Annotated in this window: 49 protein-coding genes (1 of these 49 only partly in view); 16 read left to right on the plus strand and 33 right to left on the minus strand. The window is 71.4% G+C overall.

Annotated elements, in window-relative coordinates:
* A protein-coding gene (gene purB / locus TR42_RS07900) for an adenylosuccinate lyase (RefSeq protein WP_042214688.1) crosses the window boundary here: on the plus strand, positions 1-1,142 show its 3' portion. Its footprint begins 277 nt before the window's first position; 1,142 of the gene's 1,419 nt are visible here — the last part of the coding sequence; the start codon falls outside the window, past its left edge; the stop codon is at positions 1,140-1,142.
* Between the two features lie 94 nt (positions 1,143-1,236).
* Here purB and TR42_RS07905 read toward each other — a convergent pair whose 3' ends face one another.
* From TR42_RS07905 to TR42_RS07915, 3 genes are all read right to left on the minus strand, one after another.
* Complete coding sequence (locus TR42_RS07905) at positions 1,237-2,139, minus strand: hypothetical protein (RefSeq protein WP_042214690.1); 903 nt, start codon at positions 2,137-2,139, stop codon at positions 1,237-1,239.
* Positions 2,139-2,684 carry a sigma-70 family RNA polymerase sigma factor gene (locus TR42_RS07910; protein ID WP_042214692.1) on the minus strand — a complete coding sequence of 182 codons (546 nt, stop codon included), beginning with the start codon at positions 2,682-2,684 and terminating at the stop codon, positions 2,139-2,141. Before TR42_RS07910 ends, TR42_RS07905 begins: the two co-directional genes overlap by 1 nt.
* Positions 2,685-2,776: 92 nt before the next feature.
* Positions 2,777-3,466 (minus strand): MOSC domain-containing protein, encoded by a 690-nt coding sequence (locus tag TR42_RS07915; RefSeq protein WP_042214693.1) that lies wholly within the window; start codon positions 3,464-3,466, stop codon positions 2,777-2,779.
* 48 nt (positions 3,467-3,514) lie between these two features.
* On the opposite strand from TR42_RS07915, the gene TR42_RS07920 reads away from it, so the two are divergent.
* The 3 genes from TR42_RS07920 to TR42_RS07930 all read left to right on the plus strand — a co-directional run bounded on the left by TR42_RS07920 (position 3,515) and on the right by TR42_RS07930 (position 7,310).
* The gene (locus tag TR42_RS07920) at positions 3,515-4,366 is read left to right on the plus strand and encodes a CPBP family intramembrane glutamic endopeptidase (RefSeq protein ID WP_081953252.1); all 852 of its coding nucleotides are present in this window, start codon (positions 3,515-3,517) and stop codon (positions 4,364-4,366) included.
* 40 nt (positions 4,367-4,406) lie between these two features.
* Positions 4,407-6,866: a lysylphosphatidylglycerol synthase transmembrane domain-containing protein gene (locus TR42_RS07925; protein ID WP_042214694.1), complete on the plus strand. Its 2,460-nt coding sequence runs from the start codon at positions 4,407-4,409 to the stop codon at positions 6,864-6,866.
* 105 nt (positions 6,867-6,971) lie between these two features.
* On the plus strand, positions 6,972-7,310 hold the full coding sequence (locus tag TR42_RS07930; RefSeq protein ID WP_042214696.1) for a DUF4760 domain-containing protein: 339 nt from the start codon (positions 6,972-6,974) through the stop codon (positions 7,308-7,310).
* Between the two features lie 21 nt (positions 7,311-7,331).
* Here the strand turns inward: TR42_RS07930 and TR42_RS07935 are convergent, their stop codons facing one another.
* From TR42_RS07935 to TR42_RS07945, 3 genes are all read right to left on the minus strand, one after another.
* Entirely contained in the window at positions 7,332-8,006 is a 675-nt protein-coding gene (locus TR42_RS07935) for a TIGR00266 family protein (protein ID WP_042214697.1), read from the minus strand.
* 77 nt (positions 8,007-8,083) lie between these two features.
* Positions 8,084-10,174, minus strand: a complete 2,091-nt coding sequence (locus TR42_RS07940) for a beta-galactosidase (RefSeq protein ID WP_042214700.1) — start codon at positions 10,172-10,174, stop codon at positions 8,084-8,086.
* A 104-nt stretch (positions 10,175-10,278) separates the two neighbouring features.
* Positions 10,279-11,235 (minus strand): carotenoid biosynthesis protein, encoded by a 957-nt coding sequence (locus TR42_RS07945; protein ID WP_042214702.1) that lies wholly within the window; start codon positions 11,233-11,235, stop codon positions 10,279-10,281.
* 61 nt (positions 11,236-11,296) lie between these two features.
* Here TR42_RS07945 and TR42_RS14290 point away from each other — a divergent pair, with 61 nt between their 5' ends.
* From TR42_RS14290 to TR42_RS07960, 3 genes are all read left to right on the plus strand, one after another.
* Positions 11,297-11,980, plus strand: coding sequence for a TetR/AcrR family transcriptional regulator (locus TR42_RS14290; RefSeq protein ID WP_052405822.1), 684 nt, complete (start codon positions 11,297-11,299; stop codon positions 11,978-11,980).
* A 43-nt stretch (positions 11,981-12,023) separates the two neighbouring features.
* The gene (locus TR42_RS07955; RefSeq protein ID WP_042214704.1) at positions 12,024-12,443 is read left to right on the plus strand and encodes a VOC family protein; all 420 of its coding nucleotides are present in this window, start codon (positions 12,024-12,026) and stop codon (positions 12,441-12,443) included.
* Positions 12,444-12,540: 97 nt separating this feature from the next.
* The gene (locus tag TR42_RS07960) at positions 12,541-13,254 is read left to right on the plus strand and encodes a DUF4386 domain-containing protein (protein WP_042214705.1); all 714 of its coding nucleotides are present in this window, start codon (positions 12,541-12,543) and stop codon (positions 13,252-13,254) included.
* A gap of 3 nt (positions 13,255-13,257) precedes the next feature.
* Here TR42_RS07960 and TR42_RS07965 read toward each other — a convergent pair whose 3' ends face one another.
* From TR42_RS07965 to TR42_RS08010, 10 genes are all read right to left on the minus strand, one after another.
* Positions 13,258-14,283 (minus strand): agmatine deiminase family protein, encoded by a 1,026-nt coding sequence (locus TR42_RS07965; RefSeq protein ID WP_042214707.1) that lies wholly within the window; start codon positions 14,281-14,283, stop codon positions 13,258-13,260.
* Between the two features lie 52 nt (positions 14,284-14,335).
* Positions 14,336-15,274, minus strand: a complete 939-nt coding sequence (locus TR42_RS07970; RefSeq protein WP_042214709.1) for a helix-turn-helix transcriptional regulator — start codon at positions 15,272-15,274, stop codon at positions 14,336-14,338.
* A gap of 84 nt (positions 15,275-15,358) precedes the next feature.
* Entirely contained in the window at positions 15,359-16,813 is a 1,455-nt protein-coding gene (locus TR42_RS07975; RefSeq protein ID WP_042214710.1) for an aldehyde dehydrogenase family protein, read from the minus strand.
* A 2-nt stretch (positions 16,814-16,815) separates the two neighbouring features.
* Positions 16,816-17,910 carry a branched-chain amino acid ABC transporter permease gene (locus TR42_RS07980; protein ID WP_052405824.1) on the minus strand — a complete coding sequence of 365 codons (1,095 nt, stop codon included), beginning with the start codon at positions 17,908-17,910 and terminating at the stop codon, positions 16,816-16,818.
* On the minus strand, positions 17,911-18,783 hold the full coding sequence (locus TR42_RS07985; protein ID WP_042214712.1) for a branched-chain amino acid ABC transporter permease: 873 nt from the start codon (positions 18,781-18,783) through the stop codon (positions 17,911-17,913).
* Positions 18,777-19,493 carry an ABC transporter ATP-binding protein gene (locus TR42_RS07990; protein WP_042214713.1) on the minus strand — a complete coding sequence of 239 codons (717 nt, stop codon included), beginning with the start codon at positions 19,491-19,493 and terminating at the stop codon, positions 18,777-18,779. The genes TR42_RS07985 and TR42_RS07990 overlap by 7 nt, the downstream gene beginning before the upstream one ends.
* The gene (locus TR42_RS07995; RefSeq protein WP_042214715.1) at positions 19,490-20,233 is read right to left on the minus strand and encodes an ABC transporter ATP-binding protein; all 744 of its coding nucleotides are present in this window, start codon (positions 20,231-20,233) and stop codon (positions 19,490-19,492) included. Before TR42_RS07995 ends, TR42_RS07990 begins: the two co-directional genes overlap by 4 nt.
* Positions 20,233-21,603 carry an ABC transporter substrate-binding protein gene (locus TR42_RS08000; RefSeq protein WP_042214716.1) on the minus strand — a complete coding sequence of 457 codons (1,371 nt, stop codon included), beginning with the start codon at positions 21,601-21,603 and terminating at the stop codon, positions 20,233-20,235. The genes TR42_RS07995 and TR42_RS08000 overlap by 1 nt, the downstream gene beginning before the upstream one ends.
* Before the next feature lie 117 nt (positions 21,604-21,720).
* Positions 21,721-23,463, minus strand: a complete 1,743-nt coding sequence (locus tag TR42_RS08005; protein WP_042214718.1) for a SulP family inorganic anion transporter — start codon at positions 23,461-23,463, stop codon at positions 21,721-21,723.
* 168 nt (positions 23,464-23,631) lie between these two features.
* Positions 23,632-24,087 carry an SRPBCC domain-containing protein gene (locus TR42_RS08010; RefSeq protein ID WP_236623402.1) on the minus strand — a complete coding sequence of 152 codons (456 nt, stop codon included), beginning with the start codon at positions 24,085-24,087 and terminating at the stop codon, positions 23,632-23,634.
* 25 nt (positions 24,088-24,112) lie between these two features.
* Here TR42_RS08010 and TR42_RS08015 point away from each other — a divergent pair, with 25 nt between their 5' ends.
* Entirely contained in the window at positions 24,113-24,442 is a 330-nt protein-coding gene (locus TR42_RS08015) for an ArsR/SmtB family transcription factor (RefSeq protein ID WP_201770792.1), read from the plus strand.
* Positions 24,443-24,445: 3 nt separating this feature from the next.
* Here the strand turns inward: TR42_RS08015 and TR42_RS08020 are convergent, their stop codons facing one another.
* Positions 24,446-25,615: a hypothetical protein gene (locus TR42_RS08020; RefSeq protein WP_042214722.1), complete on the minus strand. Its 1,170-nt coding sequence runs from the start codon at positions 25,613-25,615 to the stop codon at positions 24,446-24,448.
* Between the two features lie 160 nt (positions 25,616-25,775).
* On the opposite strand from TR42_RS08020, the gene TR42_RS08025 reads away from it, so the two are divergent.
* Positions 25,776-26,312 carry a DUF4854 domain-containing protein gene (locus TR42_RS08025; RefSeq protein WP_042214724.1) on the plus strand — a complete coding sequence of 179 codons (537 nt, stop codon included), beginning with the start codon at positions 25,776-25,778 and terminating at the stop codon, positions 26,310-26,312.
* 87 nt (positions 26,313-26,399) lie between these two features.
* On the opposite strand, the gene TR42_RS08030 is transcribed toward TR42_RS08025, so the two are convergent.
* Positions 26,400-27,719, minus strand: a complete 1,320-nt coding sequence (locus TR42_RS08030; RefSeq protein WP_042214726.1) for a hypothetical protein — start codon at positions 27,717-27,719, stop codon at positions 26,400-26,402.
* A gap of 195 nt (positions 27,720-27,914) precedes the next feature.
* On the opposite strand from TR42_RS08030, the gene TR42_RS08035 reads away from it, so the two are divergent.
* Entirely contained in the window at positions 27,915-28,565 is a 651-nt protein-coding gene (locus TR42_RS08035; RefSeq protein WP_042214730.1) for a hypothetical protein, read from the plus strand.
* Positions 28,566-28,623: 58 nt separating this feature from the next.
* The gene (locus tag TR42_RS08040; RefSeq protein WP_042214732.1) at positions 28,624-29,526 is read left to right on the plus strand and encodes a cytochrome c biogenesis CcdA family protein; all 903 of its coding nucleotides are present in this window, start codon (positions 28,624-28,626) and stop codon (positions 29,524-29,526) included.
* Positions 29,527-29,551: 25 nt separating this feature from the next.
* Here the strand turns inward: TR42_RS08040 and TR42_RS08045 are convergent, their stop codons facing one another.
* From TR42_RS08045 to rpsF, 8 genes are all read right to left on the minus strand, one after another.
* A complete protein-coding gene (locus TR42_RS08045) occupies positions 29,552-30,454 on the minus strand; it encodes an aldose 1-epimerase family protein (protein WP_042214734.1) in 903 nt (300 codons plus the stop codon).
* 58 nt (positions 30,455-30,512) lie between these two features.
* Entirely contained in the window at positions 30,513-31,157 is a 645-nt protein-coding gene (locus TR42_RS14295; protein ID WP_052405826.1) for a redoxin domain-containing protein, read from the minus strand.
* A gap of 82 nt (positions 31,158-31,239) precedes the next feature.
* A complete protein-coding gene (gene dnaB / locus TR42_RS08055; RefSeq protein ID WP_042214736.1) occupies positions 31,240-32,625 on the minus strand; it encodes a replicative DNA helicase in 1,386 nt (461 codons plus the stop codon).
* Positions 32,626-33,121: 496 nt separating this feature from the next.
* A complete protein-coding gene (locus TR42_RS08060) occupies positions 33,122-34,063 on the minus strand; it encodes a DUF559 domain-containing protein (RefSeq protein WP_042214738.1) in 942 nt (313 codons plus the stop codon).
* Between the two features lie 389 nt (positions 34,064-34,452).
* Positions 34,453-34,899 carry a 50S ribosomal protein L9 gene (gene rplI, locus TR42_RS08065; RefSeq protein ID WP_042214740.1) on the minus strand — a complete coding sequence of 149 codons (447 nt, stop codon included), beginning with the start codon at positions 34,897-34,899 and terminating at the stop codon, positions 34,453-34,455.
* 15 nt (positions 34,900-34,914) lie between these two features.
* A complete protein-coding gene (gene rpsR / locus TR42_RS08070) occupies positions 34,915-35,151 on the minus strand; it encodes a 30S ribosomal protein S18 (protein ID WP_042214742.1) in 237 nt (78 codons plus the stop codon).
* Between the two features lie 29 nt (positions 35,152-35,180).
* Positions 35,181-35,690, minus strand: a complete 510-nt coding sequence (locus TR42_RS08075) for a single-stranded DNA-binding protein (protein ID WP_042214744.1) — start codon at positions 35,688-35,690, stop codon at positions 35,181-35,183.
* 56 nt (positions 35,691-35,746) lie between these two features.
* Complete coding sequence (rpsF, locus tag TR42_RS08080) at positions 35,747-36,037, minus strand: 30S ribosomal protein S6 (RefSeq protein WP_042214746.1); 291 nt, start codon at positions 36,035-36,037, stop codon at positions 35,747-35,749.
* Between the two features lie 201 nt (positions 36,038-36,238).
* Between rpsF and TR42_RS08085 the strand changes: the two genes are divergently transcribed.
* On the plus strand, positions 36,239-37,540 hold the full coding sequence (locus TR42_RS08085) for a carboxylate--amine ligase (protein WP_052405865.1): 1,302 nt from the start codon (positions 36,239-36,241) through the stop codon (positions 37,538-37,540).
* Positions 37,540-38,859 carry a carboxylate--amine ligase gene (locus tag TR42_RS08090; RefSeq protein WP_042214751.1) on the plus strand — a complete coding sequence of 440 codons (1,320 nt, stop codon included), beginning with the start codon at positions 37,540-37,542 and terminating at the stop codon, positions 38,857-38,859. The genes TR42_RS08085 and TR42_RS08090 overlap by 1 nt, the downstream gene beginning before the upstream one ends.
* A 131-nt stretch (positions 38,860-38,990) precedes the next feature.
* Here the strand turns inward: TR42_RS08090 and TR42_RS08095 are convergent, their stop codons facing one another.
* A complete protein-coding gene (locus TR42_RS08095; protein ID WP_042214753.1) occupies positions 38,991-40,082 on the minus strand; it encodes an inositol-3-phosphate synthase in 1,092 nt (363 codons plus the stop codon).
* 16 nt (positions 40,083-40,098) lie between these two features.
* Positions 40,099-40,686 carry a PadR family transcriptional regulator gene (locus TR42_RS08100; RefSeq protein WP_042214754.1) on the minus strand — a complete coding sequence of 196 codons (588 nt, stop codon included), beginning with the start codon at positions 40,684-40,686 and terminating at the stop codon, positions 40,099-40,101.
* A gap of 234 nt (positions 40,687-40,920) precedes the next feature.
* Between TR42_RS08100 and TR42_RS08105 the strand changes: the two genes are divergently transcribed.
* Positions 40,921-43,305 (plus strand): transglycosylase domain-containing protein, encoded by a 2,385-nt coding sequence (locus TR42_RS08105; RefSeq protein WP_052405828.1) that lies wholly within the window; start codon positions 40,921-40,923, stop codon positions 43,303-43,305.
* Positions 43,306-43,366: 61 nt separating this feature from the next.
* Here TR42_RS08105 and TR42_RS08110 read toward each other — a convergent pair whose 3' ends face one another.
* The 3 genes from TR42_RS08110 to TR42_RS08120 form a co-directional block, all read right to left on the minus strand.
* A complete protein-coding gene (locus tag TR42_RS08110) occupies positions 43,367-44,038 on the minus strand; it encodes an SDR family oxidoreductase (protein WP_042214755.1) in 672 nt (223 codons plus the stop codon).
* Between the two features lie 63 nt (positions 44,039-44,101).
* A complete protein-coding gene (locus TR42_RS08115) occupies positions 44,102-44,476 on the minus strand; it encodes a DUF805 domain-containing protein (RefSeq protein WP_042214756.1) in 375 nt (124 codons plus the stop codon).
* A gap of 46 nt (positions 44,477-44,522) precedes the next feature.
* On the minus strand, positions 44,523-44,984 hold the full coding sequence (locus tag TR42_RS08120) for a DUF805 domain-containing protein (protein ID WP_042214757.1): 462 nt from the start codon (positions 44,982-44,984) through the stop codon (positions 44,523-44,525).
* A gap of 52 nt (positions 44,985-45,036) precedes the next feature.
* Between TR42_RS08120 and TR42_RS08125 the strand changes: the two genes are divergently transcribed.
* Complete coding sequence (locus tag TR42_RS08125) at positions 45,037-46,335, plus strand: MFS transporter (RefSeq protein ID WP_042214759.1); 1,299 nt, start codon at positions 45,037-45,039, stop codon at positions 46,333-46,335.
* Here TR42_RS08125 and TR42_RS08130 read toward each other — a convergent pair.
* Entirely contained in the window at positions 46,332-46,862 is a 531-nt protein-coding gene (locus TR42_RS08130; RefSeq protein WP_042214761.1) for an Lrp/AsnC family transcriptional regulator, read from the minus strand. The two genes, TR42_RS08125 and TR42_RS08130, sit on opposite strands and share 4 nt — an antisense overlap.
* Before the next feature lie 146 nt (positions 46,863-47,008).
* Between TR42_RS08130 and ald the strand changes: the two genes are divergently transcribed.
* Positions 47,009-48,109, plus strand: a complete 1,101-nt coding sequence (ald, locus tag TR42_RS08135) for an alanine dehydrogenase (protein WP_042214764.1) — start codon at positions 47,009-47,011, stop codon at positions 48,107-48,109.
* Between the two features lie 43 nt (positions 48,110-48,152).
* On the opposite strand, the gene TR42_RS08140 is transcribed toward ald, so the two are convergent.
* On the minus strand, positions 48,153-49,034 hold the full coding sequence (locus TR42_RS08140) for an endonuclease domain-containing protein (protein ID WP_143058995.1): 882 nt from the start codon (positions 49,032-49,034) through the stop codon (positions 48,153-48,155).
* Positions 49,035-49,307 lie beyond the last annotated feature (273 nt).

Below are 49,307 nucleotides of genomic sequence, written 5' to 3' on the forward strand. Positions count from 1 at the left end.
CCGACATCGAGCGCATCACCGTTCACGACGTCAAGGCGGTCGAGTACTACATCAAGCGCCGGATCGAGGGCACGTCGCTCGACCCGCTGCGCGAGCTGGTGCACTTCGCGTGCACGTCGGAGGACATCAACAACCTCTCGTACGCGCTCATGATCAAGGGCGCCGTCGAGGACGTGTGGCTGCCCGCCGCCTCGGCCCTGGTCGCGCAGGTCGCGGACATGGGCCGCGAGGCGAAGGCGATCCCGATGCTGTCGCGCACGCACGGCCAGACGGCCACGCCCACCACGCTGGGCAAGGAGTTCGCGGTGCTCGCGCACCGCCTGGGCCGCCAGGTGCGCCGCGTCGAGGCGCAGGAGCACCTGGGCAAGATCAACGGCGCGACCGGCACCTTCGGCGCCCACACCGCCGCGGCGCCCGGCACCGACTGGATCGAGGTGTCGCGCACGTTCGTCGAGGGCCTGGGCCTCACCTGGAACCCGCTCACCACGCAGATCGAGTCGCACGACTGGCAGGCCGAGCTCTACGCGGACGTCGCGCGCTTCGGCCGCATCCTGCACAACCTCGCGACCGACGTGTGGACCTACGTCTCGCTCGGCTACTTCGCGCAGGCGACCACCAAGGGCTCGATCGGCTCGTCGGCGATGCCGCACAAGATCAACCCCATCCGCTTCGAGAACGCCGAGGCGAACCTCGAGATCTCGGCCGCGCTGTTCGACACGCTCGGCGCGACTCTCGTGACCTCGCGCCTCCAGCGCGACCTCACCGACTCGAGCTCGCAGCGCAACATCGGCGTCGCGTTCGGCCACTCGCTGCTCGCGATCGACAACGTGCGCCGCGGCCTGGGCACCCTCTCGGTGAACGAGGCGGCGCTCGCCGCGGACCTCGACGCCTCGTGGGAGGTGCTCGCGGAGCCGATCCAGTCGGCCATGCGCGCCGCCGCCGTCGCCGGCGTCGAGGGCATGGAGGACCCGTACGAGCGGCTCAAGGAGCTCACGCGCGGACACTCGATCGACGCGGAGGCCATCCGGACGTTCGTGGGCGGCCTCGGGCTGCCCGCGGAGACCTCGGCGCGGCTCGCGGCGCTCACCCCCGGCACCTACGTGGGTCTCGCCGAGAAGCTGGTCGACGACTACCTCGCCTGACCCGCCGCGTCCCCGTGGTACATGAGGGCCGGTTCCGAGCGTTTCTGGGCACTCATGTCCCACGGGGAGACATGACGGCGGCGCACCGGCTGCGTCACTCGTCGCAGATGAGGGGGCCGGAGACGATCGCGTCGAGCGGCGCCGTGACGTCGTCGCCCCTCGCCGTCGAGCCGTCCGCGGCGATGCTCACCGTGGTGACGCCGAGCCACTCGAACGCCGCGACGCCGTCCGCGCCCGCGGAGACCGTCTCCGTGCTGCCGTCCGGGAAGCGCACCTCCAGCTCGTCGCCCGGAGCTCCCGTCATCTCGAGCGCCGGCTCGACCGTCCACGTGTCGATGAGCGTCCACGTCCGCTCGGCCGGCTCGTCGTCGTCGCTCAGCAGCGCGTCCAGGTCGACGAGCCAGTACACGGGATCCGAGGGCCGCGTCATCTGCGGGTCGGAGTAGCTCTCGCCGCTCGACCACCCGCCCTCGGGCGTCTCGATCTCGATCCTGATCCGCTCGTCCGTCCAGACGAACCCGAGGCCGAGCGTCTCGCCCGAGGCGAGCTCCACCTCGGCGCGGCCGTCCGCGTCGGTCTCGACGCCGACGAGCGCACGGTCCTCGACCGCGAAGGTGAGCGTCTCGTCGACGTCCCCGAAGCCGACGTCGAGGGTGAGCGAGTCGTCCCACAGCTCCGCGAAGACGTCCTGAGTCCGGAACGAGAAGAGCGGACCGCCGCTCATCTCCTCGGCCCACGCGAAATCGAGAGTCGACGCCTCCGCGGGCACGCACGAGAGCGAGGCCGCGGGCACGGGCTCGCGCGGCGCGGCCAGCTGCGCGACCCCGAGTACCAGGGCACCCGCGGCGGCAGCCGAGCCGCCGAGGACGGCCGAGCGGGCCCGCCGTCGCCTGCGCACGCCGGCGGCGACGGCCGCGCCACGACGCTCCGCGAAGTCGCTCGCGGCGCCCGCCTCCTCGTCGACCGCGGCGGTCAGCATGCTCTCGAGCCCGCTCATCATCGTCCCCCTCTCGCGCTCGCCCCGACGGGCACGGTCTCGACCGGCTCCCACGAGACCTCGGTGCGCAGCACCTCGGCGAGCCGAGCCGAGGCGTCCGAGAGGTAGCGCTTCACGGTGCCCTCGGCGAGCCGCAGCTCGTGCGCGATCTGGGGCACCGTGAGGTCGTCGTAGAACCGCAGGACGATGCACGCGCGCTCGCGCGGGGGCAGCGTCGCCAGAGCGGCCCGCACGTCGAGCGCCGCGGCGGCGTCGGGCTCGCGATCCACCTGCTCGGCGGCTCGTGCCAGCCTCTCCTGCGCGGCCTCGCGGGAGCGCCGCGAGCGCAACCGGTCGATGAAGACGCTCGGGATGGCGCGGCGCACGTACGCCTCGGCACGATCCGCGTCGGGGAAGCGCCGCCCACGGGAGAACGAGCGGACGAGCGCGTCCTGGAGCACGTCCTCGGCCTCGGCGGAGTCACCGGTGAGCAGGCGTGCGTACGCGAGCAGGCGTGGCGCACGCTCGCGCATCACCTGGTCGAGCACCGGCTCCCATCGCGCCACGGATCCCCCTCCCGCTCGTCGCCCTACGGTGCCATAACGGCACCTGGCTGGGGAATCGTTGGGTCCGATCGCCGAACTCGACGTCGGGGCGACTACGCGTGGTGCACGACGGCGTCGCCGACCGCCACGCGACCCGGCGCGAGCACGCGCCCGTAGACGGCGACGCACGCGTCGCGGCGGTCCCCGAGCGGCTTGAGCCACCGCGTGGAAGCCGCGACCCCGTTCTGCGGCTGATCGATCACCCGGCAGCGCTCGTTGCGCTTGGTGATCTCGAGCGTCGCCCCGCCGACCGCCACGGTCGAGCCGATCCAGGACTCCTCCACGAAGGGCTCGTCGGTCTCGATCACGATGTTGACGCGAAGGCGCCGCGGATCCGCGTCCGCGCCGAGCTCCGCGCGGCACCAGTCGAGCGTCGCGGTGCCCACGAGCGACACCGGCGAGGAGTCGAAGTGCGGGCGCGCGCCCGGCTCCTCCGGCAGCACCCGCATCGGCTCGCCGAGGACGTCGCTGAGCTCCTCATCGAGCGCGGGCGACCCGGCGACCCACGTGCGCCCGTCGCGCGAGACCGCCACGGCATCGTCCGCGAGCGCCGCCGCGTATCCGAACACGCCCTCGAACTGGCGCCATCGCGAGCCGCGCTTGCCCGCCGCGTACAGCCCGCCGGCGTCCACGACCGCGAGCGCGCGATCCCCCGCCAGCCCTCGTGCGTCGATCTCCACCGCGGCCGGGGACTCGCCCGCCATCGCCTTCACGGGGAACCGGTGGAGGGAGACGATGCGCATGCGGCCAGCGTAGGCGCGGGAACCCCCGCTCGTTAGAGTGTCGTGACGATGGACACCGCGCCCCGCACCGATGACGCCCCCGCGACGCCTGGCGCCGCTCCCCCGGCCGATGCGTGCGGCGCCGCGCCCGTGACCCTGCCCAGCCCGCGGCGGATGCGCGCCGAGGTGTGGATCGTTCTCGGCCTGTCGCTCGGCCAGACCGCGGTCTACGCGGCGATCCGTCTGATCGAGCGCTACGTCGACACCACGCCGATCTCCGGCCAGACCACCACCCTCAACCCGAGCCGGTCGAGCATCGACTGGATCGACCTCATCCGGCAGCTGCTCAGCATCGGCTTCGCGCTCGTGCCGGTCGCCCTCGCGCTCTATCTGCTGAGCCAGCACGGCGCCTCGTGGCGCGCGCGGCTCGGCCTCGTGGGCCCGGCGCGGATCTGGTGGCGGGACATGGGCTGGGGCGTGATCCTCGCGGCCTGCATCGGCCTGCCGGGGCTGGCGCTGTACGCGATCTCGCGCGCGCTCGGTCAGACCGTCACGGTCGACACCTCTGGCCTGCCGGACATGTGGTGGTCCGCGACCATCCTGCTGCTCTCGGCGGCCGCCGCCGGCGTGCTCGAGGAGTTCGTGGTGGTCGGCTTCGTGCTCACGCGCCTGCGCGACCTCGGCCGCTCGCCCTGGACCGCCATCGTGCTCGCCGCCCTGCTGCGCGGCGCCTACCACCTGTACCAGGGCTGGCCCATGGCGCTCGGGAACGTGGTGATGGGGCTGGTGTTCGGCTACGTCTACGTGCGGCGCGGGCGCCTCGCACCGCTGGTGCTCGCGCACTGGACGCTCGACGCGGTCGCGTTCATCGGTCCCGAGGTGGTGCCGCACGAGTGGCTGGTCTCCCTGGGGGTCGCCTGAAGTCCCTGGACGCGCCCGGCGTCGGCCGTAGACTCGCGCCATGGCCGCGGGGGTGAACGAGTCGAGCGTCGATGCGCCGACCGTCCGCATCGTCGACGAGCCGGAGACGCGGGTCCGGCGCTTCACCGACGTCGTCGGGATCATCGCGACCGTGGTCGGCCTCGCGGTGACGCTGCTCATCGGCGAGTTCCTGCTCAGCACCACCGAGGGGCTCACGCAGGACATCGCGTCGATCTCGCCGTTCCTCCAGCGTCTCCTGGTGGCGCCGGTCAACCTCTTCACGGCGATCCTCGCGATCATCATCCCGGCGATCATGGTGATCGACCTCCTGGTCCGCCGCGAGCCGCGACGCCTCATCGAGTCGCTCGCCGCGAGCGTGCTCGCGGTGATCTTCACGCTCATCGCCGCGTTCCTGCTCATCACCTTCGCGACCGAGGAGCTCGCCTCGAGCCTCACCCCGCGGACCTACGACACGCTCCAGCTCCCCGCGTACGTCGCCGCGATCTCGGCGCTGCTCACCGCCGCCGGACGCCGCTCGGCCCGCCGCAGCATCGGGCTGTCGTGGAACATCCTGTGGCTGGGCCTCGCGATCGCCGCGATCTTCGGCGTGGTGACCATCCCCGCCGCGCTCATCACGGTGCTGCTCGGTCGCCTCGCCGGCCTCGCGCTGCGCTACTGGCTCGGGTCGACCGCCGACCGCGCCTACGGCGAGACGCTGGTCGAGGGGCTCGAGCGCGCGGGCTTCCACCCGCGGGCGCTCGTGCGCGCCGACATGGGCTCGGGTGAGGACCACCCCGAGCTCGACGCCGTCACCGACGCCCTCGCCCGCACGCGTCAGGGCCGTGTCTACGCGATGACCACCGCCGAGAACCACCACCTGCTCGTGGTCGCGATGGACGGCGACCAGCAGGCCGCCGGCTTCGCGTCCAAGCTGTGGTCATCGCTGCGGCTGCGGGGCATCGACACCCGCGCGGACGTCTCGCTGCGGCAGACCGCCGAGGCCACCGCGCTCGTCTCGCACGCGGCGCGGGTCGCCGGCGTGCGCACCGGCCGGGTCCTCGGCATGGGTCAGATCCGCGACACGATGCTGCTGGTCTACCAGCGCCCGCCCGCCACGCAGCCGCTGTCGCTCGTGCCCGCCGAGGAGATCTCGGACGCGCTGCTCGACGCCGTCTGGGCGGAGGTGGGCCGCGCGCACCGCGCCGGCATCTCGCATCGTCACCTCGACGCGGACACCGTGCTGGTCGGGACCGATGAGGCCGAGGTGGAGCCCACCGTCTGGCTGACGTCGTGGGAGCTGGGCGAGGCGGCGACCAGCCCCCTCGCGCAGCGCATCGACGTCGCGCAGGTGCTCGCGATGACCGCGGCCCTGGTGGGGCCGGACCGCGCCGTGGACTCGGCCTTCCGCGCGCTCGGGGCCGAGCCCGTCGAGCAGGCGGCACCGCTGCTGCAGAGCATCGTGCTCCCGCCCGTCACCCGCACCGCGGTCAAGGCAAGCGCCCACGAGAAGGTGCTCGAGGCCGTGCGCGAGGAGATCCTCACCCGCTCCCCCGACGCCGAGGTGGCCAGCGAGAACATCACCCGCTTCGGCTGGCGGACCGTCATCACGATCCTGCTGGGGCTCGTGGTCGCGGTGGTGCTGCTGAGCTTCAACACGCAGGACTTCGTGGATGCGGTCCAGCAGGCCAACCCCTGGTACCTGCTCGCGGGCTTCGCATGGGCGCTCCTGACGTTCGTGGGCGCGGCGCTGTCGCTCGCGGCCTTCAGCCCGATCAAGGTGCCGTTCAGCCGCGTGCTGCTCACCCAGGTCGCGGCGGCCTACATCTCCGTGGCCGTGCCCGCGGGCGTGGGTCCCGCCGCGCTCAACCTGCGCCTGCTCACCAAGCGCAAGGTCGCCACGCCGCTCGCGGTGGCGACCGTCGCGCTCGTACAGGTGAGCGCCGTGGTGGTGACGGTGCTGGGGCTCGTGGCGCTGACCCTCGCCTCCGGGTCGAAGGGAGCCCTCGCCGCCCTGCCGTCGACGGCCGTGGTGGTCGCCTTCGCCGTGGTGGTCGCGGTGCTCGGGGCGACGATGCTGGTGCCGCGCGTCCGCGCGTGGGCCGCCAAGCGCGTGCTGCCGCCGCTGAGGCAGACCTGGCCGCGCCTCACGCAGGTGCTCGGCCAGCCCGTGCGCCTCGCGCTGGGCCTCGCCGGCAACCTCATCCTCACCATCGGCTTCGTGGGCGCGTTCCAGTCGTCGCTGCTGGCCTTCGGCCAGGAGATGGCGATCATCGACGTCGCGGTGCTGTTCTTCGTCTCGAACGCGGTCGGCACCGCGGTCCCGACCCCCGGCGGTGTGGGTGCGGTCGAGGCCGCGCTGACCGCCGGTCTGGTGTCGGTGGGCGTGCCCGGTTCGGTGGCCTTCTCCGTCGCGCTGGTCTACCGCCTGCTCACCTACTGGCTGCGGATCCCGCTCGGGTACGTGGCGATGAAGTTCCTGGAGCGCAAGGGCGAGCTGTAGGCGCTGGCGTACGGGCCGCGTTCACCAGCCGCTCGTTGACAACCTCATCCGGTGCGAGGAATGTGAGCATCGTCCCTGTTCACCCGCGAAGACGCGGAGGTTCCCATGCCCACCCACGACGATGCGACCCTCATGATGGAGCTGCTGCAGTGGCACACCGCCTCGGGAGGCATGGAGGCCTCGCGGTTCATGATGTCCCCCGACTTCGACGCGGCGGCGGCGGACTCTCACGACCGGCACGTGTTCGTGATGCTCATGATGGGCGAGACGATCGGCACCTTCGTCAAGCAGGGCCTGCTCGACGCCGGGCTCGTCTACGACCTGTGGGCGGTCGGGCTCGTGTGGGACCGCGTCGGACCGGCGGCGTTGCGCGCGCGAGAGAAGTACGGCGTCCCCGCGCTGTGGGAGAACTTCGAGGCGCTGGCGAGGAACGACGTCGGCTGATCCTCCCCGAGCGTCCCGCCGCTAGTTGTTCCGCTGGGGGTTGACCTTCTTGATCCACTCGATGAGGTCGTTGCTCGAGCGCGTCTGGAGCCACACCCGGCCCGGGCCCGTGAAGTCGGTGACGAGCCCCTCGCCGCCCAGCAGCGTCGACTTCCAGCTGCCGGCCTTGCGCACCGAGAACTGCACCGAGTCGTCGAAGGCGACCACGTGGCCGGTGTCGAGCGTGAGCGTCTCGCCGGGCGCCAGCTCGAAGGCCTGGATCGCGCCGTAGGAGGCCAGCAGCAGCTCGCCCGCGCCGGTGCAGCGCAGCAGGATGAGCCCCTCGCCCGAGAAGAACGACTTTCCGCCGCCCCACTTGGAGTCGACCTGGATCGACGGGTCCGAGGCGATCCACGAGCCCGACTGCACCAGCAGCGCACCCGAGCCGTCGAGCGTCACCTCGGCCATGTCGCCCGGCAGCGTCGCGGCCACGCCCACCTGGCCGCCGGACCCCGAATGGAAGTCGTTGACGAAGAAGCTCTCGCCTCCCAGCGACCGCTTGAGGCCGCTCATGAAGCCGCCGCGCGTCGAGGTCTCGATGCTGATGTCTCCCCGCGTCATCGCCATCGCGCCGGCCTCGACACGGACGGAACCTCCCGGCGGGACCGTGATGGTGCCCATCGCGAAGGCGGGCCCGGCGTTGATCGTGACGTCCATGCGCATTCTCCCTGGTGGATCCTGCTCCTACCTTGGCGCAGCCGGCGCGGACGCGCTACCGGCTGGCGAGCCGTCGGCTACTGCCCGTCGAGCGGCTCGACCAGGACCGTGCAGGTCCACGCCGCCAGATCCACCCGGGCCCGGGCGCCGACGGCATCGCCGCCCCGCGTCATCTCCCGCGGCACGGTGAACCCGGCCGGGTCCGGCGACCAGTTCGACACGAACCACACCCGCGCCGTCGCCGTGGTGCCCGACGCGACCGTCACCGTCACATCGGCCTCCCAATCGGCGGACACGCCGGAGGGGCACGCCCGCCCGAGGACCTCGGCCGCGAGCGCCCGGTCCGGCACGGTGCCCACGTAGGTGACCCGACCCTCGCCGAAGGCGTGCGTCGTCACCGCGGGCTGCCCCGCGTAGATGCCCGAACCGTACGTGAGCAGCGCCTCGGCTCCGTCGAGCTCGAGCAGGTCCGCCCAGGCGGTGCCCGCCCCGGCATCGTCCCCGCCCGCGCCGGCCACGCGCACCGGCGCGTCGAGCGACGCGTACTCCTCGTAGCGGATGCCGGCCGCCTCGGCGAGCGGACCGGGCGCGACCTCGGCCCGCGCACGGGCGAGCTCGTCGCCGTACCCGGTGCGGATCCCCACCACCAGGTGTCCGCCCGCGCGGGCGTACTCGACCAGAAGCGCGAGGTCCGCATCGTCCGCGACGTAGAGGCTCGGCACCACCAGCACGGGGTGGAGCGCGACCAGCGTCGCGGGCTCGAGGTCCGCCAGCTGGGTCATGTGGACGATGCGGGACTGGAGACCGCGCTCGAACGCGCTCCGGTAGAACGCGTCGAAGATGCGCAGATACGAGTTCCGGTCGGGTCCGCCCTCGGCGTCCGCGAGGGGCGGGTAGAACTCGAAGGCGCGCTTGGTGTCGGTCGAGTACACGAACGCGACATCGGAGTCGGGCTCGTAGCCGGCGAGGTCCGGCTCGATCTCACGGATGCGCGCGCCGAGCGCGGCGACCTCGCGATAGATGCGGCCCGGCTCGCCGCTGTGCGGCAGGACGCCGCCCCAGTACGTCTCGATGCCCGCGTGCAGGGTCTGCCACTGCCAGTACTCGATCATCCGCGCGCCGCGCGAGATCAGCGCGAAGGCGGCGAGCGCGATCTGCCCGGGATAGGGGGCATGGTTCTCCCAGTGCGACTGGCCGATCGACTGCGCGTTGGTCTCCGTCACCAGGAACGGCGCCTGCGCCGAGGAGAACATGCGGTCGCCCTGGCCGAACAGCCCCCACACGCCCGACGTCCACCAGATCTCGGGCCGCGGCACCTCGACGCCGATCCGGAGCGCCTCCTGCATCTTGTAGTAGGCGTTGCCCGAGGTGACGTCGAGGCCGCGGGCCAGGCCGACGTCCTCGATCGCGGGCCGCTCGTACGAGATGCACGTGGTCACCCACTGCTCGGGGCGCGCATGCTCGCGGACGATGTCCGCCTCCCACGCGATGAAGTCGTTCACCACGAACGCCTGGTAGCGGCGCCATTCGAGGTCGTACTGCGGGAACGAGTTGCCGTCCGGGAGCCACAGGTCCTCCCAATCCCTCAGGAGGTGCGACCAGTACACGAGTCCCCAGGCGCGGTTGAGCTCCTCGACGGTGCCGTAGCGCTCGCGCAGATACGCGACGAAGCCCTCGAAGGCGGTGCGGTTGTGGAGCACGTGCAGCCCGGGCTCGTTGTCGACCTGGAAGCCGATGACCGCCGGGTGGTCGGCGTAGCGCGCGACGACCTTGCGGCAGATCCGCTCGGCATGCTCGCGGAAGGCCGGGTGGGTGTAGTCGATCTCCTGACGCCCTCCCCAGGGCACCCGCCGACCCGTGGCGTGCTCGGCCGCGATCTCCGGATGCAGGCGCTGGAGCCACTGCGGGACGGCGTAGGTGGGCGTGCCGAGCACCACGTCGATGCCCCGCGCGCGGGCGCCGTCGAGCACCGGCTCGAGCCAGTCGAGCGCGAAGCGGCCCGGCTCCGGCTCCCAGGTGGACCACACGGACTCGCCGACCCGGATCACCGAGAAGCCCGCCTGCGCCATGAGGTCGAGGTCGCGGTCGAGGCTCCCGGTGACGCGGTACTCGTCGTAGAACGCGGCCCCGAAGAGGAGGCGGGCATCGAGGTCGGAAGGCGTCGTCACGGAGGCTCCCAGGTGTCGGCATGCAGGGCGGGCCTTCGCGAAGGCCCGCCCCACATCCTGCTACGCCGGCGCGCGGGCCGCGCGGCACCCGTGCCGGTGCCTCGTCAGACGACGAGCAGCTTCTCCGACTCCGCAGGCTCCAGCGCAGCGCGCGCCCGGAGCCCGGCGCGCACCACGAAGGCGAGCGCCGCGATGTGGATCGCGCCGATGACCACCGAGGGCACGTACGCGATCTCGATCTGCGCGGCGAAGGCGAGCACGATGTCCCACACGTGCAGCACCACCGGGATGGCGAAGACGATCCAGTCGCGCTTGAGGTCGAGCGGACGGTCGAGCTTCGCGTAGCGCAGCACCAGGAACGTCGCGACGCTGAGGTTGAGCACCAGCATGATGCTCTCGGCGACCAGGGTTCCCTGCGCGGCGAGCGGCCAGCCGTAGAGCAGGAACAGGTTGATCGGCGACACGAGCACGATCAGCGCCGGGAGGATCGCGATGAGCGGTCCGCCGGTCTTGAGCCAGCCGATGTCCTTGCGCTCCGCCAGGCGCTGGATCAGCGCGACCGCGAAGCAGTAGTACAGGATCATCGTGAACCAGCCGGAGAAGTTGAAGACCGGGATCCCGAAGAAGCCGCCGTCGTAGGTCATCGTCCAGTTCCACTGGCCAGAGGCGACGCCGTCGATGGTGTGGACGTCGAAGACGTTCGACGGGTCGATGGTCATGTCCTGCACCGAGCCGACCAGGCCCGCGAGGAACGGCGCGACCCACCACGGCAGGCGCAGGTGCGTCGCGAGCCACAGCGCGCAGTACACGCCCACGGCCTCGACCAGCAGGATGCTGAGCGGCACCCTTCCGATCATCATGATCCGGTCGGTGGAGTAGTCGTAGACGTGCTGCCAGACGCCGATGTTCTCGAAGATCGCCGCGAAGGTGACGAAGCCGAGCAGCGTGAGGACGTGCCGGGTGGCCGCGGGGCGACGCGTGGCATGGATGAGGCTCGCGAAGAAGACCGCGACGGAGAGGACCTCGAAGAGGAACCAGGAGACGGGGGTGCCGAAGATCATGAGACGTCCTTCACGTGCGTCGAAGAGTTTTTGGCGGGCGACAAAAAGATAGCCTAGCGGCATGACCACGCGTGCGCCCGTGACCGACGGCCCAGACGATGGCGGCCGCCCGCGCACGGGCAGGCCCCCGAAGCTCAGCCTCGAGCGCATCGTCGCCGCGGCGAGGGAGATCGACCCCGAGGCGCTGTCGATCACGTCCGTGGCCGAGGCGCTCGGCGTCGCGCGCAACGCGGTCACGTATCGCGTCGGCGGCCGCGAGGACCTGCTCGCCCTCGTGGTCGAGCGCGAGCTGGCCGAGAGGCTCGCTGGTCTCGAGGTACCCGCGGACGACTGGAAGGCCGCGATCGTCGCGGCCTCCGAGGGCATGCTCGACGCGCTCGTCGCCTGCGGACCGACCGCGCTGGCCATCACCCGCGCACCCCGGACCGGCTTCCTCGGACCGTCCGAGCAGCTGCTCGCGGCGCTCACGAGCGCGGGCTTCTCCGACGCGATCGCCGGGCGCACGCTCGCGCTGCTGTCCGAGGTGGTCTACGCGGCGGCGCGCTACACGCTCGAGGCGCCCGCGGGCGGTGCTCGCCCCCTCGAGGGCGACCTCTCGGCGGTGAGCGCCGGCGCCGCCGACCGCTTCCCCACGTTCGTGCGCGTCTTCTCCGAGGCGTGGAGCCCGCGCGAGCAGCTCCGGTTCTCGCTCGACCTGGTGATCGCGGGGCTGGAGCGCGATCGCGAGGCGACCCGATCCGCATGAGCTGAACGAGGCGCCTGTCGGAACCCCGACCTACAGTCGGCTCATGGACCTCCAACGCGTCTCCATGATGAGCCTCCTGGTCGACGACGTCCCCGCCGCCGTCGACTTCTACGCGCGCGCCCTCGGCTGGGAGCCGGCGAAGCGCTTCGGCGACGACCTCGCCTTCTACCGCTTCAACGGCTTCGTCATGGCGCTGTGGGACCGCGCCGGCTGGGCCGCCGAGGGCCTCGGCTTCGACGCGCCGCCGTACGGCGGCTTCGCGATCAACACCACCACGCGCGAGGAGGCCGATGCGGCGGTCGCCCGGTGGGAGGCCGCCGGCGGCGAGGTCGCCAAGGCTCCGGTCGAGGTGTTCTGGGGCGGCTACAGCGGCTACGTCCGCGATCCGTGGGGCAACTACATCGAGATCGCGGTCAACGACGGCTTCACCATCACCGAGGACGGGCGCACGGTCATCGAGTAGCCCGTGCGATCGCGGCCCGACGGGCGCACGATGGGAGGAGGGAACGGCGTCCATCGGACCCGGCCGGGCGCGCCGCGCGACCGCAAGGGAGAGCGCGATGACCACGCACGCACCAGCACCGTCCATCGACGCGCACGTCGGGTTGTCCGACCGCGCCACCGCCACGCTCGTCGGGCTGCTGTACCTGGTCGGCACAGCGGCGGGCACGGGCAGCCTCGCCGCGACCGGCGGAGGGCTCGAGGGGCCCGACTACCTCGCGAGCGCGGACGAGGCCGGCGCCGGGCTCGCCGTCGGCGCGCTCCTGGTCCTCCTCATGGGGCTCGCGCTCGCGCTCATCCCCGTCGTCGCCTTCCCGGTGCTGCGGCGCGTGAGCGAGCGGCTCGCGGTGGGCTTCGTGGTCTTCCGCGGCGCCCTCGAGGGGACCTGGTACGTCGTCACCGCGATGACGTGGCTCGCGCTGTTCCGGCTCGCGGCCGACGGCGCCGCGCAGGGTGACGCGGGCAACGTGCTCTTCACCGCCGGAGAGACCGGCGGCATCCTTCAGAGCCTCGTCTTCGTGTGCGGGGCGACGATGTTCTACGTGCTGCTCATCCGCGGCCGCCTGGTCCCGCGATTGCTGGCGTGGTGGGGCCTCATCGGAGCGATCCCGTACGCGCTCGTCGCGATCCTCGGGCTGCTCGACGTCCTCGACGTGCTGTCGAGCACCGCGGTCGGCCTGCAGATGCCGCTCGCGCTTCAGGAGATCGTGCTCGCCGTGTGGCTCATCGCGCGCGGCTTCTCGAGGGCGGAGCGGCAGGTCGAGCCCGCCTGAGCCCTAGGCGACGCTCGCGCCGGGCACGGCCGGCTGCTGCTGCGTGATGCAGTGGATGCCGCCGCCGCGCGCGAACAGCGGGCGCGCATCGACCATCACGATCTCGCGGCCCGGATACGCGGTGGCGAGCACCTCCCGTGCGACCTCGTCGTTCGGGTCGTCGAAGGCGCAGCCGATGACCGCGCCGTTGCAGACCAGGTGGTTGACGTAGCTGTAGTCGACCCAGCCCTCGTCGTCGCGCAGCACCGTCGGCGCGGGCAGCGACACGATCTCGAGCTCGCGCCCCTCGGCGTCCGTGACGCCGGCGAGCGACGCCCGGAGCTCCTGGCACACCTGGAAGTCGGGGTGCTCGGGATCCTGCTGGTCGTGGAGCAGCACCGTCCCGGGGCTCGGGAAGGTCGCGACGATGTCGACGTGGCCGCGCGTGCCGAAGCGCTCGGAGTCGCGCGTGAGGCCGCGCGGCAGCCAGATCACCCGGCGCGCGCCGAGGGTGCGCACCAGCTCGGCCTCGACGTCCGCCTCGGTGAGTTCGGGGTTGCGGCCGGGGTCGAGCTGCACGGTGCGGGTCACGAGGAACGTGCCCTCGCCGTCGGTGTGGATGCCGCCGCCCTCGTTCACCATCGCCGAGTCGATGCGCGCCGCGCCGGCGGCCTCGGTCGCGATGAGGCTCGCGACCGCATCGTTCTCCCAGCTCGCCCAGTCCTGGCCGCCCCAGCCGTTGAAGACCCAGTTGACGGCCCCGAGCCCGGACTCGCCGAGCACGAAGGTCGGCCCGGAGTCGCGGTACCAGCCGTCGTCGACCGCACCCTCGACCAGGTCGACCTCGGGCGCGAGGTACCGGGACGCCACCTCGCGGTGCTCGGGCGCGACGATCATCGTGACCGGCTCGAAGGCGACGATCGCGTTGGCGACGGCGGCCCACGTCACCCAGGCCTCCTCGGCACGATCGCCGAGCGTGTAATCCGCGCTGGGCCACGCCATCCACGTGCGCGTGTGCGGCTCGGTCTCGGCAGGCATCGTCCAGGGCATGGGGGCTCCTTTCGCCCCGGCGCCGGGGATGCCGCTCAGAGTAGTGCCGCCGCTAGGACGCCGCGCTCACCCCGGCCGCGCCGGACGCGCGCCAATCGCGCGGCGTGACGCCGTGCTCGCGTCGGAAGGCGCGCGTGAAGGTGGTCGGATCCTCGAAGCCGGCGCTCGCCGCGATGTCCGCGATCGCGACGCCGGACAGCTCGGGGTCGACCAGCCGCCGCGCGGCCAGCTCGAGCCGCTGTCGCCGCAGGTAGTCGCTCGGCGTCGTGCCCACGTCCTCGAACACGTGATAGACCGTGCGGCGCGAGATGAAGAACTCCGCGGCGATGTCGTCGACCCGCACGCGCGGCAGGTTCACCGACACGAAGTCCTCGATGGCTCGCCGCAGCCCTCCGCGGGTGCGGGGCAGCACGCGGGCGCCCTCCGCGGAGGCCCTGATCATCGTCGCCGCGAGGTCCTTCACCACCTCCGCCGCCGGCGTCGCCCCGTCCGCGAGACCTCCGCGCCGATGCGTGTCGAGCGCATACGTGAAGAACACCCGCGTCGCATCGCTCGCCGGCACCGTGAGGCGCCCCAGCCCGTCGTGGAGGGCCGCGCGCGGGGCGTCGAGCGCGGCCCGCGACACCTGCACGATGAGCTGACGCTGACCAGGCTCGGAGTAGTCGAGGTAGTACGGCGAGTCCGTCGCGTACATCGACGCCGTCCCGGGACGGACCGAGACCATCCGCCTCCCCTGCCGGACCGTGCCGCGCGAGGCCAGCTGAAGCGAGAGGTGCAGCGCGTCTCCCTCGGCACGCGCCGCGAGGCGTTCGGATCGGTCGACCGTGTGGCCGTCCGTGGCGACGCACGAGATCGAGATGCTGTCGTCGAGCTCGAGCTGGTCCATCCGGCCCCGGAATCCGGGCTCGAACGCGCCGCAGTTGATCGGGATGAAGCAGCGGCTGACGACGTCCTGCCACGCGTCCGCGCTCGCTGCCGCGAGAACCACCATCACCGCCTCCTTGCGCTGATGCTTCGCAAACTAAGGCGACCCTCAGGCATTGTCAACAATCTTGGCCACAATGTGACCGAGTCGTTAGAACGGGTACTCGGCGATGCGTCCCTGCATCGTGACCCACTGGGTGTCGGTGAAGGCCTCGATGTTCGCCTCGTGCCCGCCGAAGCGGGCACCGGTGCCCGAGTGGCCGATGCCGCCGAAGGGCGCCTGCGCCTCGTCGTCGACCGTCTGGTCGTTGATGTGGACGATGCCGGTGGGCATGCGCTCGGCCAGCTCGAAGGCGCCGTACGGGTCGCCCGTGAGGATGCCGAGCGACAGCCCGTAGGGCGAGGAGTTGACCAGCCGCACCAGCTCGTCGGTCGTGGAGAAGGGGGTGATCGACGCGACCGGCCCGAAGATCTCTTCCGCGAAGGCGGCGTGACCGGGGTCGACGTCGGCGAGCACGGTCGGCGCGTAGAAGAGGTCCTCATAGGTGCCGCCCACGGCGAGGCGCGCGCCGGCATCGACGCTGCGGGTCACCACGGAGTGCACCTTGTCGCGCTGCACCGCGTCGATGATCGGGCCCAGCGGCGCGCCCGTCGACGGCGGGCCCGCGGGGATGTGCGCGGCCTTCTCGGTGAGGAGCTCGACGTAGCGCTCGTACAGGCTCTCGTGCACCAGGTGGCGGCCCGTGGTCATGCAGATCTGCCCCTGGTTGAGGAACGAGCCCCAGGCGCCGGCCGAGGCCGCGGCCTCGACGTCCGCGTCCTCGAGCACCGCGAGCGCGTTGTTGCCGCCCAGCTCGAGGTGGACGCGCTTGAGCAGCTCGCCTCCGCGCGCCGCGATGGCCCGGCCCGCCGGCGTCGAGCCGGTGAAGGAGATCACGGGGATGCGCGGCTCGTCGACCAGCGCCGCGCCGACCTCCGCACCGCCGGGGACCACGTTGAGCACGCCGACCGGCAGCCCGGCCTCCTCGAGCACCGCCGCGAGCAGCAGCCCGCCCGCGATGGTGGTGCGGGGGTCCGGCTTGAGGACCACCGCGTTGCCGAGCGCGAGCGCGGGCGCGACGGAGCGCATCGAGAGGATCGCCGGGAAGTTGAAGGGCGAGATCACGCCCACCACGCCCACGGGGACGCGGCGCGCCATGCTGAGGCGCGGACGGCCGGACCGCAGCAGCTGGCCGTACGGCACCAGCGCGGTGGCCGCGGCCAGGTGCAGCTCGGAGGCCACGAGGCCCACCTCGAAGGCGGCCTTGCCCGGCGCGGAGCCGACCTCGTCCTGGAGCCAGCGGATCAGCGCGGGCCCGTTCTCCTCGAGGATCGCCGCGGCGCGGCGCATCACCGCGGCCCGCTCCTCGGGCGAGGTGCTCGCCCAGGTCCGCTGCGCGCTCACCGCGAGATCGGTCGCGGTCTCGACGTCGGCCGCGGTCGCGACCGCGTACGAGGCGAGGCGCTCGCCCGTCGACGGCGACACCGCATCGTCCGTGGCCCCCAGCTCGGTCCATCCGCCCAGGTAGGTGCGGCCCTCCCACGTCGTCTGCTCGAAGAATCCCATGGTCATCCTTCCGTCGTGGCCGAGGCGGCCGTGGTGTCGTTCTGAGGGTCGGGGGCGCGCACGGCCGGGGCCGCGGGCGCGGGGGCGGCGGGGTGCGGCACCGCGACGACGCGGTGGCCCACCGGGAAGAGCGTGATGTCGAAGCGGGCGCGCAGCGCGCCCCAGATGCCCTGCGGGAGGAACAGCGTCACCGCGATCGCGAGCACGCCGAGCACCACGAGGTACCAGAGCCCCATCTGGCTGAACCACAGGTCCATGACGTAGTAGATGATCGCGCCGAGGATGGGGCCCTCGAGGGTCCCGATGCCGCCGATGAGGACCATGAAGATCATGAACGCGGAGAAGCTCACGGAGAAGATCTGCGACGGCGACTGCACTCCGATCTGCTGGAGGCAGATCACCGAGCCCGCGAGCGCCGCCATCACCGCGGCGAGCACGAAGACGATGCGCTTGGCACGGCTCACGTCGACGCCGAGGGCGCGCGCCGCGAGCTCGTTGTCGCGGATGCTCTGAAGTGCGACGCCCATGCAGCTGCGCAGCAGGAACAGCGACCCGATGAGCGTCGCGGTGAGGATCCCCAGCGCGAGCCAGTACGTGAAGAGGTTCCTCATCACGGGGTCCGCGGTGTAGTCCTCGATCCCGCGCCCGCGGCCCGCGCCGAGCGAGTCGAAGCGGATGACGATCTGCCGCACGGCCTCCGCGATCACCCACGTGCCGATCGCGAAGTATCCGCCGCGCAGGCGGAACGCCACGAAGGACAGCGCGAAGGCGATCACCCCGATCGCGACCGACGCGACCAGCGCGCTCGAGTACGGGTCGAGCCCGAGGTCGTTGAACACGAAGACCCCGTACGCACCCAGGCCGATGTACGCCTGCTGACCCACGGAGACCATGCCCGCGAAGCCGGCGAGCAGGTTCCACGCCGTCGCGAGCGTGATGAGGTAGAAGAGCTTGATCCATTGGCTGGTGACGGCGGGCTCGAACACGTACGGCGCCATCGCGAGCGCGACGATCACTCCCGCGCCGATGATCTGCACGGTGATCATGCGGCGACGCAGCCGGTCGACGCGCACCTGCCCGGGGACGAGCGGCTCCACCTAGACCACCACCTTGCTGCGGACGATGCCGGTCGGGCGGAGCACCAGCACCGCGAGGAAGACGAGGTTGCCCACGAGGAGCGGGAGCTCGGGGCTCACCACGCCCGCGAGGGTCTGCGCGACGCCGAGCACGATGCCGCCGGCGAGCGTGCCCCACAGCGAGCCGAGGCCGCCGATGATGACGGCCTCGAAGGCGAAGAGCACCAGCAGCTGGCCGTCGAAGGGCGTCACCCCGCCCTGGCGCATCCCGAAGAACACGCCCGCGAGCGCCGCGATGGCGAAGGCCAGGCCCATCGCGTAGGCGTAGACCCGGCGATGGTCGACGCCCATGAGCCTCAGCGTCTCGGAGTCGTCGGCGGCGGCGCGCATGTAGCGGCCGGCCCGGGTGCGCGCGAGGAACTGCTGGGTGCCCGCGATGAGCAGCACCGCGACGAGCATGGTGAGCAGGGGAAGCACGCCGATGCGCACGCCCTCCGCGACCTGCACGCTGCGGACCGCGAGGTCGCCCGTGGGGATCGCCTGCTTGTTGGTGGTGAAGAGCTCGATGAGGGCGTTGGGGATGATGATCGCGATCCCGAAGGTCACCAGCAGCGGGGCGAGCTCCCCGAGGCTGAGCGCGCGTTGGAGCAGCAGCCGCTGCACCCAGTACCCGACCACGCCGAGCAGCGGCACCACGACGAGGAGGCTCAGCCACACGCTCACGCCGAGCGTCGACAGCGCGACCGCGGCGAGGTAGGCGCCGACCGTCATGATCTCGCCGTGCGCGAGGTTGACCACCCGCAGGATGCCGAACGCGATCGACAGCCCGAGCGCGGCCATCGCGAACAGGCCGCCCAGCAGCACGCCCTGGACCAGCGCGTTGACGATCACCATGAGGCCACCTCGTGTCCGAAGTAGGCGTCGGTGATCGCCTGACGCGAGAGCTCGCCGGGCGTCCCCGCGAGGACCGCATGCCCCTCGAGCATGCACACGAGGCGGTCGGCGACGGCGACGGTGCGCTCGAGGTCCTGCTCGACCAGGACGATGCCGAGCCCGCCGCCGCGCACCGTGGCGAGCGACGCGTAGAGCTCGTCGATGACGATGGGCGCGAGCCCGAGCGAGACCTCGTCGAGCAGCAGCACCTCGGGGTTGGACATGAGCCCGCGCCCGATCGCGACGGCCTGCTGCTGGCCGCCGGACAGCTGCGACGCGTTGCGGCCGAGCAGGTCGCCCAGCATCGGCAGCGCGTCGACCACGGTGTCGACGGTCCAGCGCCCGTCGCGCCGCGAGCCGGCGCCGACCTCGAGGTTCTCGCGCACCGTGAGGCTCGGGAACAGACGCCGACCCTCGGGCACGAGGCACACGCCCAGGCGGTTGCGCTCGAAGTCGCGCACGTGGGTGACGTCCTCGCCGCGCAGCAGGACGCGTCCCACCGAGGGACGATGCGCCCCGGCGAGCACGCGCAGCAGCGTCGACTTGCCGGCGCCGTTGGCGCCGACGAGCGCGAGCACCTCGCCGGGCGCCACCTCGAACGAGAGGTCCGCGACCGCGCGCGAGTCGCCGTAGCCCGCCGAGACGGACTCGGCCGCGAGCAGCGCCGTCACAGCCCGCCTCCCAGGTAGACCGCCTGCACCTCGTCGCTGCGCATCACCGCGTCGGGCTCGCCGTCCGCGACGATCACCCCGGAGGCGAGGCACACGAGGCGCTCGACCACCGCGAGCAGCGCGCGGACCACGTGCTCGATCCAGATGATGGTGACGCCGCTGGCATGCAGGGTCCTGATGGTCTCCACCAGGCTGTCGCACTCGGCCTCGGTGAGGCCGCCCGCGATCTCGTCGAGCAGCAGCAGCTGAGGATCCGTCGCGAGCGCCCGGGCCAGCTCGAGCCGCTTGCGCCCGAGCAGCGGCAGCGCCCCCGCGGGGGTGTTGGCGACGTCGAGCATGTCCGCGAGGACCAGCGCCTCGAGCGCGCGGTCGTCCGCGGCCCTTCCGTGCAGCCCCGCCCCCGCCGTCGCGCCCGCGAGCGCGTTCTCGAAGACGGTGAGGTGGGTGAACGGGCGCGGGATCTGGAACGTGCGTCCCATCCCGGCCCGGGCCCGGGCATCGGCCCCGACCGCCGTGACGTCGCGGCCCGCGAAGCGGACCGTCCCGGCCGAGGCGCGCTCGGTGCCGTTGATGACGCTCAGCAGGGTGGACTTCCCGGCCCCGTTGGGACCGACGATGCCCAGCGCCTGCCCGGCGGGGACCGACAGGTGGACGGCCGTCAGCACGTCGAGCGCGCCGTACGACTTCGCTACCGAGTCGACCTCGAGGAGGGCCTCGCCGGCCCCCGCCGCGCGGGACATCACCACTCGAGCAGCTCGAGCGGACGGTCGACGGGCAGGTCCGGCACGGTGCCGGCGTCGACCACGACCCACTCCCACTCGCCGTCGTCCGTCTTCTCCCACTGGCCCATCGCCGTGGGGATGGTGGCGATGCCGGGGAACGGGCCGCTGGTGAAGTCGATCTGGCCGCCGAGCGTCATCATGTTGATGTCGTCGAAGGCCGCGACCAGCGCCTCCTTGTCGAACGGGTCGCCCGAGGCCTCGAGGCCCACCTTGGCGACCTCGAACAGCGCGCCGTTGAGCGGCGTCGCCTGGTTCCACACCAGGCCCTCACCCTCGGGGCTCGCGCTGAAGTCGTCGATCCACTCCTGCGGCGTGGTGCCGTCGAAGCTCGACTCGTACGGGAACGTGGGTCCCCACCAGGTCGCGAAGGCGAGGCCCTCGCCCAGGTCGTCCGGGATCGACGGCACCGTGGTCGGGAAGAACAGCGCCTTGCCCACCGTCGCGACCTTGGGCTCGAAGCCCTGCTGGGCCGCCTGGGTCCAGAAGGTCACGAAGTCGGGCGGGATCGGGATGCCGGAGATGATCTCGACGCCCTCGTCCTTGAAGGTCTGGATGATCGACGTGAAGTCGGCGGTGCCGTTCTCGTACGCGCCCGGGTCGACCACCGTGTAGCCGTGCGCCTCGACCAGCGGCGTGTAGCCGGTGTCGGGGTCGCGGAACGCGCCGCCGTCGGAGTCGTTGGGCCACAGCACGCCGACCTTCTTGTTGGTCTCGACCTGATCCCAGGCGAGCGGGTCGACGTCGCCGAAGCCCTCGATGCCGAAGAAGAAGTGGTGGGTCCACTCGAGCGGCTTGTCGGGTCCGAAGCCGCCGCCGAAGACCACCGCCTGCCACGGCGCGTTGGCCGTGAGGCAGGGCGTCCCGTGCGCCTCGCACTGCGCGACCACGGGGTTGACCGTCTCGGGCGTCGACGTCGCCATGAGCAGGTCCACCTGCTCCTCGGTGATGAGCTCCTGTGCGAGCTCGCCCGCCTTCGCGGCGTCGGAGCCCGAGTCGCGGTCGATGATCTCGACGGCGTAGGTGGTGCCGTCGATGGTGATGCCGTCGGCGAACTGCTCGCGGACCACGCTGAGCATGTACGGGTCACCGTCGGTGAAGCCGGTGAGCGTGCCGGTCGCCGGCGCGATGTAGCCGATGGTGATGGTCTCGGTGGCGCCGTCGCCTCCGGAGCCGCCGTCGCCTCCGGCCGCCGAGTCGGAGGGGTCGGCGTCGTCGACGCCGGCCGGGGTGCAGGCCGCGAGCGCGAAGGCCACGGAGGCCGATGCCGCGATGACGACCGCGCGCCGCCTTCCGCTGGCCAGGGACCTGAAGGGTGCAGGGTACGTCATGGGGGGACCGTCCAATCAGCGTGTGCTCACCTCGTCGTGAGCGGCTTCAGATTAGGAACGGTTCCCGCCCGCGCGGCTCGGATCCTGCGACCGCTGCGCAAAATGCCGATTGATCCGTCACCCTGTTCCGGCACCCGGGGAGCCTTCCTCACCGGCCGCGCCGAGGTCGCCTCGGAACGTCCCGGTGACGTCGTCCACCGCGGCGCCGACGGTCGGCGCGAGCCGGTCGGGGGTGAAGCGTTCGAGCTCGCCGTAGCGGCGCAGCATGTCCTTGACCGGTCCCTTGACCTCGGCGAGGACCAGGCGGATGCCGTGGGCGGCGAGGTACTCGTCGAGCTCGACGAGCGCGTCGATGGCCGTGGTGTCGATGTCGGTGATCGGCTCGGCCGCGAGGATCACGGTGCGCACCTCCGGCCCGGCCGCCGCGACCTCGTCCCGCACCCAGTCGGCGAAGACGCCTCCGTTGGCGAAGAAGAGCGGTGCGTCGAAGCGCAGCACCACGGCTCCGGGGATCGGGCGGGCGTCCTCCGGGTGGCGCGAGAGGTCGTGATAGCCGCGCCGTCCCGGGATCCGGCCCAGGCGCGCACGGTAGGGGCGCCACGAGCGGTCGACGAACGTGAGCAGCGACAGCACGATCGCCACGAGGATGCCCTCGAGCACGCCGACCACCAGCACGCTCACCATCGCGAGCAGCGAGAGCACCGCATCGACGCGCTTCATGCGCCACAGCGCGCGGACGGCCCGCGCGTCGATGAGGGTGAGGACGGCGGCGATCACCACCGCGGCGAGCGTCGGCTCGGGGAGGTACCGGGTGAGCCCGGGCACGAGCAGCATGAACACGACCACCAGCGCCGCTCCCACCGCCCCGGTGAGCTGGGTGCGCGAGCCTGCCGCATCGGCCACCGGCGTGCGCGAGGAGGAGGCGGAGATGGGGAAGCCGCCGAGCAGCCCGCCGCCGATGTTCGCGAGGCCGATGCCGCCGAGCTCGGCGTTGCCGCTCACGGTCTCGCCGCGTCGCGCCGCGAGCGTGCGCGAGAGCACCGCACTGTCGGTGAAGGCGACCAGCGCGATGCCCGCCGCCGGCGCGAGCAGCGCCGCCGCATCGTCCCATCGCAGGCCGCCGAGCGCGGGTGCCGGGAGGCCCTGCGGCAGCGCCCCCACCACGGCGACCTGGTCCTCGAGGCCCAGGACCGCGACGACCGCCATGCCCAGCACCACCGCGACCAGCACGCCGGGGACGCGCGAGCGGAGGCGGCGCATCACCAGGATCACCGCGAGCGACCCCGCGCCGAGCGCGACGGCCACCGGCACCGCCTCGCCGCGCGCGATCCCGTCGGCGATCGCGGCCGCGTTGTCCCACGGGGTCGACCGCTCGATCGAGAAGCCCAGCAGCGCGGGGATCTGGGTGAGGATCACGACGATCGCGATCGCGTGGAGATAGCCGAGCCGCACGGGCTTGGACAGCAGGTCCGTGACGAAGCCGAGCCTCAGCAGCGCGCCGACCAGCATGAAGGCGCCCACGAGGATCGCGAGCAGGCCCGCGAGAGCGACCGCGCGGTCCTGGTCGCCGTGCGCGAGCGGCAGGATCGCGGCAGCGATGATCGGCGCGAGCGCGGAGTCGGGGCCGAGCACGAGGATCCGCGACGGGCCGAAGGCGGCATAGACCAGCAGCGGCACGATGGTCGCGTAGAGGCCGGTCACCGGCGGCAGGCCCGCGACCTGCGCGTAGCCCATGCCCGCCGGGATGAGCAGCGCGGTCACGACGATGCCGGCACGGACGTCGGGCCACAGCCACGCGCGACGGTACTCGCGGACGATGCGCAGACCCGGCACCGCACGCTCGATCGCCGTGGCACGCATCGTCGCCTCCTCCCCCCATCGTCGCCCATGGAGGGATGGCGCCGCTCGGCGGGAGATCGGGCGTATCGTGTCGCCCCGACGGCGCTTCAGGGCCCGTGCGCGTGGACCCTCCGGCGGCGTCCCACTCTTTTGTTGAATGAAACTACAAACGTGTGGAATGGTCTCTGATCAGGAGTAATAGCCGTCCCGGAGCGCGATACCGTGCTCGATCCACACCTTGAGGGAGTCGAGCATCTGGGTCCAGCCCATGCAGTTGCGGAAGGCGGCATGCGCGCCGTCGTCGGAGTTCCGCCACGCGGACTCGGTGATGGTGACGAGGGTGCGCGCCCCGTCGTCGACGAGTTCGAGCGCGAAGACCACGGTGGTCCGGTCGGCGACGCCCGCGACGGCCTCCCACGCGATCACGAGGCGTCGGGGCGGGTCCGCCTCGACCACGGTGACCGGGAAGCGCCCGGGATGGTCGGCGAAGTCCCAGCTCACCTGGGCACCGGGATCGAGTCGGCCGCGCGCGCCGCCGGTGGCGAAGTACTGGGTCAGCTGTGCAGGATCGGCGATGGCCTCGTACACGGCGGCGGCGGGACGCGCGATCCTGCCGGACACGGTGAACGAGAGCGTTTCAGGCATATCGTTCATGTTGTATTTTTACAACATGATGGACACCGCTGACAAGGGCTCCGACGACGATCGGGTGTTCAAGGCCCTCGCCAACCCCCTGAGGCGGCGCATGCTCGATGCGCTGCGTGAGGCCCCGCGCACCACGGGCGAGGTGTGCGCCGCGCTGCCCGAGATCGACCGCACCACGGTGCTGCAGCACCTCAAGGTGCTCGAGGGTGCGGAGCTCGTCTCGGGCCGGCGCGTGGGCCGCGAGCGCCACCTCACGCTGTCGCCGCTGCCGATCAAGCGCATCCACGACCGCTGGATCGGCGCCTACGCGCAGGCCGCCGTGGACCTGCTCGCGCGGCTCGACGACGACGGCTGACCCTCAGCCGAGGACGCAGAGGGCCGTGTCGTCGCCCGAGAGCGCGTTCTCGTCATCCGCGGCCGCGATCACGATGAAGTAGTTGGACCGTTGTCCGAGGTTCTCGGTCATGTAGTCCCGATGACCGTCGCAGGCCGCCGAGAACGCATCCGCGTCGTCGAGCGTGGGCTCGCCGTCGATCAGCTCCCCCAGCGGCACCGCGTTGAGGATCTCGACCATGTGATGGCTGTCCTTGTCGCACTCGACCTCGGCGACGTCGAAGCCCGGCTCGTCCGTGGAGGTCAGGCACCCGCCGATGGCCGTGCCCCCGTCGACCCACACGAGCGCGTAGTCGCGCATCGCCTCATAGATGGTGAGGTACTCGTCGGTGTACCGGCGCGCGAGGCTCTCACCCACCCGATCGGTCGCGCGCGTGGACCCGGCCTCAGCAAGCTCCGCGTAGAGCTCATCGTTGGTCGTGGCGACCTCACCACCCTGGGCCGCCACTGCCGCGAACAGGCCCGAGTCCTTCTCGAGGCCCGCGTGCGCATCGCCGTAGCCGATGACCACGGCGTCGATGCCCGCCTGCGCCTCGACCGCCGCCGCCGCGCCGTCCGCGTCGATCCAGGTCTCCTCGGCGGTGCGGTCCACCGGGTAGAGCGCGAGGCTGACGTCGAGCGTGCCACCGGGCTCGATCGAGTCGGCCTCGCCCGCCACGCGCGCGATGCCCGCACCGGTGACGAGCCGCTCGGCGAGCGCGCATCCGATCACCCCCGTCACCCCGTACACCGCACGGCCGAGGACCGCGGCGCACTCGCCCGCATCGGTGAGACCGGTGTCGAGCGCGACGATCTTCAGCGAGCCGACCGTGCTGAGCGCGATGCTGCGCGTCTCGTGAGGGTTGGTGATCGCGAGCGCGACCTGCGCGTTCGGGTAGAGGTGCGCCTGCGTGTCGTGCTCCTCATCGGGCTCCGCGTAGGCGCCGCCGAGGGTCGAGACCTCGTAGGCGACGTCGATCGTGGCCTGCCCCGTGGCCGCGAGCGCAAGCGCGCCCGAGCCGTAGACCGTCGGTACGAGCGGCTCGACGCTCGGCGACGGCGAGGCCGCTCCTCCTCCACCGGCGAAGGTGCACGCCGTCAGCGCGGCCGCGATCGTGGCCGCTCCGGCGACCCTGGTCCAGTCCCTCATCCGCATGCGCGACAGCCCCCTCAGGCACGGCGATGGCCGTCACGCTAGCCGCGGGTGCATTGGTGCCCCAGGACCCCGCGCCTCGACACGCGGACGAACCGGACGGGTTCCCCCAGACCGCCCCGCGCGCTAGCGTGAACGCCACGTGACCAGGGGGGATGCTGTCATGACCATCGATCTGCGCCGTGCCGCGGCGTGCCTCTCGGCGACCGCCGCGCTCACCTTCGCTCTCGCCGGCTGCGCCGCCGACGACCCACCGCAGGCGGCGGCCACCGAGACGCCGCCCGTCGCCGCATCGTCCACCCCCGCGCCGAGCGCGAACGACGCAGCGACCTCGCATGTGGTGGACGGCATCGCCGAGCCGGCGGCCGACCAGGCCGCGGCGCTCGCCGCCTACGTTGCGATCGGGCAGGAGCAGATCCCGACCCTCATGGAGCTCGCACCCGGCATCTACTCCGAGATCACGATCCGCGGGGAGGGCGACAACACTCTCGTGTTCGAGTACACGTACGCCGACCAGGTCGACGCCGACGTCGCGGCCGCCGGCATCGACGTGATGGCGTCCACCTTCCAGGAGATGACGGCGAGCGTGATCATCCCCGAGATGCTCACCTATGGGATCACCGCGGACCCCCAGGTCGCCTACACCTACCTCAACGCCGACGGCTCGCTGATCTGGAGCCAGGCCTTCGGCGAGGAGTAGCCCCGGGACGCGCCGAAGGCCCGACCCGCGGTGCGTTCCCCCGCGGGCCGGGCCTCCGTGCGAGCTGAGCGCTCGGGCGAGCGGGCGTCAGCCGGTGACGCCCACGATCTCGTTGGTCGCGACGCCGACCTCGACCGACTTCCAGACCTCGCCGCCGACGTAGTCGACGATGTGGAGCGTGCCGGTGGCCGGCTCGGTCACGTACGCCATGCCGGCGAGGACGGTGAGCGCCGGGTGGGCGGTCTGCCACTCCTCGGGCGCCTCCCACGCGTCGATCACGTCGATCGAGCGCAGGACGTCGCCGGTCGCGGAGTCGATGACGCGGAGCGCGCCGTCCGTGCCGAGCACCAGGGACTCGCCGTCCACGCCGCGAGCCAGGCCGCGCCAGGTGTACTCGGCCTCGTCGCCGCTGAAGGGGTCGACGACCTGGATGGTCTCCGCCTCGGGGTCGATCAGGGTGATCTCGGTGAGGTTGATGCCGCCGTCGGGGTCGGTGCGGCGGTCGCCCAGGACGATGTCGTCGCCGTCGACGGAGTGGAGGTTGCCGGTGCGGGCGAAGTCGACGCCCGCGTCGATCTTGTGGACGTGGTCGCCGTGGAACACGAGGACGCCGTCCTCGCAGCCGACCATGAACAGCTCGTCGCCGTCCGAGGTCTCGAAGGCGGTCTCGCCGTGGACTCCGGGGCACTGCTCGCTTGAGGAGATGACCGCATCGTCGCCGTCGAGGAGCATCGCGCCATCGCGGCTGTCCTCGTCCCCGATGGTGATCATGAGCTCGCCGCCGTCGCTCGCGACCGCGACGCCGTGGTGGGCGGACTCCGTCGTGTGCTCGCGGACGATGTCGAGGTGGCCCTCCTCGACCATGTGCTCCCACTCGTCGGCCTCGACCACGGTGATCTGGCCGGTGCCGTCGTCGAAGAACGCGGCAAGGCCGTCGTGCACCACGAGGTGGCCGGGGGTCTCGGCCTCGACCCACAGGTCGGTGAGGGTCGGCGTGGTGGTGAAGTAGTGCGCGTGGTCGCCGTGCGCCTGGCTCCAGGTGCCCGCGTCGAGGATCTGGAAGCCGCCGGTGGTGGAGACGCCGACGTGACGGCCGTCGCCCGCGACGTTGAGGCGGGTGAAGCCGTCGAGCGCGATGTCCGCCTCGGTCTCGAGGGTGTTGGCGTCGAGGACCAGGATGCCGCCGTCATACGTGACGACGATGCGCGGGGTCTGCGCGGCCATCTCGGTCGAGGCCGCGGAGGTCTCCTCGGCCTCGTGGTCGTGGTCGTCGTGCGAGTCGACCTCGAGCGCGTCGGAGGAGGCGGTGACCTCGGCCTCCTCGGCCGAGCAGGCGGCGAGGGCGAGCACGAGGGCGGAGGCGCCGGCGATGGTCGCGGCGCGCTTCCCGAGCGGGGTGAGGGTCATGAGAGTGGAGCTTTCTACGTGCGGTGGACGCGCCCGGCGGGGCGCATCTCGTCACCCTAAGCGATAACGGGAACGATTATCAAACTCGCGTGCTCATGCCCGGTTCGGGTGGGGGCCGCGACCGTTTCGGGCACCTCGCACCTCGGTCGTAATCGGGATCTTTCGGACATCCGCAGATCTCGCTACGTTCGTGCCATGTACTCCCCGGAGCAGGACGACCCCGAGTACAAGGCCGCGATGTCGCGCGCCACCTTCTACGACCTCGAGGGCGACCAGACCAACGCGGGCGCGAACTACGAGGCGGCGGAGCGGCGCCGGAGCGAGATGGCGGAGGCGCGGTGGGCGAACCGCCGCCCGACATGGCCGCTCTTCGTCGCGCCGGTCGTCTTCCTCCTCCCGCTGGTCTCGCTCCACGACCTCCTCACCGCCGAGGTCCGATGGCTCGACGACCTCGCCGGTCGGGTGCCCGAGGGGATCGCCGAGGCCGCGCATGAGCACTGGTGGGGGGCCGTGCTGGTCGGAATCGCGATCTGGGCGCCATTCGCTGGCGCCGCGGTGCTGATGCGTCTCCTACGTGCGCGGGTCGGCGACTCCCTTCCCCGGCGATGGTTCCTCGTCCTACCGCGCTGGCTCTGGTTCTTCACCATCACGGCCATCCGCGGGGCCACGTGGGTGACCGGCGTCATCATCGCGTGGGAGGTGGGACAGGTGCTGCGCGGCGGCACCCCCGCGCCGCTGATGTGGACCGCCGAGGGCGCTCTGGAAGCGACCCTGCTCTCGATCGGCTCCTGGTGCTTCCTGCGCGCCTTCTTCCTCATGCGGCAGCACCCTCCTCGCCACACCTGACCTCCGCGCGACCCGTCCGCGCCCGGCTACGCTCCGAACGTGGGCCGAGGAGGTCACCATGGATGCATCCGACGCCGCCTACGCCCTGCTGCTGGGCTCAGTCGCCGCGTTCAACCCGTGCGGCTTCGCGCTGCTGCCCGCGTACCTGACCGTGCTGGTCACCGGCAGCGCAGGCGCGCACGATGCGGCGGTGCCGCGCGCGATCGCGCTGCGGCGCGCGCTGGGCTTCGCTGGCGCCATGACCGCCGGCTTCGTCGGGGTGTTCACCGCGTTCGGCCTGCTCTTCGCCGGTGTGAGCCTGAGCCTCCAGGCCACGGTGCTGCCTGCCATGTCGTGGGTGACGCTGGTGCTCGGGATCCTGGCGGTGATCCTCGGCGTCGTGATGACCCGGCATGGCGAGCTGCGCGGGCCGGGCCTGGGCGCGCTCGCGCGGGTCGGGCGGGCACCCGGACGGACCGTCTGGTCGCAGGTGGGCTACGGCGCCTCGTTCGCGCTGGCCTCGCTCAGCTGCACCATCGGGCTCTTCCTCGTGGTGGTGACCCAGGCGCTGGCGGCGACCGGGCCGGTCGCGACCCTCACGCCGTTCCTCGCGTACGGCCTGGGGATGGGCGCCTCGGTGGTGCTGGTCTCGCTGGCCGCGGCGCTTGCCGGCGGCGGTCTCGCGACCGCGGTGCGGCGGCGGACACCTCTGCTCATGCGGCTCGGCGGCGTGCTCATGGTGCTCGCGGGGCTGTACGTGACGCTGTTCGCGTTGGCGGAGATCCTGCCGCGCTACGGCATCACGGCCCTCGACCCCGTGCTGCTCACCACGTCCCGCTGGCAGTCCTCCGTGACGCTCGCGATCCAGTCGTGGGGCACGCCGGTGCTGGTGGCCGTGGTGGGGTTCGCGGCGCTCGCCACGCTGGGCGTGGTGGTCGCGGCGCGACGCGCGGAGCGACGGGCGGAGCGCACGGCCGGCTGACCGTCCGCCCCGCCCGGCTTCCGGATCAGACCAGGCGCATGCCCCACGCGAGCGTGTGCTCGGCGCCGGGCTCGAGGGTGATGAGGTTCTCCCCCGTGCGGAACGCGTCCGCGATGCAGGTCATCGGCTCGATCGCGACGCCGGCGCGGCGCACCCCGGCGACCTCGTCGCCCGTGCAGATCTGCCAGGCCTTCGCCTCGGAGTCGGCCCAGATCTCGACGGTGGAGCCGTCGGCCCAGCCCAGGCGCGACCACGAGCGGCCCTCGGCGTCGGGGATCACGTCGACCCAGGCATCGTCGAACGCGACGCCCTCGAGCGGGAGCGCGACGCGCAGGTCGAAGTCGCCGTCGACCGGCACGGCGCCCGTCGGGAGCAGGCGCTCGTCGACGGTGACGTTCGAGGCCGCGTCGAGCTGCAGCGTGCACTCGTCGAGGGGCGTGCCGCCCGGTGCGAACCAGGGGTGGAAGCCGAGGCCGTAGGGCAGCGCGGAGGCGCCGACGTTGCGCGCGACCGTGGTGATGGTGAGGCCGTCCTCGCCCAGCGCGTAGGTGGTCGCGAGCGCGAGCTGGAACGGGTAGCCGGGGCTGGCGACCAGCTCGTAGGCGAGCGTCACCGACGACTCGGAACGCTCCTCGACCGTCCAGGCCGCCCAGCACACCAGGCCGTGGAGCGCGGTTCCCCGGTCGGGCTCGGACAGCGGCACCTGGAGCTCGCGGCCGCCGAACTCGTACTTGCCGTCGCGAAGACGGTTGGGCCATGGCGCGAGGACCATGCCGTGGAACGCGGCGGGGAGCTCGTCGGCCGGGAACGGGATGACGACCTCGCGGCCGCCCACGGTGTACTCCCGCAGGGCGGCGCCCACGGTCGCGATGGTGGCGACCTGGTCGCCGAGGGTCAGGGTGATCTGGTCACCGGAGATGAATTCCATGGTCTGAGGCTATTCCCTCAGGCCCGGGACCCGCGCGCCGCCGGGCGCCCCGCGTGGGTCAGGTCGCCGCGATCTTCTCCGCGTACTCGACGAGGTCGGTCGCGGTGGCGCCGCCGCCCAGCGTGTAAGCGTCGCCGGAGTCGTCGATCACCAGCACGGTCGCCTGCGCCGCGACGTCGAAGCGCTTCCAGATCTCCCCGTCGAGGTCCACGATGTGCGTCATGCCCGTGACCCCGGAGTTGTCGACGAACTCCTGCATGTAGTCGAGGTCGTCCGACATGCCGGCGACGCCGACCACCTCGACGCCCTCTGGCATCTGCGGCAGCGCCTCGATGAACTCGCCGGCCTCCGCGTAGCACGTGGGGCACCACGGCGCCCAGAACCACAGGATCACGTCCGTGTCGTCGATCGACAGCCCGTCGAACTCGCCGCCGTCGAGCGTCGCGCCCGTGAACGCGAAGGCGTTGTCGGGGTCGGGCTCCGCGGCCATCGACTCGTCGCCGGCATCGTCCGAGCCCGCCGAGTCCTCGGCCATGGCCTCGTCGCTCGACTCGTGATCCGTCATCGCGTCGGCGGTCGCCGTGGCCTCCATGGCGCCGTCGGACGGCTCCATGCCGTCCCCCGCACCGGCGTCGCCGTCGCTCGCGCATCCCGCCAGCAGGAGCGCTCCGGCCGCCGCCGCCAGCATCGTCGTCTGTCGCATGTTCCCATCCTCCACCTCGTCCGGACCGATACGCGAATGGCGTTCGGAGCGCCCGAGAGGATGGATGGGTTCAGGGGACGGACTAGTAGCCTCCGCCGTCGCTGGCCATGTCCGTGAAGTGCGCGTAGTCCTTGCGGAACGCGACCTCGATGGTGTCCGTGGGTCCCGCACGGTGCTTGGCGACGATGAAGTCGGCCTCGCCCGGACGGTTCTCACGGTCGTAGACGTCCTCGCGGTGGAGCAGGATCACGATGTCCGCGTCCTGCTCGATCGCGCCGGACTCACGCATGTCGGACAGCATCGGCTTCTTGTCGCCGCGCTGCTCGGAGCCACGGTTGAGCTGCGAGATCGCGATGACCGGCGCCTCGACCTCCTTCGCGAGCAGCTTGAGCGCACGCGAGAACTCGGAGACCTCCTGCTGGCGCGACTCGACCTTGCGGCCCGAGGTCATGAGCTGGAGGTAGTCGACCACGATGAGCTTGAGGTCGTGCTGCTGCTTGAGGCGGCGGCACTTCGCGCGGATCTCCATGAGCGACATGTTGGGGCTGTCGTCGATGAAGAGCGGAGCCTTCGCCACCGTCGCGGCGGTCTGCGCGAGGCGCTCCCAGTCGCTGGGGCCCATCGGGCCCTTGGTGAGGTTGGAGAGCTTGACGCTCGCCTCGGCCGAGAGCATGCGCTTGGTGATCTCCTCGCGGCTCATCTCGAGCGAGAAGATGACGGCGGTCTGGTTGTGGTGGATCGCGCACGAGCGGGCGATGTCGAGGCCCAGCGTCGACTTTCCGACCGCGGGTCGCGCCGCGAGGACGACCATCTGGCCCGGCTGGAGCCCGCCGGTGAGGTCGTCGAGCGCCCGGAAGCCGGTGGGGACGCCGCGCATGGAGCCGTCGCGGGACGAGGCGGCGTCGACCTCCTCGAGGGTCCGCTCCATGATCTCGCCGATCGCGAGGTAGTCCTCGGAGTTGCGGCGCTCCGTCACGGCGAAGATCTCCGACGACGCGGCGTCGACGATCTGGTCGACCTCCGCGCCCTCGCCGTCGTAGCCGAGGTTGGCGATGCGCGTGCCGGCCTCGACCAGCTTGCGCAGGATCGCCTGCTCGCGGACGATGCGGGCGTAGTAGCCCGCGGACGCCGCCGACGGCACCAGCGAGATGACGGTGTGGAGGTACTCGGCACCGCCTACCTTCGACAGCTCGCCCTGGCGCTGCAGCTCGGCGCTGACGGTGAGCGCGTCGACCGGGTCGCCGGCGTTGTAGAGCTTCACCGCGACATGGAAGATCGTCTCGTGCGCCGGCTTGTAGAAGTCGTCGCCGCGGATCTCCTCGATGACGTCCGCCATCGCGTCCTTCGACAGCAGCATCGCGCCGATGACGCTCTGCTCGGCCTCGAGGTTCTGCGGGGGCAGGCGGTCGAAGCTGTTGCGGGGACCGGGGTCGGAGCCGTACGCGGCCTCGAGCTCGTCGACGGACATGTCGCTCCTCTCCCTTCGTTGCCGGACAGTGTCTCTCCGGGGTCTGACACCGGCGCGGAACCGGGTCAGACACGCGAATGTAGGTGCCGCCGAGCGGCGCCACAAATCGAGCGGAGGGCGCTCCGTGGACAACCCGTGGAGAACTGTGGACGGGCCGTGGATGGGCCCGGGACGACCCGTGGACAACCCACGGGCACGGGTGTGGACAAGGATGTGGATGACACGTCTCGAAACCGGCGAAGAAGGCGGCTACCTGGGGCCTTTGTGCGCTCTTGATTGTGGACAACTCATGGACGGGAAGTCCCCGGCGTGTCGCACCTCGGGCGTGTCGCGCCAGCGTGCCGAAACTCTGACAATTCGGACGCGCGGAGGGGGTGGCATGCCTCCGGTCCGCACTCTCTTGTGGGCGCTCGGGCAATGCGATCGGCCCGGATCGCGCTGCCGAACCGCACACTTGGCGAAGCACGAGCGACGCGATGCCCGGTGGGCCGCAACGTCAGCGTCGGCCGCGCACCGGCTGTCGGAGGCGGCCATCGATGGTGCGGTCGGCCTGACGCCGGCACCAGTCCGGCCTGTCGCGCAGGTCGCGGAACAGGAAGCGAAGCGTGAGATAACCCTCGGCGGCGAGCTCGGCGCTTCGCTCGTCGTCGCGCGCCACCGCGAGAGTTCCGGTGTGGTGGCGTTCGCTGTCCACCTCGATGGCCACCCGAGCGTCCCGATGCAGGAGGTCCACGGGCCGGCGCCGCCCCTGGGCCACGACGACCACCTGACGCTCGAGCACCCGATCGCGCGGGCGGTTGAACACCTCGCGCCGTGCCATGACCTCGCCTGGCGAGTGCGCACCATCCTGGAACTCGGCGAGGATCGCGTCGAGAGCGCGCCGGCCAGGCACACGCGCGATCCGCGCCGCGGCGTCGGCGACCTGCCGAGGAGTCGCGATGCCCAGCCAGAGCACCTCGTAGAGCAGGCCTTTGCGAGCCGACGGCGCCGCACGGCTCCACGCGTCGATCACCGCATCCTCGCGGGTCAGCGCCTCGCATCCGTAGGCGGAGGTGGTGTTCCGGGGCGGCGTGCGTCGTCGCACCCAGAGCCACGGCACCGTCGGGGCGTGGGTGCCGTGCGGCATCACCGCCTCGACACGCTCGGGCATCGGGAACGCGTGGTCGTAGACGTGGAGCGCGGAACGCCCGGCGATGAGGATCCGTCCGCCGGCCACCAGGGTGACGGCGTGGCAGCGTACTGCGTGAGAGTTCGCCACCGCGCGCGGCGCGTAGACACCGGGCAGCACCCGCACCAGCGCTCGGGCCTCCACCGCGCGCTCGAACAGGTGCTCGCCGAGCGCGACGACCAGCGTCGCGCGCAGCGACGCTCGGCGCGCGGACGTCAGCTCACCGGTCACCCGGGCCAACCGGGCCTCGATCTCCGCACGCGTGGTCACGGCGCCCATCCTGCGCCGACGGAGCGGCATCAGGTGGCCCTCTCCACAGAGGGGGTCCGGTCCCGACGCGCACCCGCGCCTGTGGACCGCACCCCCGCATCGCCCCGCCCCCGGCACCCGCGCGCGTGGTGGGCGCCTCAGCAGTGCGATTCGGCCCGATAGCCCTGCCCAAGCGCCCAGTTGACGATGCGGCGCGGAGCGAGCGGGTGCGGCGCGGAGCGAGCGGGTGCGGCGCGGAGCGAGCGGGTGCGGCGCGGAGCGAGCGGGTGCGGCGCGGAGCGAGCGGGCGCGGCGCGGAGCGAGCGGGCGCGGCGGGGGAGGTGCGGGTACGAGGAAGGCCCGGCCCCCGCGAAGCGGGAACCGGGCCTCTCGACCTGGAGAACCAGGAACTACTTGGCGGCCACCACGTTGACGGTGACGGTCGCGGCCACGTCCGTGTGAAGGGAGACCTTCACCTGGTACTCGCCCAGCGCCTTGATGGGCTGCGCGATGTGGATGCGACGCTTGTCGACGGTCGCACGGTCGCCGATGGCGTCCGCGATGTCGGCGGGCGACACGGCGCCGAAGAGGCGACCGGCCTCGCCGGCCTTGACCGACACGGTGACGGGAGCCGACTGCAGCGCGTCGCGCGCAGCCTGGGCACCCTCGATGGTGGCGATCTCCTTGGCGCGGCGCGCCTGGCGGAGACCCTCGATCTGCTTCTCGGCGCCGGCCGACCACGGGGTGGCGAGCTTGCGCGGAACCAGGTAGTTGCGGGCGTAACCGTCCTTGACGTCGATGACGTCGCCGGCGATGCCGAGGCCGGAGACCTCGTGGGTCAGGATGACCTTAGCCATGTGAGGGACCCCCGATCAGCGGCCGGAGCCGGAGTAGGGAAGGAGCGCCATCTCGCGCGCGACCTTGATCGCGCGCGCGATCTCGCGCTGCTCCTGGACGGTGACACCGGTGACGCGGCGCGAACGGATCTTGCCGCGGTCGGAGATGAACTTGCGAAGCAGCGCGGTGTCCTTGTAGTCGACCGTCGTGACCTTGGCGGCCTTGAGCGGGTTGACCTTCTTGCGCGGCTTGCGGATGTCGTGCTTAGCCATGTTGAAGACTCCTGAAGAAAAGTACCTGATCAGAACGGCGGCTCGTCCGACGCCGGGGCCGTCGCCCACGGGTCGTTCGAGGAGCCGCCGGCCGGCGAGCTGCTGTAGCCACCGCCCTGGTTGCCGCCGCCGAAGCCGCCGCCGCCCCCGCCGCCGAAGCCGCCACCCTGGCCGCCGCGCTGCGTGCGCGTGACCTTGGCGGTGGCGTAGCGGAGGGAGGGGCCGACCTCGTCGACCTGCATCTCCATGACGGTGCGCTTCTCGCCGTTCTGCTCCCACGAGCGCGCCACGAGGCGGCCGGTGACGACGACGCGCATGCCCTTGGTGAGGGACTCGGCGACGTTCTCCGCGGCCTCACGCCACAGGGAGCACCTCATGAACAGGGTGTCTCCGTCCTTCCACTCGTTCGACTGACGGTCGAACGTGCGGGGGGTGGACGCCACCGTGAAGTTGACGACGGCCGCGCCGGAGGAGATGAAGCGAAGCTCCGGGTCTCCGGTGAGGTTGCCGACCACGGTGATCTGAGTGTCGCCTGCCATGTTGTGTTCCCCTTGGTTACGTGTGAGTGCTGGTGAGAGTCGGGAGAGAGCAGCCCTTAGCGGGCGTCCGGACGGAGCAGCTTGGTGCGGAGGATGGTCTCGTTGAGACCCAGCTGGCGCTCCAGCTCCTTCGCGGTGGCGGACTCCGAGGTGAAGTTCACAACGGCGTAGATGCCGTCATTCTTCTTCTTGATCGGGTAGGCCAGACGACGACGGCCCCAGATGTCGAGCTTGTCGACGGTGCCCTTGTCGTTCGTGATGACCTGAAGGTACTTGTCGAGCGACGGGGTCACCGTGCGCTCGTCGATCTCAGGGTCGAGGATGATCATCATCTCGTACTGACGCATCTATACCCACCTCCTCTGGACTCATGCGGCCACGGACGTTCCGTGGCAGGAGGGTTGATGCTGTCGCGCCTCGCTCACCGGTGGGCGAGGGAGAACGCGACAGCACAGGATACCGTCCAGGAGGGACGATGCGCCAGTAGGAGTCCCAGGCGCCCACGATGCTCCCCCGTAGACTGGCACGGCGCAACGGAAGGGGTGCAGGTGAAGCAGGTACTCGTCGTCGGACTGGGTGGGGACATCGGCACCTACGCGTTCCAACGCGCGGCGCACGAGCGCTTCAGCTGGCGCTCCCTCGTGCTGTCGCCGCGGGTCACCACGTTCGGCCGCTACTCGCGCCTCGCCGAGTGGGTGATCGAGCCCGACGTCTTCACCCCCGAGACCCTGCTCGCACGCCTCGACGAGATCGCCGCGACGCACCCGGACCACGAGCTGCTGCTCTTCACCAACCTCGACTGGCACGTGCGCGTGCTCGCCGAGCATCGTGACCGGATCGACCCGCGCTGGCTGCTCCCCTTCCCGGACGTCGACACGTTCGACCGCGTCTCGTCCAAGGTCGCCTTCGCGGCGGCGTGCGACGAGGTGGGCATCCGCACGCCGTTCACGGTCGCCGTCGGCTTCACGGGGGACGATGCGCCGGCGGACGATGCTCCCGCCGAGGACGGCGCGCACGTCGCGGTCGCTCCGGCGGAGGCCGTCGAGCGCGTCCGCGCCGCGGGTCTCGAGTACCCGGTCATCGGCAAGCCGTCCAACAGCGCGGACTGGTTCAAGGCGAGCTTCCCCGGCAAGCAGAAGATCCACCACTTCACCTCCGAGGCGGAGATGGTCGAGGTCCTCGGCCACCTCGAGCGCCTCGGCTACCCGAGCGAGTTCCTGGTCCAGGAGTTCGTGCCCGGCGACGAGACCTGCATGCGCTCCCTCACCGCGTACCGCTCGCGGGACGGCGAGGTCACCCTCGTGGGCGGCGGGCAGGTGCTGCTCGAGGAGCACACCCCCGGCACGCTCGGCATCCCGGCGGCCATCCTCACCCAGGTGGATCAGGAGGCCTTCGACGCGGCGGCCCGCTTCCTCGATCACACCGGCTACTTCGGCTTCGCGAACTTCGACTACAAGGTGAGCTCGCGCACGGGCGAGCAGGTCTTCTTCGAGGCCAACCCGCGCATCGGCCGCAACAACTTCTACGTCACCGCGGCGGGCGTCAACGTCGCCGAGGTGGTCGCCCGCGACCTGCTTCCCGGCCACGTCGACGGGGAGGCCCCGCCGCGCACGCCGCCGCGCGAGGTCCTCTACTCGGTGGTGCCGTTCCGGGTGCTGCTGCGTTACCTCCTCGACCCCGCGCTGCGTGAGCGCGTCATCCGCGCGAAGAAGGCGCACGGCGTCTTCCACCCGCTGCGCTACCGCGGCGACCGGAACCTCAAGCGACGCCTCTACGTGCGCGCGCTCGACGTGCGGCTGGTGATGAAGTACCGCGAGCACTACCCGCGACCGACGGAGAGCGGGTTCTGATGGCGCGCTTCCCCTACCGCCCGCTGCTGGGCGACCGCACGCTCGTGCCCGTGGTGCTGGGCGGCGACATCGGCGGCTACTCGATCGCGCGGGCCTTCTACGAGGCCTTCGGCGTGCGCAGCCTGCTCATGAGCGCGACCCTCAACGGCATCGTCCGCGACTCCGCGATGATCGAGAACGTGGTGGTCCCCGAGATGGACGACCCCGACGTCATGGTCCGCGAGATGCTGCGCCTCGCCGAGGAGCGGCCCGGCGCGGACCTCATCGCGGTCGCGTCCGTCGACTGGCTGGTCCGCTCCCTCATCGAGCGCAAGGCGGACCTCGCACACGCCTACGCGATCCCCTACGTCGACGTGGAGCTGCTCGACACGGTCACGAGCAAGGACTCGTTCTCCGACCTGTGCCGCGAGCACGGGCTCGCCCACCCGCGCTCCGTGGTGGTGGACCTCGCGAAGGGACCGGAGGTCGACACGGGCGACCTCGAGTTCCCCGTCATCGCCAAGGCCGACGACTCCGCGGCGTATCACGCGATCGAGTTCGAGGGGAAGGAGAAGGTCTTCACCGTCCCCTCCCCCGAGGCGCTCACCGCGCTGCTGACGCGGATCCACGAGGCCGGCTACCGCGACGAGTTCGTGGTCCAGGACCTCATCCCTGGCGACGACGCCGGGCTGAGGATCCTCAACACGTACGTCGGCCTCGACGGCAAGGCCGCCTTCACGGTCTACGGGCACGTCCTGCTCCAGGAGCACCTGCCGGGCACCGTGGGCAACTCCTCCGTGGTGCTCACGATCGAGGAGCCGGAGGAGGTCGCGAAGGTCGAGCGGCTGCTCGAGGCGATCGGCTGGCGCGGCTTCGCGAGCCTCGACATGAAGGTGGACCCGCGCACGGGCGAGACCGTGTACTTCGAGCTCAACCCGCGGCTCAGCCGCTCGAACTTCTTCGTCACCGGCGCCGGGATCAACCCCGCGGTGGCGTACGTGCGCGAGCACGTCCTGGGCCTGCCCGCGATCGACGACGCGTACCCGCCGCAGCAGCGGCAGACGCTGTTCACCATCCTCCCGAGGCCGCTGGTGATGCGGTACCTCATCGACAAGGACACCCGCACGCTCGCACGCCGCCTGTACCGCCGGCGCCGGGTGTCGCATGCGCTGTGGAGCCGTGCCGAGCGCGCCCCGCGCCGGATCGCGTACCTCGCGGCGCATCAGCTCAACCACGTGCGCAAGTACCGCCGCTGGTACCCGCGCACGGCGCAGGCCGCCGAGCGCGCCTCGATCGCGGGGATGCCGCACGAGGGCCGCGCGGTGCGCGGCGCCGACTGAAGCCCGACCTCCTGAAGGGACGATGCCGCGGCGACCGCCGCATCGTCCCCCGGGACGCGGAAAGCCCGGGCCCCCCTCAGCGGGGGCCCGGGCTTCCGTTCGCTCAGCGAGCGCGGCTCAGAGGGCCAGGATCAACGCTCGACGTCGCCGGCGATGAACGACTCGAGCTGGTTGCGGCCCTTCGTGTCCTCCATCTGGACCGGCGGGGACTTCATGAAGTACGTCGAGGCCGAGAGGATCGGGCCGCCGACGCCGCGGTCCTTGGCGATCTTCGCCGCGCGCATGGCGTCGATGATGATGCCGGCCGAGTTCGGGGAGTCCCAGACCTCGAGCTTGTACTCGAGGTTGAGGGGAACCTCGCCGAAGGCCGAGCCCTCGAGGCGGACGTACGCCCACTTGCGGTCGTCGAGCCACGCGACGTAGTCCGACGGGCCGATGTGCACGTCGCGACCGTCCTTGATGCCGCCCAGCGGACCGGTGAGGTTCGAGGTGACGGCCTGGGTCTTCGAGATCTTCTTGGACTCGAGACGCTCGCGCTCGAGCATGTTCTTGAAGTCCATGTTGCCGCCGACGTTGAGCTGGTACGTACGGTCGAGGCGCACGCCGCGGTCCTCGAACAGCTTCGCGATCACGCGGTGCGTGATGGTCGCGCCGACCTGCGACTTGATGTCGTCACCGACGATCGGGACGCCCGCGGCCTCGAACTTCGCGGCCCACTCGGGGTCCGACGCGATGAAGACGGGGAGCGCGTTGACGAACGCGACCTTGGCGTCGATCGCGCACTGCGCGTAGAACTTCGCGGCCTCCTCCGAGCCCACGGGGAGGTAGCAGATGAGGACGTCGACCTCGCGGTCCTTGAGGACCTGGGTGACGTCGACGGGGGCCTCGTCCGACTCGACGATGGTCTGGCGGTAGTACTTGCCGAGGCCGTCGAGGGTCACGCCGCGCTGGACCTGGACGTCGGTCTTGGGGACGTCGCAGATCTTGATGGTGTTGTTCTCGGACGACTGGGTCGCCTCGACGAGCTCCTTGCCCACCTTGAGCGAGTCCACGTCGAACGCGGCCACGAACTCGATGTCCGAGACGTGGTAGTCGCCGAACTGCACGTGCATGAGGCCCGGCACGGTGTCCTCGGGCTTGGCGTTCTTGTAGAACTCCACGCCCTGGACGAGGGACGTCGCGCAGTTGCCCACGCCGACGATGGCGGCACGAAGCTTGGCCATGGTGTTGTCTCCTTGACTAGTGGTCCGCCGAGGCGGAGCCGTTGTTCTCACCGCCGCGGGCGGATCGTTCGTTCTCGATGAGGCGGTCGAGCCACTCGACCTCGCGCTCGACCTGCTCGAGGCCGTGGCGCTGAAGCTCGGCGGTGTAGGCGTCGTGACGCTCGTGCATGCGCTTGAGCCCCTCGGACACCTCCTCGAGCCGTTCGGAGAGCCGGCTGCGCCGGCCCTCGAGGATCCGCAGCCGCGTCGCGGCGTCGGTGTGCGCGAAGAGAGAGAAGCGCACGTCGAACGCATCGTCGTCCCACGACGATGCGCCGGCGCTCGCCAGCTCCTCCGACAGGCGGGAGCGACCCGCGTCCGTGAGGCTGTACGCGATGCGTGCGCGCCGGGAGGAGGCGTGCGACGGGCCGTTGGCCTCGTCGCCGGAGGCCTCGATGAGGCCCGCCTCGACCATGCGGCGCAGGCACGGGTACAGCGACCCGTAGCTGAGGGCCCGGAAGGGACCCAGCTCGGCGCCCAGACGCTTGCGGATCTGGTAGCCGTGAAGCGGCTGATCGCGGAGGATGCCGAGGATCGCGAGGGTCAGGACATCGGTCTTGGCCACGCTTCCTTCACCTCCTCGGGACTCGTATGTCGAGCCGATCTCACGTTCAGTTATATCGCTCCGATACATCGGGCACCGTACATCACAGGATCGTGATCCGTGAAACCCACACGCCGGGTCACGATCTGCGCGCCCCGAGCGTTGATCCTGCACCCGGTGTCGGCGCCGTTCCGCGGCCGCCGCGCATCGTCCCTGATCAGGGGGCGCCGAGCCCCGCAGCCCTAAGGTGGTCACGTGACAGAACGCTCCAGCTCGCCCCAGCGCGTCCCGACGCGCCGCGCCGCATCCGCATCGTCGCAGCCCGCCACGTCGGGCACGCAGCCGACCCGGAGAAGCACGCGGCCCACGGATGCGACGGCGGCCTGGGCGGCCACGGGAGCCTCGAGCGCACCCGCGACGCAGACCAAGGGCTCGGGCGGCGGCTCGGGCTCGGGCGGCGGCAAGGGCGGCACCGGAGGCAAGGGCGGCAAGGGCGACCAGCCGCGCTGGAAGAAGATCCTCCGGATCACCGGCGTCTCGGCGCTGATCGCGCTGTTCGTCACCATCGCCACCGCGGCGATCATGCTCATGGTCGTGTACTCGAAGCTCGAGGTCCCCGAGGCGGCGGACGTCGCGCTCGCCCAGTCGTCGACCGTGTACTGGTCCAACGGCACCGCGGAGATGGGCAAGGTCGGCGAGGTGGACCGCCAGATCATCGACTGCGCGGACCTGCCCGACTACGTCCCGCAGACCGTGGTCGCGGCGGAGGACCGGAGCTTCTACACCAACCCCGGCGTGGACCTCATGGGCACCATGCGCGCGCTCTACAAGACCGTGGTGCTGGGCGACAAGCAGGGCGGATCCACCATCACCCAGCAGTACGTCGAGCGCTACTACGTGGGCGCGACCACCACCGACATCCCGGGCAAGATCAAGGAGACGCTGCTCGCTCTCAAGGTGGACTCGGAGCAGACCAAGGACCAGGTCCTCTGCAACTACATGAACACCATCTACTTCGGACGCGGCGCGTACGGCATCGAGGCCGCCGCCGAGGAGTACTTCGGCAAGCCCGCCGCCGAGCTCACGCTGTCGGAGGCCGCGCTCATCGCCGGCGTGATCCCCGCGCCGAGCGCATGGGACCCCCGCGTCTCGCCCGCGAAGGCCGAGCAGCGCTGGAACTACGTGCTCGACGGCATGGTCACCACCGAGTTCATCACGCAGGCGGAGCGGGACGAGCAGGAGTTCCCCGAGACCATCGAGTACGGCACCAGCAACACGTTCGGCGGGACCGACGGCTACCTGCTCCGCACCGCGCTCGACGAGGCGATCGCTCACCTCGACGTGAGCGCCGAGGAGCTCGAGATGGGCGGGTACCAGATCATCACGACGTTCCGTCGGGATGATCAGAAGTCCGTGGTCAAGGCCGTCAACGACATGCCGGACGATGCCGCCGACAACCTCAAGACCGCGGCGGTGACCGTGGACGCCGCGTCCGGCGCCGTCACCGGGATGTACGGCGGCCCCGACTACCTCCAGATCCAGCGCAACGCCGCGACCCAGGACGTCGCGCAGGCCGGCTCGACCTTCAAGCCCTTCGCCATGATCGGCGCGCTGTCGAACGGCTACTCGCTGAACACCTCGTACCTGTCGAACAGCGACATGACCATCGAGGGCTTCGAGAACCCGGTGCGCAACTACGGCGGCACCGACTACGGCTACATCGACATGGTCACGGCCACCAAGTACTCGGTGAACACCTACTACGTGCAGCTGGGTCGGGACATCGGCCCCCAGACGGTCATGGACACCGCGATCACCGCGGGCCTGCCCGAGGACACCTACGGGCTCGACGCCAACCCGTCGAACGTGCTCGGCAGCGCGTCGCCGACGGCGCTGCAGATGGCCCACGCGTACACCACCATCGCGGACGGCGGCATCGAGAAGGAGCCGTTCACCGTGAAGCGCATCATCGGCCCGGACGGCGAGGACGTCTACGTCCACCAGGACGAGTCGCAGCGCGTGTTCTCGAAGGACGTCATCGCCGACACGACCTACGCGATGCAGCAGACCGTGGACGGCGGCACGGGCCGCAAGGCCGCGGAGCTCGGCCGTCCGATCGCCGCGAAGACCGGTACGTCGAACGACAACAAGTCGGCGTGGTTCGCCGGCTTCACGCCGCAGATCGTGGGCATCGTGTCGATGTACCAGGTCGGCGAGGACGGCTCGGTCGAGTCGATCACGCCGTTCGGCGGCTACTCGGACATCACGGGCGGCACGGTGCCGGCCGACGTCTGGGTCGAGATGATGGAGTCGATCCTGGATCGCTTCGACGTCGTGGAGTTCCCGGAGCGGGCCGATGTGGGCACCGAGCTGAGCTCGAGCCCCGAGCCCGAGCCGAGCGTCACGGCATCCCCCGAGCCGTCGGAGGAGCCCTCGGAGTCCGCGACTCCCGAGCCGACCGAGACCACCGAGCCGGAGCCGGTGGTGACACCCTCGGAGACGACGGAGCCGGAGCCGGTGGTGACACCCTCGGAGACGACGGAGCCGGAGCCGGTGGTGACCCCCTCCGAGACGACCGATCCCGATCCCGGCGCTTCGGCCGGGGCGGAGCCGGCCGAGGAGCCGGCCGCGGGGACCTAGCCGCTCATCGGCGTCGCGGTCCTCGAACCTCCGTGTCGAGCGGCGAGAGGACGGTGCCGCGCTACGCGACCGTCAGCTCGTCGAGCACGGTCCCGATGGGGTGCGGCCCGGTGACGATCTCCCACTGATGCCCCGCGGTCCTCGGCCGCGACAGGCACGAGGCGATGGTCTGCGCGACGTCGACGCGCGGGATCGGGCCCGGCACCACCTTCTCGTCGATAGAGATGCACCCGGTCCCCACCGAGTCGACCAGGATCCCGGGCCGCAGGATGGTCCAGGCGAGCCCGGAGCCGCGGAGCGCGAAGTCCGCCTCGCGCTTCGCGTACACGTAGGCGGTCCAGACGTCGCCGCGTGCGGGATCCGGTTCGGCGTCGACACCCATGGCCGAGACCTGGACGAAGCGCTTGATCCCACGCCGCTTGGCGCCGGCGATCGACTTGAGCGATCCCTCGAGGTCGACAGTGCGCTTGCGGTTCGCGTTCCCGTCGGGACCTCCGCCCGCGGTGAAGACCACGGCGTCGCAGCCGCCGAAGGCCGACGCGAACTCCGGCTCGTCGCACGCCTCGATATCGAGATGCCGCGCGGCGGCACCCAGGCCCGCGAGCTCGTGGAGCTGCTCGTCGGTGCGGGCGAGCGCGACCACCTCGTGATCGCGGTGAAGAAGGATCGGGATGAGCCGACGGCCGACCTTGCCGGCGCCGCCGACGATCGCCACGCGCGCCGGAATGCTCATGCCTCCAGCCTGGCCCGACGGTTGCGCTCATGCAACCGGTGGGGCCAGGCCGGGGCAGGCGGCTCAGGCCTTGGGGTCGGGACCGTACTGGTTGGCCCCCGGGTTGCCCGGGATGAACGCGACCACGAGGGTGAGGAGGCTGACGAACCAGCCGATGATCGACACCGGTCCCGGCCAACCGATGTCCTGATAGCGGCGCCACTGGAGCGCGAGCGACGGGATGAGGATCGCGAGGCTGTAGAGGGCGAAGACGAGGACCAGCACGAGGGCGAAGCCGGTGAGCTCCGCGGTCTCGTAGTTGAAGCCGGCGATCGCGAGCAGGATGCTGAAGACGATGGAGATCGCCAGGTTGGTGAGGGCGAAGCCCCAGTACTCGCTCCGACGCGAACGCCCGTTGAACTCCGCATAGCGCCGCAGCGCCGTCGTGTAGCCGTTCATGACCCCTCTTTCCTGCGCGACGGCATCTCCCCCGCGCGGGACGAGGTTAACCAGGCATGACATCCAGATGAGCAGGCGCGCCGAGCCGCGGGTCCGGACCGAAGCGGTTGGCTCCTCGCCTGCCGGGGAAGGCCGCCATCACCATGAGTACGAAGCCGAGCGAGAGGGGCGCGAGCAGCAGCCACCAGGCGGACCGGTCGAGGTCGTGAAGCCGGCGCGCGGTCACGGCGTACGTGGGGATCCCGATCACGACGACCACCACGAACGCGATCACCGCCGCGAGGGTGAGCAGCCCCCACCGCACGGAGTCGGGCTCGATCGCCGGGTCCTTGGTGGGCGCGACCGAGCCCTCGAGCGCGGAGACCCACAGGGAGGCCGCCACCATCATCGTCGGCAGCCACACGACGGAGGCGAACAGCTGGAACCACCAGTACTCGCTGCGGCGCGCGCGGCCGCGGAACGTCGCGAAGCGACGGAAGCAGACGGCGACAGCCTCGGCGAACCCCATGCCGCCACTGTACTGACACCGTTTCGTCGCACCCTCCCCCTACGCTGGTGCCGTGACCCTGGCACGCGACCTCGCACGTCTCTGGCGGGCCCGGGGCTTCCGTCGCCTCACCCTGGTGCGGCTCCTCTCGCAGGCCGGGGACGGGATGTTCCAGGTGGGGATCGCGACGGCCTTCTTCTTCGACCCCACGCAGGCGGCGACGCCCCAGGACATCGCGCTCGGGTTCGCGATCCTGCTCGCGCCGTTCACCCTGGTGGGGCCGTTCGCCGGGCCGCTGATCGACCGGTGGCAGCGCCAGCGGATCCTCCTGTTCGGGAACCTCGCGCGGACGTCCCTCGCGCTCATCATCGGCGCGACGGTCCTGCTCGACGGACCCGCATGGGTCGAGTACGGGCTCGCGCTGCTCACGCTGTCCGTCAACCGCTTCCTGCTCTCGTCGATGTCCGCGGGCCTCGCGAACGTGGTGCCGGAGGACGAGCTGCTCACCGCCAACGCGATCATGCCCACGCTGGGCACCATCGCCGCGGCGGTCGGCGGGGCGATCGGCGGCGCCATGACGCTGCTCGTGCCCACGGCCACGGACTCCTCGCTGGCGCTGGCAGCGCTCATCGGCTCCGCCTGCGCGTTCTCGGGCTCGGCGTGGGCCACGACGCTGCTCGCCCGCCGCGAGCTCGGCCCGACCGAGCCGCTGGCCGCGCTGCGACTGCTCGCGCAGCTCCGCGCGCTGACCGCAGAGCTCGTCTCGGGCGTCCGCTACCTCCACGGCCGACGGACCCCGTTCCACGCGCTCAGCGTCATGGCCGCGCAGCGCCTGCTCTACGGGATCATGTTCGTCGCGTCGATCCTCATGTCGCGCCACATCCTCGGCGACCCGTCGCGTCCCGAGGATCAGCTCGGCGAGTTCGCCACGGTGCTCGGCTTCGCGGCCGCGGGCTTCGGCATCGCCGCCGTGATCACGCCGTGGCTCGGATCCCGGATCCCCCGGCAGCGGTGGATCGTCGGGTGCCTCGTCCTGGGTGCGGGCGGCCAGCTCCTGCTCGCCGCATCGTCCGCGCGCTGGGCCCTGCTGAGCGCCGCGGTGATCATCTCCGTCGCGGTGCAGGGCGGCAAGATCGCCGTCGACACCATCGTCCAGCGCGACACCGCCGACGACTTCCGCGGCCGCGCCTTCACGCTCTACGACATGGCCTACAACGTGGCGTTCGTGTCGAGCGCCGCGCTCGCCGCGGTGGTGCTGCCCCCGACCGGCTACTCCGCGGGGGTGATGGCCGGGGTCGCCGTCGCGTACCTCGCGGTGGCGGCGGTCTACGCGCGGGCGCCGCGGGTGCCGGTCGCTGTGGCGGTGGCCTAGCCGATCGGGCCGCGCATGCGGGCGAGTCCGCCGCTGCCCAGGTGCTCGTGGCCGATGAGGTGGTCGAAGACGATGTTCGTCTCGGTCGCCGCGACCGCGGGGTCCATGCTGAGCTCCGACGCCACGAAGTCGCGCAGCTGCGCGGTCGAGGTGCATGCCACATGGATGAGGAAGTCGATGGTGCCGCCCACGAAGAACACCGACAGCACGTTGGGCAGCGTGATGACCTTCGCGGCGTAGCTCTTGATCTGCGGCCGCGCCTGCGCGCGCAGCCGGACCGAGACGATGCCCTGGACGTCGAGGCCCAGCGCGGCGAAGTCGACCTCGACGTGGCTCGACCGGATCACGCCGGCCTCGCGCAGCGCCTTGACGCGGGTATGGGTGGTCGACGGGGCGACGTGCAGCCTCGCCGCGAGCGCGGCGTTGGGGATGCGCGCGTCGCGCATGAGCTCCCAGAGGATCCGCTCGTCGAGCTCGTCGAGCCGAACACCCTTCGCCCGCAGGCCCTCTCGCAGCCCTGTCTCCATCGATCCTTCTCCGTTTCGAGCCCGCGGGCCAACCTTGTTCACGATCGCTTGCCTTGATCGAACTTCCTTCAAGAATTGTAGAGGTCGAGCGAAGATCGCTCGGCTCACACGCATGAGCGGCGCAGATGCGCCTGGGAGGAGCAGCGATGCGCATCGGCATCCCCGCAGAGATCAAGGACAACGAGCGTCGCGTCGGCGCGACCCCCGCAGGTGTGCGGGAGCTCGTGACGGCCGGGCACTCGGTGCTGGTGCAGGCGGGCGCCGGTCTCGGCTCGGCCTTCGCCGACGAGGACTACGTGCTCGCAGGCGCGACCCTGGGCTCGGTGGACGAGGCCTGGGCGGCGGACATGGTGATCAAGGTCAAGGAGCCCATCGCCTCCGAGTACGGCTACCTGCGCGAGGGCCTGCTGCTCTTCACCTACCTCCACCTCGCGGCGGACGAGGCGCTCACCCGCGCCCTGGTCGACTCCGGCACCACCGCCATCGCGTACGAGACGGTCGCGCTCGAGGACGGTTCGCTGCCGCTGCTCGCCCCCATGAGCGAGGTCGCGGGCCGCATGGCGACCATGGTGGGCGCGTTCGCCCTCCAGTCGAGCCAGGGCGGACGCGGAGTGCTGCTCGGCGGCGTTCCCGGGGTGCGCCCCGCGCAGGTCACCGTGCTCGGCGCCGGCATGTCGGGCCAGAATGCGATCGCCCAGGCGGTCGGCATGGGCGCCGACGTCACCGTGCTCGACCTGTCGATCCCGCGCCTGCGGCAGCTCGACGCGCTCTACGCGGGCCGCGTCAAGACCGTCGTGTCCTCGGCCTACGAGGTCGAGCGCGCGTGCCTCGAGGCGGACCTCGTCATCGGCGCGGTGCTGGTCGCCGGCGCCAAGGCCCCGAAGCTGGTCTCCCGCGACCTGGTGTCCCGCATGAAGCCGGGCTCGGTGCTGGTGGACATCGCAATCGACCAGGGCGGATGCTTCGAGGACTCGCACGCGACCACCCACGCCGAGCCGACCTACGCGGTCGAGGCCTCCACCTTCTACTGCGTCGCCAACATGCCGGGCGCGGTGGGCAACACCTCGACGCTGGCCCTCACCAACGCGACGCTGCCGTACGCGGTGCGCCTCGCGAACGACGGCTGGGAGGTCGCCACGGCCAAGGACCCGGCGCTCGCGCGCGGCCTCGCGACGGTCGACGGCCGCATCGTCCACGGCCCGGTCGCGGAGCTCTTCCCGCACCTGACCCACACGGTCCCGGCCTGACCCCACCACCACCCACCCCACCCCACCCCACCAGCCGGGACAGTCACCATGCTTTTTCGGGCGGATCGGCGACGGGCGGGACATCCATCTGCACCTCGGGGTGCTGGCTGCGGGTGGCCAGCACCCCGAGCGCGATGGTGCGACACCACTCGGGTCGGTCGGTGACGTCCGCGTAGGTGAAGCGCACCGTCAGGATGCCGACGCTCGCGATCCGCGCATCGCGTGCGGCGTCTCGCTGGCGGGCTGCAGGACCTGAGTGCGCATCGGCGCCGTCGAACTCGAAGGCCGTCAACGTTGCGGGGTCGAAGGTATCCAGGCGGTACGACGTTCCATCCACGTGGACCCAGTGCTGCCGGAGCAGGTGAGCGAACGGAACACCTCGAAGCACCCGCGTGCCCGCCTCTTCCTCGAGATAGGACTCCGCGCCCGCCTCAGCAGCGACGAGTCTGCGCTCGAGCTCTCGTCGTCCCCGCGCCCGCGGCATCGCGGCGAGCGTCTCCGCAATCTCCGCGACGGTGACGATCCCCTCGCGAACAGGGGCGTAGACCGCCTCGGCACGCCGACTGCTCGGAAGCTCACCGTGAGCCTGGATCACTGCGAGCGGAGGCGGCACCGTAGGGATCCGACGCGGCGGCCAGCACCGTTCGGGCATGTGCACGTGACGGCGCACCGACACCCACGCCGGCCCTCGCGGCCTGGTCTCCCACGGCACCGAGATCGATACGTTCGGAGGCGGGGCGAGCGCACCCCAGGCGGCCAGCGCGGAGGATCCTGCCGCCACCGTGCTCGGACCCGCCCACAGCAGCGCCGCCTGCATGCGAAGGACCCATGACTCGGCGTGGACAGACGACGCATACGCGTCGGGGAGCACGCGCACGATGCGTCCGGCGCGCACCGCATCGGCGATTGCGCGCTCGCTCGCCAACCGTCTCAGCTGGTCGTAGGTGAGCGGCTCGACACGTCGGAGGAGACGATCGTGGAGTTGGCGTATGCCCATGAACGCCGATGCTCGATCGTCCCCCGCGGACCGAGAAGGCCGGCGATCCCTTCAGTGGAGCAGTGACACGGCAGGCAGGGCTCGGGACAGCGGGCCTGCGGGAGGTGGGTGTCCCGTGGCACGCAGAACCGGGCGAAAAAGCGTGGTGAGTGTCCCAGCGGGGAGGGGAGGCGAGGGGTGGGGTGGGCGGGGCGGGGCGGG

It is taken from the genome of Demequina mangrovi (genome assembly GCF_000759715.1).
In the GTDB taxonomy this organism is placed as follows: Bacteria; Actinomycetota; Actinomycetes; order Actinomycetales; family Demequinaceae; genus Demequina; species Demequina mangrovi.

Bases quoted from the DNA above. Each gene is read 5' to 3' on its own strand.
- TR42_RS08010 (WP_236623402.1), bottom strand. From the start codon at position 24,087: ATGCCTGAAACGCTCTCGTTCACCGTGTCCGGCAGGATCGCGCGTCCC.
- TR42_RS08000 (WP_042214716.1), bottom strand. From the start codon at position 21,603: ATGACGTACCCTGCACCCTTCAGGTCCCTGGCCAGCGGAAGGCGGCGC.
- TR42_RS08030 (WP_042214726.1), bottom strand. From the start codon at position 27,719: ATGACCCTCACCCCGCTCGGGAAGCGCGCCGCGACCATCGCCGGCGCC.
- TR42_RS07930 (WP_042214696.1), top strand. From the start codon at position 6,972: ATGCCCACCCACGACGATGCGACCCTCATGATGGAGCTGCTGCAGTGG.
- ald (WP_042214764.1), top strand. From the start codon at position 47,009: ATGCGCATCGGCATCCCCGCAGAGATCAAGGACAACGAGCGTCGCGTC.
- rplI (WP_042214740.1), bottom strand. From the start codon at position 34,899: ATGGCTAAGGTCATCCTGACCCACGAGGTCTCCGGCCTCGGCATCGCC.
- TR42_RS08075 (WP_042214744.1), bottom strand. From the start codon at position 35,690: ATGGCAGGCGACACTCAGATCACCGTGGTCGGCAACCTCACCGGAGAC.
- rpsF (WP_042214746.1), bottom strand. From the start codon at position 36,037: ATGCGTCAGTACGAGATGATGATCATCCTCGACCCTGAGATCGACGAG.
- TR42_RS07955 (WP_042214704.1), top strand. From the start codon at position 12,024: ATGGACCTCCAACGCGTCTCCATGATGAGCCTCCTGGTCGACGACGTC.
- TR42_RS07970 (WP_042214709.1), bottom strand. From the start codon at position 15,274: ATGGTGGTTCTCGCGGCAGCGAGCGCGGACGCGTGGCAGGACGTCGTC.
- TR42_RS08095 (WP_042214753.1), bottom strand. From the start codon at position 40,082: ATGGCCAAGCTTCGTGCCGCCATCGTCGGCGTGGGCAACTGCGCGACG.
- TR42_RS08015 (WP_201770792.1), top strand. From the start codon at position 24,113: ATGATGGACACCGCTGACAAGGGCTCCGACGACGATCGGGTGTTCAAG.
- TR42_RS08035 (WP_042214730.1), top strand. From the start codon at position 27,915: ATGTACTCCCCGGAGCAGGACGACCCCGAGTACAAGGCCGCGATGTCG.
- TR42_RS07995 (WP_042214715.1), bottom strand. From the start codon at position 20,233: ATGTCCCGCGCGGCGGGGGCCGGCGAGGCCCTCCTCGAGGTCGACTCG.
- TR42_RS08115 (WP_042214756.1), bottom strand. From the start codon at position 44,476: ATGAACGGCTACACGACGGCGCTGCGGCGCTATGCGGAGTTCAACGGG.
- TR42_RS07960 (WP_042214705.1), top strand. From the start codon at position 12,541: ATGACCACGCACGCACCAGCACCGTCCATCGACGCGCACGTCGGGTTG.
- TR42_RS08005 (WP_042214718.1), bottom strand. From the start codon at position 23,463: ATGCGTGCCACGGCGATCGAGCGTGCGGTGCCGGGTCTGCGCATCGTC.
- TR42_RS08045 (WP_042214734.1), bottom strand. From the start codon at position 30,454: ATGGAATTCATCTCCGGTGACCAGATCACCCTGACCCTCGGCGACCAG.
- TR42_RS14290 (WP_052405822.1), top strand. From the start codon at position 11,297: ATGACCACGCGTGCGCCCGTGACCGACGGCCCAGACGATGGCGGCCGC.
- dnaB (WP_042214736.1), bottom strand. From the start codon at position 32,625: ATGTCCGTCGACGAGCTCGAGGCCGCGTACGGCTCCGACCCCGGTCCC.
- TR42_RS07925 (WP_042214694.1), top strand. From the start codon at position 4,407: ATGGCCGCGGGGGTGAACGAGTCGAGCGTCGATGCGCCGACCGTCCGC.
- TR42_RS07935 (WP_042214697.1), bottom strand. From the start codon at position 8,006: ATGGACGTCACGATCAACGCCGGGCCCGCCTTCGCGATGGGCACCATC.
- TR42_RS07905 (WP_042214690.1), bottom strand. From the start codon at position 2,139: ATGAGCGGGCTCGAGAGCATGCTGACCGCCGCGGTCGACGAGGAGGCG.
- TR42_RS07965 (WP_042214707.1), bottom strand. From the start codon at position 14,283: ATGCCCTGGACGATGCCTGCCGAGACCGAGCCGCACACGCGCACGTGG.
- TR42_RS08110 (WP_042214755.1), bottom strand. From the start codon at position 44,038: ATGAGCATTCCGGCGCGCGTGGCGATCGTCGGCGGCGCCGGCAAGGTC.
- TR42_RS08020 (WP_042214722.1), bottom strand. From the start codon at position 25,615: ATGCGGATGAGGGACTGGACCAGGGTCGCCGGAGCGGCCACGATCGCG.
- TR42_RS07945 (WP_042214702.1), bottom strand. From the start codon at position 11,235: ATGATCTTCGGCACCCCCGTCTCCTGGTTCCTCTTCGAGGTCCTCTCC.
- TR42_RS08025 (WP_042214724.1), top strand. From the start codon at position 25,776: ATGACCATCGATCTGCGCCGTGCCGCGGCGTGCCTCTCGGCGACCGCC.
- TR42_RS08130 (WP_042214761.1), bottom strand. From the start codon at position 46,862: ATGGAGACAGGGCTGCGAGAGGGCCTGCGGGCGAAGGGTGTTCGGCTC.
- TR42_RS07915 (WP_042214693.1), bottom strand. From the start codon at position 3,466: ATGCGCATCGTCTCCCTCCACCGGTTCCCCGTGAAGGCGATGGCGGGC.
- TR42_RS07975 (WP_042214710.1), bottom strand. From the start codon at position 16,813: ATGGGATTCTTCGAGCAGACGACGTGGGAGGGCCGCACCTACCTGGGC.
- TR42_RS08090 (WP_042214751.1), top strand. From the start codon at position 37,540: ATGGCGCGCTTCCCCTACCGCCCGCTGCTGGGCGACCGCACGCTCGTG.
- TR42_RS07920 (WP_081953252.1), top strand. From the start codon at position 3,515: ATGGACACCGCGCCCCGCACCGATGACGCCCCCGCGACGCCTGGCGCC.
- TR42_RS14295 (WP_052405826.1), bottom strand. From the start codon at position 31,157: ATGCGACAGACGACGATGCTGGCGGCGGCGGCCGGAGCGCTCCTGCTG.
- rpsR (WP_042214742.1), bottom strand. From the start codon at position 35,151: ATGGCTAAGCACGACATCCGCAAGCCGCGCAAGAAGGTCAACCCGCTC.
- TR42_RS07985 (WP_042214712.1), bottom strand. From the start codon at position 18,783: ATGGTGATCGTCAACGCGCTGGTCCAGGGCGTGCTGCTGGGCGGCCTG.
- TR42_RS08120 (WP_042214757.1), bottom strand. From the start codon at position 44,984: ATGGGGTTCGCCGAGGCTGTCGCCGTCTGCTTCCGTCGCTTCGCGACG.
- TR42_RS08040 (WP_042214732.1), top strand. From the start codon at position 28,624: ATGGATGCATCCGACGCCGCCTACGCCCTGCTGCTGGGCTCAGTCGCC.